The following is a 57,671-nucleotide window of genomic DNA, read 5'->3' as shown; positions in this document are numbered from 1 at the left end:
GTTGTCTGGAATCTCTTTATCAACGTTACCAACGTAGGAATATCCTGGAATTGGAGTGACTAGGGCAGACTTGTCCTTAATTGGTGACCCCGTAGTTCCTTGATATTCACCGGTATAGGTATCACCAGCAATATTAGTATTGGTAACACCATCGATGGCGTTAACTTTTAACTGCCCCAGCTGACTATCATTAGTGTTACTTGTGGTGGAACCCTGATTTGAAGTTGGAGTTCCGGTGGTTCCCGCTGGTTCAGAAGTCTGTGCAGGCTGATTAGTGGTATTTCCCTGAGTCGGTGAAGTAGGTCCTGAATTGGGCGTTGCCGTACCATTATTAGGCACTGTTGGTGTTTCAGGTGACGGCGTTTGAGGTGCTGTTGGAACCTGAGGTGATGGCGCTGGTTGATTAGTATCAGTTTGCGTTGCTGTGGAAGTGGCTGTTGAACTGGCAGATTGCAGCGTCACAGTATGGCCTGGTTGATTTCCAAAAGAACCAGTCACTACGCCAGAAACTGAACCGTTAGTGGGTGCGCTGTTGCCGGTATTCTGTGTTTGCTGTTGTGGCTGTTCGGCGTGAGCATCCACGTGCTGTAACTGAAAGCCAGCTAATACGGTGACTGAAAAAAGACAGGCTGCTAGCCATTTATTTTTCGCTGTCCTGCTGAATTTCATTTACGCCACTTCCTTTCTGTGTTGCATCTTGATTTGGAAATAAACTTGGTAATTTTTGGCGTTTAGCGTCTAGAATCAAATCCGCGAGGTTCGACCAGTCAACTGGTGTTGGTGGATCTTGCCAGATCACTTGGGTCTGACTGACTTTCTTCGAATGAAAATCGGAGATGTAAATGTCGGTATCGGCCGTGAGGTGGGCATCGATAATGATGTGCGCGTGGTTGAAGGCACTAAGCGATTGAATAACATAATTGGTATATAAATTGCCCTGAGAAAAGTCAACGCAAATGTGGACCTGATCGCGCATTAGTTCGGCCGGGACCGCATTGATCAATGCGAACATATAGCTGAAGTATAAGTTAACAGCCATTTTTTGAGTCAAATGCAGGTCCTCACGGCGCTGTAGCTTGGTAATACTATGTGATACAGCGACGTCAAATGCTGGGTAGAGTTCGGCAAAAAACTGAACTTGATCAGGGCTGATAAACGTCGTGGGCTCAATGTAAAACGTCGTGAACTGAAAATGAATACTGAGTAAACTATCTTCTAGCTGACGATCGTCAACTAGGTGGGTGGTCAGCAAAACGTTAGTGCTTTTCATCTCATCCATAAATTGAGCGGTCAATTCATCAACCGCTGGAATGTTAGCGGCGAGTTCACGCATTTTGTCAAAGCCGAGATAGCCTTGGGCAATTAAGAAACTATAGAGGTAATTGAATTCCTCTGTGGTGAGGTTCAACTGATCTGCTAGCAAAATTTGAAGCTGCTGCATCATCGCCTGACTGGATGCTGTTGGCTTGATCTGAAGCTGTTGATCAGTGTCAATCGGATTAGAATCAAGCATCCGCAGTAACCAGATACGCAGGAAAGTTGATAATTTGGTTTCCTGCGTGGGGTTCAATTCGTCGGGTAAACCGGTTTGAATCGTTTTAACCATATCGTCAACCAACGGGTTAAGCGGTTCGAACGGTTCGGACACCCCATTATATAACGTATAGTAAAGCTGAAATAAATGCAGCCGAATTGTAAACTCCTTACTGGCATACAAACTGCTGGCTTGAAAGAAGTTGTGTTTCGTTAAGGTGTCATTTAGCGAATCCAATGATCGATAGAAGACGGAGCTGCTCATATAATTAGCAGTTACGTATTCTTTTTTAGTGTACAAGTTATTATAGAAGAACTGGTATTCCAAAGCCGTAAAAAGCGGTGCACGGTTCAAATAAAGCAAGGTCACTTTTTGCAGTAAGTAAGAATTCAGCCCAAACGCTTGCCACATCCCTTTATTCGGTTCATCTAGATAACAGGGGGTCTCTTCGGCAATTGAAGCCAAATCGGTATTCATGGTTTCAAAGTATTTATTCAATTGATAAGTCGTCAACGATAATGACTGAGCTAACTCTTCTTTGTTGAGAGTTTGATCAGCTTGTTGAGTGAAACGGGATAAAATATCGAAACAGATGTGATCATTTTTCGATAGTAAAAACGTGTAATCCATGGCAGACATTCCAATCATTTTTCTCGATTACTATTCCACCCTAAATTATACCTTATTATAGTCCCTTTGCGATGATTAAACAGTTTTCCAACTTAATTCATTTCGCCACTTTTTTTAAAAAACTAAAAAAAAGTGGGAGGCGTGAAGTATTGTATTTACCGCGGTTTCAAGCCATAATATTCTTTGTATTAAAGGTGCTCTTGATTAAGTTTTTCCACGGCTGAAAGGTCTAGAAATAGTTGAGAAATTTTAATACAAGGGTTAAACATTACTTAGTTAATGTATTGTTATTGAACAAATGATTGGTTTTGGGAGCGATTTTCAACAGAGCAGATCAATATTGGAGAGAATGTTGATTTGGCTTTAACTGCTGAGCCAGCAATTTCTCTTAACGGTACACGTTCAGTAATGAAGTTGTATCTGTCGAAGTGCGGGGGCACTGCGATAGGCTGCAGCGATAGATAAAAGTGTTTGGTGACGACGAATCATTTAAGCACTAGCAACACCCACGATAATGAATCATCGCGAATATAAGGATCGTGATGATGATTACCGCACATTACAAGGCTTTACTTCGCGTTCCCTGACAACAGTAAAGTTTTTATAAGCAGCATGAGCCTTTACTAAAGCCAATTAGTGGGACTTGCAAAAAACAGTCATCTTAGCGTGACTGTTTTTTATTTATGGTCAATCAAAAAACTGTTCCCGAGATCATTATCTTAGGAACAGTTTTTTAATTAGTAATCCTTATTTTCTAATCAAACGGGCGCGGTAAACCGCCTGAATGGCGTTTAACTGGTCGATAATTTTGGTATCTTGTTTTTGAAGATGCTTCACATCAATAATGGTGTAGGCGACTTTATCCTTCGCCGCGTTGCTCATATTTTCAATGTTAATGTTGGCATTTGCCAGGATAGTGGCAATTTGACCGACCATGTTAGGAATGTTTTGGTGCATCACGGTGATGCGGTAAGGAGTGCCAAACGGTGCCTGCAAATTAGGCAGGTTAACGCTGTTTTGCACGTTACCGGTTTCTAGGTAGTTCATGATGGTTTCAGCACCCTGAACGGCACCGTTGGTTTCGGCTTCACCAGTAGAACCGCCAATGTGGGGGGTAATGATGACATCTTTACGATTAAGAATCTCATCGCTGCCAAAATCAGTATAGTAGCCCTTGGCATGGCCACTATCTAAAGCTTTCAGCATCTCAGTGTTATTCACGATACCACCACGAGCAAAATTGAAGACTGTGACGCCGTCTTTCATGGCAGCAAAAGCTTTAGCACCGATCATGCCGGTGGTTTCTTCATTTTTGGGCACGTGGATCGTAACGTAGTCGGCTTTCTTCAGCGCCGTGGCTAACGTTTTGGCACGATGAATGTCGGTTGAAATTCGCCATGCGGCATCCGATGACAAGTACGGGTCGTAGGCAATAACTTTCATGCCCAGCTGACTGGCAGCATTGGCAACTAACGAGCCGACGTGGCCAACCCCAATGACGGCCAACGTTTTGCCTAACAGTTCCTGGCCGTTGAATTTGGTCTTGTCATGTTCAGTCCGCTTGGAGATATCAGCACCGCTATTATGAGCAGCGTAATCAGCGGCAGCAAATAAGTTCCGTGAAGCGGCGATCAGCATGGCCACCATCAGTTCCTTGACCGCGTTGGCGTTACTGCCGGGAGTGGTGAAAACAGCGGTGCCGTTGGCTGTTGCCTTATCGATGGGCACGTTGTTGAACCCGGCCCCCGCGCGAACGATGACCTTTAAGTTTTGGGGCAGTTCCTGCTCGTGAAGGTTTACTGATCGGATCAGGTAAGCATCGGCATCATCGGTCTGATTGATCTGGTATTGATCGGTAAACCGGTCAAAGCCCGCCTGCACAATTGCGTTGTACGTTTTAACTTGATACATAGTGATACCTCCTATAAGTTCTTTTCGAAGTGATACAGTTCATTGACCAGCGCCTGAACGCCTTCAAATGGCATGGCGTTGTAGAGGCTGGCACGCAGACCGCCAACGCTGCGATGGCCCTTGAGATTCAATAAACCATGTGCTGTCAGGTCATCGATGGCTGCTTGATCAATTTTCGAATCGCCAGTCATAAACGGTACATTGGTCAGTGACCGATCAACGTGCTTGACTGGGTTGTTGAATAGTTTTGACTGATCCAAAAAGTCGTACAGCAAGCTGGATTTTTTCTTGTTTAAAGCCTCCATAGCTTCAATACCGCCGATCTTTTTTAACCACTTTAACGTTAAACCAGTGGCGTAGATGTTAAAGACGGGTGGGGTGTTTGGCATAGAGTTCTTTTTGGCGAACAGCTGATAGTTAAACACGCTTGGAATATGGTCCACTTTTTTGATCAGTGATTTTTTCACGATAACCAGCGTGACGCCGGCAGGACCCAAGTTCTTTTGAACCCCGGCGAAAATAAGGTCGAAGTCGCTAACGTTATAGTGCTGGGCCATGATGTTAGAAGACATATCACCAACTAGCGGTGTGCCGTTAGTCTGCGGCAAATCGTGGTACGCGGTGCCTTCAATGGTGTTATTGGTACAGATGTGCAAATAATCGTAGGTATCGGTTGGTAAAGTTGAGGTACGCGCTGGCAGCCGGTCATAATGGGTGGCCTTAGTTGACGCCAGCGTATCTACTTGATAGCCTAGATTTTTGGCTTCTGCGCCGGCTTTAGCGGCCCAGTGGCCACTGTCCAGTAAGGCAATTCGGTGATGCTTAGTGGCTAAATTCATGGGGACAGCAGCGAACTGACCGGTACCGCCACCCTGGAAGAACAGGACTTCATAATCATCGGGAATACTCATGAGATCACGAAGATCCTGTTGGGCGGTGTTGATGATGTCATCAAACAGGGCGGAACGGTGAGAGATTTCCATAATGCTCATTCCGGTTCCCCGTAGAGATGGGAGTTCGTCTTGAATTTGGGTGATGACTTGGTCTGGTAAGGTGGCTGGACCAGCGGCAAAATTATAAACTGTCATGAGATATTCCTCCAAATAATTTAGAAATTAAAAAATCCTCACAGTAGGCACTGTGAGGGTGATTGATTACAGGTATAGTGGCCTCACAGTTGAATTTTAAACTTCATCTGTGGGAGACCAATTAGGATACATTAAAGCGGTCTACACAGGTGTGACTGTAGACCAGGAGGATGATACTGTTTGCATGTTTTGTTGCTTGTTCATATCAGTGGCCTCCATTTCTTTAATTAGAATTTAACAGACGCGGTGATAATTGTCAACGTCAATTTGATAACTGATGGGCTATATTCTGGTGATGAAAACGGTTTATATCATATAAGGGAAAACTTTAAGGCCTGTCAAAATAATTTTAAATTGGAATTGTATGAGGAAAATTGATACTATAAAAGCAACGATTATTAACTATCAAACATCAAGAAATGAGGCAAACTGCATGACTGAATTTTATTTTATTCGCCACGGTCAGACTGAGGGGAATGCGCTGGGATTGAAGCAGGGAACGATGATCTCGGATATCACGCTGCTAAATGAGACCGGGAAAAAACAGGCGCAGCATTTACACGACCACTTCGACATTCAGTTCGCTGATCGATTGATCGTCAGTCCATTGCAACGGACGCAGGACACGGCAGCCATTTTGAACGCCACGGCAGCGTTACCTACTAAGACCGATTCACGGTTGCTGGAAATTTCCTATGGCAAATGGGACGGCTTAAAGAATCGGGAGCTGCAAGCGCAGTATGCGGATGTTTTTGATCCCGTTTTGAACGATGTTTTACCAAATTATACCAAGTATGCGACTGATGGAGAAACGTTTGAGCACGTGGTCCAGCGAGTTACCGACTTTATGACGGACTATGCCAGTCAAGCTAAGGACGGTAAGTACATCGTGGTGACGCATGGGTTTACGGTTAAGGCGGCGGCTTTAGCAGCCCTGCAGCCCCAAGATCCTATGACGTTGCCGGAACCAGACAATACCAGTGTCACTAAAATTAGTCTGATCGATGGTCGGTACTATATGTGGTTTTATAACCGGTTGTACTAAAACTAAAAATAACCGGCTGACTAGTCTCAATTGACTAATTAGCCGGTTATTTGTGTATTAGAGTGTTTTGACCATGTTATACCAAGTCTCGCCAGCGTGGGCGGAGTCCGAAACGCCTTCGTTGACGTAACCGTTACGTTCGTAAAACGGCACTAATTTTTTGAGACAGGTGAGGGTGATGGTCGTGCGGTTTTGTGCACGGGCGACCTTGGCTAATTCAGCGAGTAACTGACTGCCGATGTGTTGGTCACGGGCGTCTTTTGCTACTGCCAAACTTAAAACGGTCTGGTAACGATCAGCTGGATTATTGGCTGTTAGATGATCATACAGATTATCGCTGAGGTAACGTTCATCTGAGGCGGGACCAACCACGTAACCTAAGACCTGCTGATCTTGTGAAGCGACAATAAAAGTGTCACTAATACGGTCGATCCGTTCGGCCATACTGGGCTTAGTAGCGGCCTCGTCAGGGGTGAAGCCCTGGTTCTCAATGGTCATAATGGCATCAAGTTGATTGGGTTTAGCGGGTTGAAATGTAAGCATAAGTTGCCTCCGGGAATTTTAAAATCAAAACAGTGGTTTCATTATAGCCGGAGTGACAGCAAAAGAAAACACCTCGATCAGGTTGACCGAAACGTAGGGATAGTTAATAGTTGTTAGTTAGCGTAAAGCCAGACCCGCATCGTTAAGAGATACTCTTCCGCTAGTGGCAGATCATTTTTAGCTGGCAGGTCGTTTTCGATGATTTCAACCGTTTGCTGTGACCACGGATGAATCACTTTTTCATTGGCAATTAAAGCCAACTGACCCGGCGTAAAGAGTTCGGCTAATCCTAGCCGATTGACGACGCCATAACGGTACCGCATCGCTAACGTCCACAGATAATCGTAGATCGACTGCTGTGCCGTGCTATCTAACGGGGTAGTTTTTACTAGTGCTGCTAGCTGGTCTTTTAATTGCGTCTCTAATTTTTGATCTGTAATTGGGAAACTAGTGACCAGTTGATTGGGTTTTGAGAGTGTCTTTAAGAGGTCTAAGGCGGCGCGGAATAAATAATTCTCCTGGCCGTAAACGGCGACTTGCTGATCAACAGAGAGATCCACGACTAAGTTATAGTGTGCTAAAAAGTCTGAAACCCAGTTTAAATCGTGCCGAACGGTGTCGCTTTCAGCACCCAGTGTGGTTGCCAGTTCGGTTAACGGAACGTGTTTCGGTGCGTGAACAATTAATAAAAGTGTTAGATGAGTGCGTCTTTTTATGGTTTGCGGATCTTGATCTTTAATCATTGTCAATCCCTCCCTAGATGAGCATTGGTTACAATTCTAAACGTTTACAACTTAATCATCGCAGGTTAAAGAGTCAGTGTCAATTAGAAAGTAAGCGGTTTCAGTGAAACGCTGGCTACTTACTTTTAAATCTCCTGAACGCACAAAAACACCTTCAGCAAGTGTTTGCTGAAGGTGTTTTTGATAATAGTTTAAAGCTTAACCAGCTTGCTTGGCACTAGATACGTGTTTCACTAAGGCAGCAACGGTATCCGAAGCTGTAAACAGAGTCACTTGATGGCTTAGAGCCTTGGCTGTCAGTTGCTTGGCAACGTCACTTTCATCTTCAGTAGCGAGGACGAAAGCCAGGTCCTTCGGCCATTTTTGATCCAGTTGATAGACCTGGTGCGGATAACCGCCAGCGTCTAGGGCTGCCATGAGGTCGGTGTTCTCAGCATCATGTGGGGTAACCAGAATTGGGCCAGTAGTATCACTATCGAAATGATAGCTATCGAAGAACGCTTTGTGCAGCGCTTCGGCCAGTGTCTTACCATGACCGAGATCTTCACCGGTAGACTTCATTTCTGGACTGAGTGCCGTTGGGGCACCCGGTAATTTGGCGAAGGAGAAGACCGGTGCTTTAACGTAAACACTATCTGGTTCCGGATACAGTCCTGGCTGCAGATTAATGTCGGCCAGCGACTTGCCGATGATCAGCTGAGTGGCTAATTGGGCAAGGTGCATATGCGTGATCTTACTCATGAACGGCACGGTCCGTGAAGCCCGGGGGTTCACTTCGATGACGTAGATCTGGTCGGCAGTGATGAACTGGATGTTCATCATGCCGATGCAGTGAACTGATTTACCGATCTTAGTGGCGATTTGAATGATCTTAGCCTTCTGTGAATCAGTCAATGTCTGCGGCGGGTACATGGCGATTGAATCACCGGAGTGCACACCGGCACCTTCCAAGTGTTCCATGATGCCTGGAATAAAGACTTGCTTACCGTCACTTAGAATATCGACTTCACATTCGGTACCCTTGATGTACTTATCGATTAAAATCGGTTCGCCGTGGCTGTGCTTGAGGGCTGGAATCAGGTAGTCATCGAGTTCAGACTGATCATGCACGATGGCCATTCCCTTACCGCCTAAAACAAAGCTTGGCCGAACTAAGACAGGATAACTGAGCTTATTGGCGATTGCATGGGCGTCTGGAATATCAGTAGCGGTATCACCAGCTGGATGTGCAATGCCTTGATCGATCAGTAGGTTTTCAAAGTCGTGCCGGTTTTCAGTTTGTTCAATGCCAGTCATGTTGGTTCCCAGAATCTTAACGCCATGATCCGTTAACTGCTGGGTTAGATTAATAGCCGTTTGACCACCGAATTGAACGATCACGCCCAGTGGCTTTTCCAAATTAATGATGTTCATTACCGAATCAATGGTGAGCGGTTCGAAGTACAGTTTATCAGAAATTGAGAAATCGGTGGAAACCGTCTCGGGATTATTGTTGATGATGATTGCGTTGTAGCCGGCAGCCTGCAGGGCTTTAACCGAGTGAACAGTGGTGTAATCAAATTCAACCCCTTGGCCGATCCGAATGGGACCAGCACCAAGGACGATGACGCTGTTCCCCAGTGGCTTGCTTTCGTTTTCAGTGCCCACCGTACTATAGAAGTAGGGGGTGAAGCTTTCAAATTCGGCCGCGCAGGTATCCACCATTTTGTAGACGAGGTGCTGATCAGCCATACTGTGCAGCTTGGCTAACTCCTGGTCGGAAACGTTGGTGACCGTCTTGATCATCTTGTCATCAAAGCCTAGCTTTTGTGCTTTAAGAACCGTTTCAGCAGTTAACATGCCAGTCGTTAGTTCCTTTTGCATCGCGATGATATTGATCATTTTTGATAAGAAGAATTCATCAATCTTGGTAGCATCGTGGAGCTGCTCGATGGTTGCACCCTTGGTGATGGCAGCAAAGATCTCAAATAGGCGGGTATCCGTTGGTGTTTTGATCTTGTCTAATAGCTCATCCAAGGATTTACCCTTGGCATCATCTGGTAACAGAGTAGCCTGCATTTGGGTATCCAGTTCCAGTGATTGAACGGCTTTTAACAGAGATTCCTCAATGTTGCTGCCAATGGCCATGACTTCACCGGTGGCCTTCATTTGCGTGCCTAATTTCCGGTCAGCATGGTAAAACTTGTCAAAGGCAAAGCGGGGAATCTTAGCAACTACGTAGTCCAAAGCCGGTTCAAACATGGCGTAAGTGGTTTGAGTAATTGGGTTGATGATTTCGTCGAGGTTAAGACCCACGGCGATCTTAGCGGCAATTTTAGCAATTGGGTAACCGGTGGCTTTTGAGGCCAGTGCCGAAGAACGGCTGACCCGTGGATTAACTTCGATGACGTCGTAGTGCTCACTATAAGGGTCCTGAGCTAATTGAACGTTGCAGCCACCTTCGATTTTAAGGGCGTCAACGATTGTCAATGACGCATCACGCAGGCGCTGATACTCTTTGTCGGTCAGCGTTTGCGTTGGGGTGAATACTACTGAATCGCCAGTATGAACGCCCACTGGATCGAAGTTTTCCATGCCAGCTACAATGATCGAAGAACCATTGTGGTCGCGCATGACTTCAAATTCAATTTCTTTATACCCGGCAATCGACTTTTCAACTAGACACTCGGTTTCCGGTGACATCGTTAGACCCCGATTGAGCACCGTCCGCATTTCTGTATCGTTATGGGCGAAGCCACCGCCAGTACCGCCAAGGGTATAGGCTGGCCGGATGATGACCGGATAACCGATCTCATTGGCGAAGTCTAACCCGGTTTGGAGGTCATAAACCGTCTTCGAAGACGGGATCGGCTGCTTGAGTTCTTTCATCAGGTCCTTAAAGGCTTCCCGGTCTTCAGCTTGATTGATCGTGTGGAGGTTAGTCCCCAGTAACTCAATACCAAGATCGGCTAAAGTTCCCTTTTTAGCCAACTCAACGGCGAGGTTAAGTCCGGTTTGACCACCTAGGGTCGGTAAGATGGCATCTGGTCTTTCCTTTTTTAAAATAGCGGTGACGGAATCTAAGGTCAAAGGTTCCAAGTAAACCTTATCCGCAATTTCATCGTCAGTCATGATCGTGGCTGGATTGGAATTGATCAGAACGGTTTCGTAACCTTCTTCTTTTAAGCTTAAGCAGGCTTGGCTGCCGGCGTAATCGAATTCCGCAGCTTGGCCGATAACGATTGGACCTGAGCCGATAATCACAATTTTATTTAAATCTGTTCTTTTAGGCATGCTGTACTCCCCCGTTCGTCTTCATAAGGTCAATAAACTTGCTGAATAAGCGCGTCGCTTCGTGGGGCCCCGGTGCGGCCTCTGGATGATACTGGACTGAAAAGACCGGTTTTCCAGGATAGCGAAGCCCTTCGCAGGTTTTGTCATTGATCTCAATGGCGGTAACTTCAAGGGGTGTATCAGATACTGAATCAATGTCCACGGCGTAACCGTGGTTTTGCGAGGTGATCACCACTTCATTGGTCAATAGGTTCTTGACGGGGTGGTTGATACCCCGGTGGCCAAAGACCATTTTATAAGTCCGGGCACCGTTGGCCAGGGCTAACAGCTGATGGCCTAAACAAATCCCGAATAGCGGGTAGTGGTCTTGCAACTGTCTGATAACCGGCAGGAAGTCTGAATAGTCTTCCGGATCACCTGGGCCATTGGAGAGCAGGATGCCATCGGGATGTAAAGCGGCGATGGTATCAAAATTAGCTTCCGGCGTGACCACCGTGACGTTAGCACCGAAGTTTTCCAGTGATTTAACAATGTTGGCTTTTACCCCAAAATCAACCAGGACAACGTGGTCCGGATCTTCGTCCGTTGAGTGGGCGAAAGTGGCGGACTTAACGATCATATCCACTGACTTGGCCTGGTTAAAACTGCTCTTTGCCAGTGGTTGATTAGTGAGGCTGGCCTTCATTGTCCCGTGGGTTCGAATGATCTTCGTTAATTCACGGGTGTCGATACCGGCAATGCCTGGCACACCAGATTTCTTCAAAAATTCGTCTAGTGTCATGACACTTTGATAATGAAAAACCGTCGTCGCAATTTCTTGCATAACAACGGCTGATGCGGCAACCGATGGCGACTGATTCGCGTGCAGCGAAAGGCCATAGTTACCGATTAATGGGTAGGTAAAGGTGATGATCTGATTCGTGTACGAAGGATCAGTTAAGGTTTCTTGGTAACCGACCATACTGGTGGTGAAAACGAGTTCACCCTTAATTTCTTTCGTTAAGTCGCCAACGGCAGTACCAACAAATTGATCTCCGTTTTCTAGCGTTAAATATTTTTTCATGTCTGATAACCTCCTCAATTGCCGCCTCGCAGGACGGAGTTAATTGCTTTTTGTATAAGATAAGATTTTTTCGAGAAATTGTCAAGACACTTTATACATAAAAATGGCTATTTTTAGTTAAATATAAGTTATTTTATCTTTATATGAATACTTATAGAGACAAAATGTAACTTTATAGCCGGTGTTTATGCTAATCGTATCGGTGATGATCTTCGAGCTAAACCCTTATACAAAAAGATTTACAACAAACAATGGAAAAATCAGCAAACGGTCAGCTAAACCATATTATGCAGAAAAATGAATATACAAAAGTTTTTTCTGCATAATGACGATTGGCACAACCAAACTTACTAGATTTGAATTGATTTTAAACTATATTTCCGAATAAAGCTAGTCAAAATCAAATGATTTATTCGTTTTTATTAGAAAATAGTAGGCGTGCTATTATTTATATTGTGTACAATCTTGTAATTTACTAACTATACAAAAATAAGGGCGGTCCACCGTTGATCGGTGAATCACCCTTATTTTAAAAATGATTTGCTAATGATAAATTACTTAGCATCCGCAGTCTTCAAGTTGTCTTCAACAAACTTACGAATGTCAGCTTCAGACTCAGTCATGAATGGCTTCATTTGTTCTTCAGTCTTCATGGTGTCGTGATTGTTGTGCTCCATGAGGTAATCCCAAATGGCGTCGCGGACTGGCATTTCGTCTTTGCTCCAGTCAAAAGCGTCACTCATGTTGTAATCTAAGAATAAAGTTTTATCTACATCTTCTGCCATATTGAATTCCTCCTAACACATACATTGTAGTCCTTTATTTCTGTGTGTTAAGTTATTCGCTCACAATTATATTAAGTGATTTTTTATAATGTTTAAGGGACTGTTAAATCAATTCCCAAACAGGTTCAATATTTAACAAACTCTCCCATTAGTGCTAACATAAAGTAGTTAGGAAGTCCTAACCAATTAAGCTAAGACAAATAAAGGGAGCGCGATTTAAATGGCTAACAAGTTAAGCAAAGAACAACGTAAGGCATTGATCGAAAAGGCAGAGGAAGACCGTGCTAAGCACCCAAAGGCTAAGAGTGGCAAGTCTGGTTTCGCTACCATTGACGAAGCTGCTGAAAAGCTTGAAAACCAAAACTAATTAAAAACGGCTTTGGCTATTGCCAAATGTAAATGAAAAGAACGTGATGACAGTTAATTTTAACTGCTGATCACGTTCTTTTTTTGTTTGGTCTAATTAGGCGATTTTAACATCAACTATCCAGTTATCCTGAGTTGAATGTTTGGCAAGCTGATCACTTTGCTTTAAAAGCTCATTATTTCTGGCAATAATGGTGCCTTTAATGGGTGACTGTAATGTTTCCACCGCTTTGGCGCCTTCCATCTCAAGCAGATCATCATCTTGATCTAACTGATTGTCCGGTGATGAGAAGTCCATAAAGGTGATATCACCGAGGTCTTCATAGGCTTGATCAGCAATCCCAATGCGAACTACACCGGGCTTAGTTTTCTGATACCAGACCCCGTCTTTTTCCTGGGGTTCAAACTGGGTGGTTTTACCGCCAAATAAGCGTTTGATGCTGCTAATTAATTTTGTCCAAAATGCCATAATCGTCCACTCCCTTTTGTTTCTACCATACAATTAGTATACCGAGCTTGGTGACAGAAAGAAAGCGTTTTACATTGGGCTGGTATCAATGACCGAAAAAAAGTAAAATGGATGTAACAACTTACAGAAAAGGAGTGGACATATGTTTTTAATCGATACAAGTCGGGACGGTAAACCGGTCTATGATCCTATCGTAAACCAGTCACTGGATAATTATTTGATCAACGACCTTAAATTACCGGGACATGGGTTGATTATGTACATTAACGAGCCATCGGTCATTGTTGGTGTGAATCAAAACGTGTTTGCGGAGGTCAACGTCCCTTATTTAGCAGAGAATAACATTGCGTTAGTTCGGCGGACGTCCGGTGGCGGTTCCGTTTACCATGATATGGGGAACTTAATTTTTGAAAACATTGTGGTGGGTGACACCGATGATGACGCTGAGTGGGGCAATTATGCGGTTTTCGCCCAGCCAATTTTGGACGCCCTGCACGAATTAGGCGCCACGGATGCGCAGTTGCGCGGCAACTCAGACCTGGTGGTGAACGACCATAAGTTTACTGGTATGACGATGGTGAAGTCAGGGGATGCTTACGCGGCTGGCGGGACGCTGATGTTTGATATGAATCTGATGGCAGCCAGTCAGGCCCTCAAGCCAGTTGAAACGCATATCAACGGCAAATGGGTCAAGTCAAACCGTAGTGACATTGAAAATATTAAAACTCATTTAGCACCTAAATATCAGCAGCTGACTAGCGAGCAGTTCAAGACGCAGTTACTGCTCAAGCTGTTTCACGTTGAGCGGTTAGAAGATATTGAAACGTATCATTTGACCGACCATGACTGGCAGATCATCGATGAACGGCTGGCTGAACAGTACCAGACGGATGATTGGAACTTCGGTGCTAATCCGGGCTTTAACCGCTGTCGCTTCAAGCAATTTGATGGTGGCACTTTGATCTTGAATCTGATGGTAAAAGATCAGCGCATTACGAAAGTTGCGATCTATGGCGATCTATTAGATGATAAACTGGCGCGCAAATTAGAAGCACAGTTAACGGGTGTCACGTTAGATAAGATCGACCTGCGCAAGCGGCTTAACAAACGCTGGTTACGCAAAGTACTAAATGACGCGGATATTGATAAATTAATTGATGAATTGATCATTGAAAAACAGTAGGTGAATAATGGCAAAACCAAAGTACCCAGTTGAAGAATATATTGGTGTACCAGTCGAACAGGACGATAGCGGGCAATACGTGATTCGTGATGAGTCCGCATTTCAGCTTCATTCTTGGCGGACTGGCCGGCACACGAAGGGCAAATTGAAAAAGATCGGTCAGGTCTTCTTGACTGAAAATCACCTCACGGTAGCCGTGATTGCAACCAAACCGGTGGCGTATAAGAATCGCCATGCGATTACACCAATGCAGCGGTTTACCAGTGAGTTTGTCAGCGATGATCTGATTCAATTAGCACGTACCAAACTCAACTGAAAATAATCAAAAATAGCGCATATTAACAACCGTCAATTGGTTGAGAATATGCACTATTTTTGTATACATATACAGTTTACTTTTTAACGGCAATCGCCGAAACTTTTGGTAGTTGATCAACAAATTTGAGGTAAGCAGCTTCTTCCGTCGTTGGTTTGATGGTTGCCGTTTGTGTCGTCACGTTTGCACCGTGCAGTTGCGCTTCATCAACTTCAATGAGGTGGGTCTGCGTAGCGTTACCAATGAGATCGATCCAGTAGCGGTCGGCTGCTTGATGAACCTTGGTTTTGACCATGCCACCGGGGTTATAAACCGTGATGGTGTGATCAAATTGACCAAGGTGAGGGTGAACCATGGCAAAGGCCAGACTAGTTGCTGACATACCCGTCCCACAAGCGTTCGTGAAGCCGACCCCTCGTTCATAAGTTCGAACGAAGAGCTGATTTTTACCCAGGATCTGTGCAAAGCTGACGTTAACACCATCTGGGAAATAATCATTGTGACCGTTTAAGTGAGCACCCAATTTGCCAAGAAGGTCGCTATTCATGGTGTCTTCGTCCACAAAACTGATGAGGTGGGGATTAGGAACGGCAATTGCCGTAAAGTTCAACCCGGCAGCAAAGGCTGGGACTGGCTGGTCGATCAACGCCCCGTCACCTAAGTTAGTAAACGGGAAGTCAGCCGGTTTGAACCGGACTGGTGAGATCTCCACGCTAAATGCTGGAACATCCGGTGCCAGATCGTTTTGACGGCTTACTTGCAGATCAGCGGTGAGGGTCTCAACTTTGAACTGATTCGTGTGGTGTTTTTCAGCTAAATACCGGGACACCGTTCGCAGACCATTGCCGCACATTGAAGCTTCGCTGCCATCAGCGTTGATGACGCGCATTTGCCCTAAAACATTGGCGTGAGTCGACGAATTAACAACTAACAGGCCGTCAGCACCGTCTAAAATACCCGTTTGGGGATTGGTGACTTGCTGGGCTAAGGCTGATAATTCTCCGTCATTTAACGGTTGGTCCAAGGTCGTTTGATCCAGTAAGAAAAAGTGGTTTTCAGATCCGTGTACTTTACGTAATTGCACCATAGTTTTTTTACTCCTTATCGTTGGCAATAATTGTGATGTCATTCTATCAGTCTTTGACGAAAAAGTCTCGCTTTTAACTTAAATTCAAACTGGATCAGGGCTAAAGAAGGCGTCGTAAATACTCTTGACGGCTTCTTCAGCATCCGCACGGCGCGTCCCCAGCATAATTGAAATCCGCGACGCCCCTTGGTTGATCATGTGGACGCCAATATTGTGCTGAACCAGTGGCCGGATAATCTGTTCAATAACGCCAACTTTGTCACGCATGCCTTCACCAACGACCATGATAATGGCATAATCATCGATCCATTCCAGCGTGTCTGGTTTGAGCACCTCACGGATATCATGGCACATATTATGAACGGTATCTTCGTCAAATTGGGTGCGGTCGAAAATCACGGTCAGGTCATCGATCCCAGAAGGCATATGTTCGTAAGAAACGTTGTACTTCTTAAAGACCTGCAGCAATTTTAGCGTAAAACCCACTTCCTTGTTCAACAGGTAACGGTGAATGTAGAGGGCGGCAAATCTAGTGGAACTAGCAACGCCAGTAATGGTTTGCGTGGGCTGGAAATCTTTTTCAGGTACGATCAGGGTACCTGGTAAATTTGGCCGATTGGTATTTTTAACATTAATGGGAATCTGACCCTGAATGGCCGGAATAATGGCTTCATCGTGAAAGACTGAGAACCCAGCATATGAAAGTTCCCGCATCTCCCGGTAAGTCATTCGCGGAATGGCAACGGGGTGATCGACCAGCTTGGGGTTAGCAGCGTAAATGGCATTGACATCGGTAAAGTTTTCGTACAGATCAGCGTGTAAGCCCCTAGCGACAATCGCACCGGTGATATCAGAACCACCCCGTGAGAAAGTGGCAATCTGGCCTTTGGGTGTAAAACCGAAGAATCCAGGGAATACCAGGACTGAATTATCAACGGGAAGCTGAGCTAAATTTTCATAGGTCTCTGGCAGCACCGTCGCGTTGTTAGGCTCACCGCTAACAATGATCCCCGCAACTTTAGGGTCGACAAAGTGGGCGGTGATGCCCACATGGTTCATCACCGCAGCCATCAACCGGGCGTTGAGGCGCTCGCCATGAGCCTTAAAGGCGGCCATCAGATACTCATTGTCTGGGTATTTCGTGGTTGGTAATTTACGTAGCGCCTGCTTGATTGGGGCTAAGGCTTTTTCATCTAAATGAAAGTAGTTACCAATTGACTGATAGCGCGCAAAAATCCGCTTAAATATCTCACTGGTATCTGCATGTTTAATCGTTAATTCTGCATACTTAATGAGCAGATCGGTGACTTTAATATCACCATCATGACGTTTTCCTGGCGCCGAGGTGATAATCACCCGACGCTGCGAATCGGCCTTCATAATTGAGATCACTTTTTCAAATTGGGGTCCGTCAGCTAACGAACTGCCACCAAACTTAACGACTTTCACATCCAACACTCCTTGTCCGCCTGATTTTTATCAGAAACGGTTAATAATTACATTGAATTCTAACATTTTATTTTTCTTTGGCAACTTTTTCGGGGGTGGAAAAGTGGGAGATTTCGGGGTGATTATGTAGGAGAAAAGTTTTTTTGAGATTTTGGTGAGAGGGGTTAGGATATATAGCCTAACTGGGTTCAAGCAGGCAGAGAGCTGCATGTAAGGCGACGTGAACATAAATCCAAGCCCGGGATTTTTGCTCACGTCACCTTACACACCGCTCTCTAACCGCCTGCTTTCACACCTTGCTTTTTAAAAACCCCTTGACTATCTGTGAAAACAATTATAGAATTTGATTAAATCGAAGAGGTTGCAACCGACACCAGTCAGTTCGCTTAGTCACTGTAATGACGAAGAGGCGGACCTAACAGGGACGTTGCCGAAGCGCTGCACTGTTACAGCAGTCAGTTAGCTGGGACGCGATCCAATAAATCACGGACTGTCGCAGATATATAACGTCTGCGGAGCGCTATCGAAAATGAGTCCATAATGAATTTGTCATTAAACTTGGAGTCCTTTTGTTTAGCGTAAACAAAAGGGCTCCTTTTCGTACAACCATAACTAACCATCGGAGGACATAATATGAGCGAGCAATTGACGAACGAGCAGATTAATGAAGCAGGGCATTTAACCATTGGCGGGGTCGACGCCGACCAATTAGCAGCCAAGTACCAAACACCATTAGCGGTCTACGATGTCTCCAAAATTCGTGACCAGATTCGCCGGTTTAAATCCGTTTTTGAAGCCAATGGCGTTGATTACGCGGTCAGTTATGCCAGCAAAGCATTTGCGACGATTGCCATGTTTCAGGTGATCGACCAAGAGCAAGGCCACATTGACGTGGTTTCCGGTGGTGAACTTTACACCGCCAGTCAAGCTCATTTCCCAATGTCACGGGTCAGCTTTCACGGGAATAATAAATCCCGGGAAGAATTGGCAATGGCAGTTAAAAACAAGGTTGGCGTTATCGTTTTGGATAACTTCCATGAAATTGAATTATTGGATCAGGTCCTTAAAGAACAGGACGCAACTTCAGCAGTGATGCTGAGAATTACGCCAGGCATTTCAGCCCACACCCATGAGTACATTTCTACCGGTCAAGAAGATAGCAAGTTTGGTTTTGATCTTAAGTCAGGTCAAGCTGATGAAGCACTGCAAGAAGTATTGGCCAATGATCGGATGAATATGTTAGGGATTCACGCCCACATTGGTTCACAAATTTTTGAACTGAAGGGTTTCCAAATGGCTGCTAAGAAATTAGTTGAGATTGCCGCCAACTGGCACAATCAGTATCATTATCAGCCAGAAGTGATCAACGTCGGCGGTGGCTTTGGCATTCGCTACACCAAGGATGATCACCCGTTGGCACCGGAAGATTTCGTTGATGCCATCGTTAAGACCATCAAGCAAAGCGCCGCGGATCAGAATTTAGACATGCCAGCCGTTTGGATCGAACCTGGTCGTTCAATTGCCGGTCCTGCCGGTTACAATCTCTATACCGTTGGTTCGCGGAAGGACGTTCCTGGCTTGACCTCATATTTGACCGTTGACGGCGGCATGGGCGATAACATTCGCCCAGCGCTTTATCAAGCCGAGTACGAAGCCGTGTTAGTTGATCAGCCTAACGCACTGCCAACTGAAACGGTGCATGTTGCTGGTAAGTATTGTGAGTCCGGTGATATCTTGATTGATAAGCAGGCTTTACCAGCCAGCAAGCCAGGCGACGTACTTGCCGTTCTGGATACTGGGGCTTACGGGTATTCAATGGCTTCCAACTATAACCGCAATCCACGGCCGGCAGTGGTCTTTGTCGAAAATGGTGAGTCCACGCTGGTGGTTAAACGGGAAACGTACGCTGATCTGACGCGGTTGGATCAACCACTACCCAAAACATTTTAAATAAAAACTACCTATTATAAATAATCTAAGAGAGACGAGGAAATAACATGGCAAAGTTAGATGCACAGCAAATTATTGATTATATCGGCAATGCGCCCAAGAAGACGCCCGTTAAGGTTTATATCAAAGGTGATTTATCCAATTTAACGGTGCCAGATAGCATTAAAGCTTTCATTGAAACTAAGACTGGGGTGCTGTTTGGTGACTGGGCCGATGTTAAAGGGTTTCTCGACCAGCACCAAATCGAAATTACGGATACTGAAATTGAAAACCAAACCCGTAATTCAGCTGTCCCACTATTAGATATGAAAGACGTCAACGCTCGCATCGAACCCGGTGCTATCATTCGTGATCAAGTTTTGATCGGTGATAACGCGGTCATCATGATGGGTGCCACCATCAACATCGGTGCTGAAATTGGCGCTGATACCATGATCGACATGGGTGCAGTCCTTGGTGGCCGAGCTATCGTTGGAAAGCATTCCCACATTGGTGCCGGTACCGTGTTAGCAGGAGTGGTGGAACCCGCCTCTGCGCAACCGGTCCGCGTTGACGATAACGTGTTGATTGGTGCCAACGCTGTGGTGATTGAAGGCGTTCACGTGGGTGAAGGTGCCGTTGTGGCAGCTGGCGCCATCGTGACTAAGGACGTGGCGCCGCATACCATGGTTGCCGGCGTCCCTGCTAAATTCATTAAAAACGTTGATGAGAAAACCGAATCCAAGACCGGCCTTGAAGACGATCTAAGAAAGTTGTGATGAGATGGCAGTTTTAACGGAAGCGTCACTGATTAAGATTCGCCGGCATCTGCACCAGATCCCTGAACTAGCATTAAATGAAGTTCAGACGTCAGCCTATCTGGAAAAAGTGATTGCCGGTTTTGACCAGACGTATTTGGAAATTAAAAAGATTCCGGATCTGCCTACTGCCATCATGGTTAGAATTGCAGGCAGCGCACCAAAACGGACACTGGGTTATCGCACCGACATTGATGCCTTACCGGTTACGGAAGCCACTGGTTTACCGTTTGCGTCTAAGCATCCTGGTGTGATGCACGCCTGTGGTCATGATATTCACATGACGGTGGCCTTGGGCGTCCTGAGCTACTTCGCTGAACATCAGCCAACTGATAACATGATCTTCTTCTTCCAGCCAGCGGAAGAAAGTGAAAATGGCGGTAAATTAGCCTATGAACTAGGCGTGTTTAAAGGTCAATGGCGACCGGATGAATTTTACGGATTGCACGACAATCCCGATTTACCAGCCGGTGCAATCGGCTGTCGAATGGGTACCTTATTTGCTGGGACCACTGAAGTGAACATTGACCTGGAAGGGAAGGGCGGTCACGCTGCTTATCCCCAAGATGCCAATGATATGGTGGTCGCAGCAGCTGCGTTAATTGAACAAGTGCAAACGATTATTTCTCGAAGTATTGATCCCATTGAAGGCGGCGTGATCACCCTGGGCAAGATGGAGGCCGGCACGATCCGCAACGTGATTGCCGGCCACGCCCACATTGAAGGCACGATTCGCGGCTTGACACAGGTCATGATTAAACGCATTGACCAGCGCCTGAAAGACGTTGGTGAAGGCGTTGCCAGAAGCTTTAATGCCAAAGTCACCGTTGGCCTGAATCAGGGCGGCTATTTACCGGTTGAAAACAACCCGGAATTAACCAAACGCTTCATTGCCTATATGAAACACAATCCAGACGTAAACTTTGTGGAAACTGAACCGGCCATGACAGGAGAAGATTTTGGTTACCTGTTATCGAAGATCCCTGGCACCATGTTTTGGTTAGGCGTTGAAGATGACTCACAGCTGCACTCAGCCACGTTGAACCCAAAAGAAGCTTCCATTGAAGCCGGGGCCCAGGCAATCACTGGGTTTATGACAGCCAGAATGGCCGAATAATTAACGATAATCCGTACGAGACTAAAAGGAGACGTTATCATGACAACACTAGAAAACGTAGATTTAATGACGGCAATCATCACCCCATTTGATGAAAATGATCAGATCAACTACGATGCTTTAGAGAAGTTGACTAATCACTTGATTGATACTGGCAGCAAGGGCTTTGTTATCGGCGGCACCACTGGTGAAACACCAACCTTGACCCATGATGAAAAGATCGACCTGTACACCCGCTTTGGTCAAATTATTGGTGGCCGGGTACCAGTAATTGCTGGTACTGGCAGCAATAACACCCGCGAAACCGTAGCCCTTACTAAGGAGGTCAGCGAAATTTCCGGGGTCGATTATGAATTAGTCGTCGTCCCTTATTACAACAAGCCGAGTCAGCGGGGCATGATCGCCCATTTTACGGCGGTTGCAGACGCTGCTGAAAAGCCAATTATTATCTACAACATTCCTGGCCGGACCGGTGTTACCATGGCTAACGATACCGTCGTTACCCTGTCTCAGAATCCAAACATTATTGGGGTTAAGCAGTGTACTTCAATTGACGACATTGAATTTCTAGTTGAACACACCCCAGACGACTTTTACGTTTATAGCGGTGAAGATGCGCAAGCCTTGTCCGCTCGTGTCGTTGGCGGTGCCGGTGTGATTTCCGTTGCGTCTCACCTGTATGGTGATCAGATTCGCGCCATGTACGATGCTCTTTACGCTGGAGACTTAACCAAGGCTGGTGGCCTCAAGCGCCAATTGACACCAAAGATGGCAGCTTGTTTCATGTTCCCGTCACCATCACCCGTTAAGGCAGTGTTGAATGCTCAGGGTTACAATGTGGGCGGCTGCCGTCTGCCAATTCAATCACTCAATGCTGACGAAAGCCGTCAATTAGCGGTTGCATTAGGCATGGACGCGGATGCATTATTAAGTCAATCAGTGAAGTAGAACGGAGAATATTTTAAAATGACAAAAGTTTTAATTGCCGGTTTTACCGGTGCAATGGGTCAAAAAGCAGTTCGGTTAGTTCAGGAAAGTGACGGCTATGAACTCGTCGCTGGTCTGGCCGTAGGGATTACTTCTAAAGATCCCGAGGATTACGATCTGCCAGCCGGGGTTGCCATTTATGGCGATTTGAACGAGATTCAAACCGATGCTGACATCTGGATCGATTTTACGTTACCCAGCGCAGTGTATGCCAACACTAAATTTGCGATTGAACACGGGATCCATCCCGTTATTGGGACGACTGGTTTAACGGATGATCAGGTCAGTGAACTGCAAGACCTAGCTTCTGCTAAACATCTTGGCGGTTTGATCGCACCGAACTTCGGCATGTCTGCCGTACTGTTAATGAAGTTTGCCAAGGAAGCTGCTAAGTACTTCCCAGACGTAGAAATCATTGAAATGCACCATGACAACAAAGCGGATGCGCCTTCTGGAACGGCTTTGAGTACCGCAAAATTGATCGATGAAGTCCGGCCCGAACATGAACAGGGCAATCCTGACGAAACCGAGAGTTTGTCAGGTGTCCGCGGTGGCGACTACCATGGGATTCACATCCATGCGGTGCGCTTACCCGGTTACGTTGCCCATGAACAGGTACTTTTTGGCGGTCCCGGTGAAGCCTTGACGATCCGCCAAGATTCATTTGACCGGCAATCCTTCATGACGGGGGTCAAAGTGGCCATGGACCACGTGCTGGATTTAAAAGAATTAGTGGTTGGGCTCGAAAATCTGCTTTAATTGTTTTATAATTTTATTATCAAATATTAATTTAAATTAAAAATGGAGTGATATTTTGCCGCAATTAGCCAGTGATTTAACCCAGCAAGTCAATCAACGATTGAATCAAGTCGGTCCTTCCGGTATTCGGGAAGTTGACCAAAAGTTCTCATCCATTCCAGGCATCATCAAGTTAACGCTAGGTGAACCGGACATGAACGTGCCAGAACACGTGAAGGCAGCCGCTATCAAGAGTATTCAGGATAACGACTCCCACTATTCGCCGCAAAAGGGAACCATGTATTTGCGGGAGGGTATTCATCATTACTTGATGGCATCCCAAGGCCTGGATTACGATCCGAAAACTGAGATCATTGCCACGGTGGGTGCTACTGAAGCCATTTGCGCTTCACTGTTCACGATTTTAAATCCTGGTGATAAGGTGGTCATTCCGACACCGGCATTTGCCCTGTACTTTCCACTGGTGACGATTGCGGGCGCCACGACCGTTCAAGTTGACACTTCTAACAGCGACTTTGTGTTGACACCAGAGCGGCTGGAAAAAGTTTTGGACGAAGAGGGCGATTCAGTAAAGGCTGTTTTGCTGAACTATCCTTGCAACCCAACCGGAGTTGAGTATCCGAAATCAATGATCGAAGGGTTAGCTAAAGTGATTGCGGACCACCATTTGTTTGTGATTGCCGATGAGATCTACAGTGAACTGACCTATGGGGTTGAGCACTATTCCATTGCTAACGTGATTCCAGAACGGACCATTTTGGTTAACGGGCTATCTAAGTCGCACGCCATGACCGGTTATCGCATGGGTTATCTGGCTGGACCAGCTGAACTAATTGCTAATGCCACCAAGATGCACGCCTTTATGGTGACTTCAACGTCGAATCCAGCACAGGCTGCTGCGGCAGAAGCGTTGCATAATGGACTGCAAGACCCAGTTGCCATGCGTAAGATTTATCAAAAGCGGCGTGACTTTGTCCAAAAGTCGATGGATGAGATGGGCCTGTCAATGGCCACCCCATCTGGCGCGTTCTACGCCTTCGTCAAGATTCCGGCCAGTTACGGTCAAGATGACGTGAAGTTTGCCTATGATCTAGCCGAACAAGGCAAGGTCGGTGGCGTCCCCGGCAGTGCGTTTGGTGCCGGTGGTGAAGGCTACATCCGCTTTTCTTACGCGGCCTCTGATGATGATATTGCGGAAGCCATGAAACGGATGAAGGCGTTCGTCGCCAATAAGGCTTAGCACTTGACTAATTGTGCAAAATACAGTTTAATGCTAGTTATTAAATTCTGATTTGAAAACTATGTGTGATGAAAACGAGGTATTTTTGATGAGTGAGAAACTACGAGTAGGAATCATTGGTGCAACGGGTATGGTCGGTCAGCGGTTTATTAAGATTCTGGCTGATCACCCCTGGTTTGAAATCGAGTTATTAGCTGCCAGTGCCCATAGTGCCGGTAAAACGTACGCTGAGGCTGTTAAGGGTCGCTGGAAGATGGAAGGCGATATTCCGGACCAAGTTAAGGATATGGTGGTGCAAGATGCTGCTAAAGTCGATGAGATTGCTTCACAAGTTGACTTTGTCTTCAGTGCAATCAAGTTAGATAAAGCCGACACCCGTGCTTTGGAAGAAGCCTACGCTAAGGCTGAAACACCAGTTGTTTCCAACAACAGCGCTCACCGCTGGACACCGGATGTGCCAATGGTAATTCCCGAAGTTAATCCGCAGCATACGGATGTGATCAAATATCAAAAGGCCCGTTTGGGGACTACTCGTGGCTTTATCGCCGTTAAGCCGAACTGTTCGATTCAAAGTTACACGCCAGCTCTTTCTGCTTGGCGTCAATTTGAACCTACTCAAGTGATTGCCACCACTTACCAAGCTATTTCTGGTGCGGGTAAGACCTTTAAGGATTGGCCAGAAATGAAGGGCAACGTGATTCCTTACATTGCCGGTGAAGAAGCCAAGTCTGAAGGCGAACCACTAAAGATCTGGGGCCACGTCGATGATGACAAAAAGGCGATTGTCCCAGCTGATGACACGGTGATTTCTTCACAATGTATCCGGGTGCCAGTCTTGTACGGGCATACAGCGGCCGCTTTCGTTAACTTCCGTCAAAACCCATCGAAGCAGGATCTGATCGATGCTTTGGAAAGCTATTCTGGCGAACCGCAACGCTTGGGCCTGCCTAGCGCACCTAAGCACTTCATTCGCTACATGACCGAAGATGACCGGCCGCAAGTGCGCCTTGATGTGAACTATGAGCACGGCATGGGTGTTTCAATTGGTCGACTGCGCGAAGACAAGATCTTTGATTGGAAATTCGTGGGCCTGTCTCACAATACTGCCCGTGGTGCCGCTGGTGGTGCCGTTGAATGTGCTGAATTATTGAAGGCACAGGGCTATTTGACTGCTAAATAAATTACTAAGATGTTTACCGTTAGGCCCTGCTGTATACAGGGCCTGGCGGTTTTTTAATCCCCGTAAAAATTGGGCTTCTCTGATTAGCGTAATTAACACTAGGGTCCAAATTCTGTTAAACTGGAAGAAGATTATTTTGAAAGGAACTGAAATCCATGAAGCCGCAGACCATTTTAAAATCGCAGTTCGGCTATGATAGCTTCCGGACGGGGCAAGAAGAAGCCATCAATGACGTTTTGAACCACCAAAATGTGCTGGCAATCATGCCAACCGGTGGCGGAAAATCACTGTGTTATCAGATTCCAGCGTTGATGCTAGACGGTGTCACACTGGTGGTCTCACCCTTGATCTCACTGATGAAAGACCAAGTTGATGCACTGACAGAAAATGGCATCGCAGCCACCTTTATCAACAGCTCGCTGGATTATGACGAAATCAATGCGCGGTTCAACCAGGCTGCCAATGGTGAGGTAAAACTACTCTACGTGTCACCGGAACGGCTGGATTCGGGTTATTTAAACCGGCTGGCAGAATTACCGATTGATTTGGTGGCCATCGATGAAGCCCACTGTATCTCGCAGTGGGGGCATGATTTCCGGCCCAGCTACTTGAATCTAGCCCAAACGATTCAGCAGTTGCCTAGTCAACCAACCATTATTGCGCTGACGGCGACCGCAACGCCAATCGTGGCACAGGATATTATGCAGCGGTTAAGTTTACAGGATGAAGTTAAGACGGGTTTTTCACGTCCTAATTTAGCGTTTAAGGTGATCAAACATCAGGATAACGATAAGTACTTGGTGGATTATTTAAAACAAAATGCTGGTCAATCTGGCATTGTTTACGCTAGTACCCGTAAAGAAGTTGAGCACTTAACGAAGTTATTAAATAAAAAACACATTGACGCGACGATGTATCATGGTGGACTGCCCAAGGAGGTTCGCCGGGAAAATCAGGAAGACTTCCTCTACGACCGGGTGCCCGTCATGGTAGCGACCAATGCTTTTGGGATGGGAATCGATAAATCTAACGTCCGGTTTGTGATCCACGCACAGGTTCCTGGCAGTATTGAGTCGTATTATCAAGAAGCTGGTCGTGCCGGTCGTGATGGCCTTCCCAGTGAAGCTATTTTACTGTTCCGGCTGTCAGACGTGCAGATTCAGCATTTCTTGATCGACCAATCTGACCGTGACGATGCTGGTAAGCAGCGTGAATATGATAAACTGCAAGCCATGTCGCAATACGCGAACACTCAAGAATGTCTCCAGAGTTATATTCTGCAGTACTTTGGCGAAAAGGGCGAGAAGTGCGGCCGCTGTTCAAACTGTTTGGATGACCGCAAGGAACAAGACATTACCGTTGATACTCAAAAGGTGCTGTCCTGCGTGAAGCGGATGAACGAAAACTTCGGTAAAATTCTAGTGGCGCAGGTTCTAACGGGTTCAAGTGTGGCACGGGTCAAACAGCTGCATTTTAACGAGTTATCCACTTATGGGCTGATGAAGCAATCGTCACAAAAGTCGGTTGCTGAACTGATCGATTTTTTGACTGCAGCTGGCTACCTCTTATCAGTCGGCGGTCAATATCCAGTGCTTAAGATCAGTGATTTGGGAGTTGAAGTTTTAAAGGGCCAGCAAAAGGTCTATCGCAAAGTTGCCATCAAGGCAACTCATGTCTTACCCGAAAATGACGGGTTGTTTGAGCGGTTGCGTGGGTTACGTCGTGATTTTGCGAAGAAACAGGGCGTTCCGCCGTTCGTGATCTTTTCAGACAAGACGCTGCATGATATGTGTGCCGTGATGCCGCAAACCGATGAAGAGATGCTGACCGTCAGTGGGGTGGGTGAAAGTAAGCTCCAGAAGTATGGCGGGGCCTTTTTAACGGAAATCAAAACGGCTAGTGAAGCCGGTTCGGATAACGACAATGTAACTGTTGAATAGATCAAAAGACCGATTTCAGTAATCAAACTGAAATCGGTCTTTTAACTACATCTATTTAACCCAATAAGCACTCTTATAATCCTCAACGACACCGCTGATATTATGAACCACGCCGTTGAGCTTCGGATTGGTTAAGAAGCTATCAGCTTGCTGGTACAGGGGTGTTACACCCTGCTGTTCAGTGAGCCGTTTTTCAGCAGCCAGCATCTGTTCCCAGCGTAGTTGGTTATCTGTGCTCTGATTATTGCTGATGGTGGCAACTTGACGATCATACGCGGCGTTATGCCAGTGGCCGTAGTTATGACGGCTGTTACTGGTCATTATCTGTAAAAACGACAGCGGATCAGGATAGTCAGCGCCCCAGCCGGTCAGCAGCAGGTCAAACTGACCAGCACGCACGCGGTCGTTTAAGTGAGTTGGATCCGGCGAAACCACTCGCACGGTCAAGCCTTTCAACTGGTGTTCCAGCTGAGATTTAAGGTTGTTGCCGACTCGTACGCTGATGGCGTCGTTTGACGTAGCCAGGGTTAGCGTTGCTGATGACACGTGCGCTTGGCGCTTGGCTGCAGCCCATTCTTTAGCAGCTAACCGTGAATTACCTTTGACATAGCCGGATGCTTCCTGCTGGTTAGCAAAGTCAGAATGATTAAGATTGTTCTTACTCAGACCAGCAGTAACAAATCCCTTGGGTGGCAGAGAGGCGTTTTGCAAGGCATTATTAATCAGTTTGCGACGACTAATTGCGTGCGAAATTGCTAGCCGTGCGTTACGATTATTAATGAGCTTCCTATTAGTAAGGTTGTGTGTGGTAAAATTATATGCGATTATCCGCATCAAGGAAAACGGCCGGACAACGTAGTCCCGGTTATTTTTATTTTCCGGGATCTGGCGACCAATCAGCTGAATCTCGGCAACTTTACCAGTACGATAGGCTTTTAGATCTTGGGCTGGTGATTTGGCAGTCACAATGGTTAAGCGCTTTAAATAGACGTGGTCCTTGTCCCAGTAATATGGATTGGGCTCCAGTGTTCGCGTGGCGCTATTAGCGTGCCACTTAACGAGTTTAAAGGGACCGCTGTAGATCTGCTGATTAGCGCTAGCACCATAGTGAGCGCCGTACCGTTGCACCGTGACTTGATGCTGCGGTGCAAATAACGGGTAGGCTAAAAGGGTCTCAAAGTAAACCATGGGGTGGTCTAACGTTACTTGCAGTTCACGGCTGGAGAGGGCTTTGACGCCCAGGTCAGTTACTGGTAGTTCACCTTTTCTGATCTGATCCGCGTTTTTGATGCCGGCAAATAAATTAGCGTTGACGGAGCGGGTCTGCGGTTTAACGCTACGTTGCCATGAATAGACGAAATCGGCTGCCGTGATGGGCTGACCATTACTCCAGCGGGCATTCTTGCGCAGTTTAAAGGTATAGGTTTTCGTGTTCTTACTGATGCGGTAAGATTGGGCGAGACCGGGATTGACACGGCCGTTTTTACCTAAGCGAAACAGACCCTCCGTTGAACTGCGCAGTTTGTTAAAACTGTTGACCTTTGAGATGTCAACGGTGCTTAAGCGCGTCTGTTCAACCACGGTGACGTTTTGATTTTGCGACATGACGCCTTTGCTGTCGGAAACGTGTTTGGAATTCGACAGGTTTTGCTGACAGCCACCTAGAAAAAGGGCTGCTGCGAGCATCGCAATTAGTTTTAATTTTACTTTCATAACGGAATCCTCTCAATTTAATAACTCTATTTCGATAATAATAACTCAATTTTATAGCGTCAAGCACGATAAATACTTACGAGGTGAATAACATTGATAGAAGGGCAACAACTTTCAGCAGGACAATTTGCCCAGCTCTTAAAAATTGATCGGCACCTGTTAAACCGGTTTGATGAGCTGGGCTTATTCAAGCCAGCTAACCGGGATAAAAACGGGCACCGGTTATATAATTTAACACAGGTTAACCAGTGGCTATCGCTGCAGGCCACCGTTGGATTAGAGAATGATCTCAATCAAACTAAGGCCACGTTGCAGACCAGTGGCAATGATCACCTTGGTATGCTGAAATATCAGCAGCAATTAATTGATCAGCAGCTTAACCAACTCAGCACGGCACGGCAGCAGATTTCTCAAGAGATCAGCAACCAGGAAACTGCGCGCCAGGCGATTCCCGAAGCCGTAACGGTGGTTGACCGGTCGCCCATTAATCTATTGACCACTACTTTTCCGGAAGAAACGGAAGTGACTGGCGAACAGGTCCAGCAACAGATCAGCCACGTGCTGTCAGTCTTGGACACGCCACCCATTAACTTAGCCATTGGCCGGGTTCATCCACGACACGCAATCGAAGCAGGTCACACTGAGCTAGTTACGGCTTTGTATACACCGCTAACGGCGGACAGCAAGGTTAAAGCTGACATGACGCAGTTAGGCGGTCACGTTGTGATTGAATATCACCATTTGAATATCCCATTAATTGAAGGTTTCAACCACCTGCGTGAGTATGCTAAGCAGCACCATTTTGCTTTAGGCACTCATTTTTACGAAGAACCTGTAATTAGCAGCTGGCAGACGGCTGATCCCGCACAGCAGGTGGTTCGACTGTTAGCAGAAGTAAAGGAATGATGAAATGATTGAATGGTCGCAAACTCAAATTCGCGCTTTTCGTAAAACGCTGCTGGACTGGTATGACGCTCACGGCCGGGATCTGCCGTGGCGCCACGACCACGATCCGTATCACGTCTGGGTATCAGAAATTATGCTGCAACAGACCCAGGTGAACACGGTCATTCCTTACTACGAACGGTTTATGGCCCAGTTTCCAACGGTTAACGCGTTAGCTGATGCCCCTGAAGCACAGCTGATGAAGGCTTGGGAGGGTCTGGGTTACTATTCCCGTGCCCGTAATTTACAAAAAGCTGCCAAACAAATTGTATATGAACGTGCTGGTCAGTGGCCGCAAACGGCTGAGGGATTACGTGAGCTGGCCGGAATTGGCCCGTACACGGCCGGAGCCATTGCCAGTATTGCGTTTAATGAACCGGTTCCAGCGGTGGACGGTAACGCATTTCGGGTATTTGCCCGCTTGCTGGAAATTGATTTAGACATTGCTAAGCCGCAAACGCGTCCCGTCTTTGAGCAGATCATCGGGCGCATTATTTCACCGGATCGACCGGGCGATTTTAATCAAGCAGTGATGGATCTGGGCGCCAGTTATATGATGGCTAAGAATCCGGATTCCGCGCATTCGCCGGTCAAAAAATTTGATCAGGCTTATTTAGATGGTGTTGAAGAGCAGTATCCCGTAAAGTCCAAGAAGCCGCGACCCGTTAAAGTTGCCTACTACGGTCTGGTGATTCGCCACGGTGATCAGTTCTTAATGCAAAAACGGCCAAGTGATGGCTTACTGGCGAACTTTTGGACCTTTCCACTGATTGCCGAAGATGACGTGTTAGCGTTGAGTGAGACGCCAGAACTAGTGACGGATGAAGAACGACTGACGTTACTGGAACGGCTGGTCAAACAAGACTTTGGCCTGACCGTTCACGTGGTGCCAATTGGTGGTAAACCGGTGAAGCACACCTTCACTCACCGCCAGTGGGTGATCTCGTTGCTGAGCGCTGATTTACCAGCGAATACTGATCTGAGCTTTTTTCCAGGAAAATGGTTATCGATAGAAGCGTTACAAAAAATTGCGTTACCAAAAGTACAAGCGAAATTATTCACACGGATACGCTAAGGTAAATGATTAGCGCTATCCGGTTTTTTGTAAAATAAATTAGAAAGAAAGTGATGTTATTGTCTGGAAATGGACATACGTCAGCACAGCCCGTTGATCAAAATGGGCGACCGTACAACCGAATAGCATTAGTGTTCACGATGCTGGTGGGCACGTTTAGCACCTTTTTGACCTCGACGATGCTGACCACGGCTTTTCCAACCTTAATGAAGTCGTTTAGTATTTCGGCCAATACTGTTCAATGGCTGACCACCGGATTTATGCTGATGATGGGGATCACGATTCCGATTACCGGCTTTTTCCTCCAGCGATTTGATTCGGGGAAACTTTACTTAGCTGCGATTATCATTTTTTCAATTGGGACCATTCTGTGTTACTTTGCCCAGGATTTTTGGATGATTTTAATTGGCCGGTTGATTCAAGGAACTGGTGTCGGCATTACCGCGCCAGTTTACCAAACCATCATGACGTCCATTTTTCCGCCATCTCAACGGGGAGCTGCTATGGGAACGGCCGGTATGGTCATTGGCTTAGCACCCGCCATTGGGCCGACACTTTCGGGCTGGATCTTGATGCATTATTCTTGGCGGATGTTGTTTTTATCTATTCTGCCAATTTCATTAGTGGTCGTGATCATGGGACTCTTTACGTTACGTAAAGTATTACCCACTAAAAAAGCACCCATCGATTGGCTTTCAGTTTTGCTGTCGATGATCGGGTTTGGTTCCATGCTATTTGCATTTTCGTCAGTTGGTAATTATCAGTGGACGGATCCAATCGTTTACGTCACGCTGACGGTGGGCGTAATCGTAGTAGGTGTATTTATTTGGCGGTCAGTGAAGATCAGCAATCCGTTGCTGCAACTGAAAGTCTTTAGCCACCGAGAGTTCACACTTTCGGCAGCACTAGTCGCGGTGTCGTTTATGTCCATGAACGGGTTTACTTTGATTTTGCCATTATACTTACAAACTATTCGGGGTGAGACGCCGTTAGCATCTGGGCTGACCCTGTTACCGGGCGCCATCGTTATTGGGTTAATGAACCCGATTACCGGGCGGATATTTGACCGAATGGGTGGCCGCAACATGGCCATGGCCGGGATGTTTTTATTGATGGTCACAACGGGTTCCTTTATTCCAATCACGGCAACCACGCCGGTGATCGACATCGTGTGCCTCTATGCGGTGCGGATGCTGGGAATTTCAATGGTCATGATGCCAGTGACTACAACTGGGATGAACGCCTTACCACTGAACTTGATCAGTGATGGGACGGTTGTGAACAACACAGCACGGCAGGTCTTTGCCTCTATGGGGACTGCCGTTTTAGTCTCTGTCATGTCTAACGTCACGAAAAACCACGTTCCTGGTCACGAAGTAGCCAAAGCAACGCCGATTCTATTCCGTAAATTAGCCTTGCACGCAAATGTGGTGGGCTTTCGGTACGCCTTTGCTATTGCAACTTTATTTGCGCTGGTGGGGTTTGTAATGACCTTCTTCTTGAAACGACACAAGGAGGTGGCATAATAGATGATTGCAATCACGTTATTTATTGGTGCGTTACTCTTTGCCGGTAGTATGATCTTTATCTCTAGTGGCTTTAACAAGACGGTTTGGGTGACCATTGGGCTGATCCTAACTGTTGGCAGTATTGCACTGATGATTTTAAATTATAGTCAGTATTGGGGCATGAGAAAGGTGACGGTTCAGCATGTCTATCCGTTAACGTCTAGTATAACTGCTAAGAAGCCGGTTTTGCTGTATCATCCAATCGGGACGCAAAATGAGCGAGTGTACCTCTATAAAACCAATCCCCTTGAACACAGATTACAGCGAACAGATCCGACTCAGGGACCGGTTCAGGTAACTCGCAATGCTAGCCGCAATGAACTGAAAGTCACTAAGACCTACCGCGTTTATAAAAGTGAAGAACTGCGGTTGCTATTTAGTGCTGGCGTTCAAAACCACGAGTACGTCATGACCCAGTGGCACTTTAGTTTAAAGCCGGGATGGAAACTGATTTCGACCAGGTAATATTCCTGAGTTGGATTAGCTTTCACAGCCTAGCAACATCGTGTATAATAAGCACAATGTAAAATACAAATTGGGGGAGCGGAACATGGATAACGTTTTTGATATATTAAAGATGATCACGATCAACCATCATGGCGTTGATGGGGCACAGCTTGTTGTCACGGATCTGGAGGGCAAGCCAAATAGTCTATTAACTGATCTGTTACGTGATACGGTGGGTAATATGCGGTTATTTATTGATATGCAAAAAGTGGACTCTCCCGATGATGTTTTAGCCGAATTGGGAGACACCACACCGTTGCCGGATGACGTACTAGACGAGTATTCTAAGATTTTGAAGGAACATGTAGTGGGGCTGAATTTTGCGCCTCAAAAAGACACGATTGAACTATTGATTCGCTAAAATTGATAACTAATTACTAAGCTAAAAATAATTAAATGAGTATGGTTCAACGGCCGAATGGTGCTGATTAGCAGTACTAAAAGGGCTTGGTAGCAAGTATTGCCTATAGTTGGAGCGATAGGCCTCATTTAAAATAAAGTTTTGCTTCGTGGGAGTTTGTTGTTGCACTTCTCAAAATTACCTGTTATAGTATTGGTAATGTATTTATGCTTCGGGATTAAGGTACAACGTTCTTTTTAGAATGGCTCCTTATTCAAAAGTTTCAAATGCAAAATTTATTTGCGCATAGCGCATGGAGGTTTCATTCTAATGGAACAAGGTACTGTTAAATGGTTCAACGCTGACAAAGGTTACGGTTTTATCACTCTTGAAAACGGCTCAGATGTATTCGTACATTTCTCAGCTATCAATGCTGACGGTTTCAAGACCCTTGAAGAAGGTCAACATGTAACTTTAGACGTTGAAGACGGCGACCGTGGCCCACAAGCTGCTAACGTTACTGTTGCTTAATTTAATTAAGCTCAACGGAACCACTGATCATTGCGATCAGTGGTTTTTTTGTGTTTTCAATCTTTACGTAACCAATACACAAATGACAACTATTTATTACAGACGAGCGCTAAACTAACCTTGAATAGTAAAGGTGTAGCTGTCACCGCGGCTTATAAATCCTGGCGCTATTCACAGTAGTCCGGTCGCTACTGTACTCTCCCTATAAGACACTGCAAAAAACGGTTTTGAGACAGCCTACTCTCAAAACCGTTTTGTAGTTATGGCGCATAATCACTCATATGAGCTTTAGCGATACCGGGTAGTAATGGGTGTGATAAGATGAGCTTAATTGGAAGTATTGAGATGATGTGAATTGGGGGCGATTTTATCGAAACTTTAGTCGTTGTAGGGCATCCACAGATTCAAGATTCCAGTACCCAGCAATTCTTAAAGGAAGCGGCTGCTTTACCAGATGTTACTTGGCATCCGCTCAGCACGTTTGATTTGAACGTTGCTGAAGAACAGGCATTGATTAACCAGGCGAACCGAATTGTGCTGCAGTTTCCGCTGTACTGGTACAGCGCACCGGCTATCTTGAAGAATTGGCTGGATCAAGTGCTGACGCGGCGCTTTGCTTATCCTGACGCCATGGGAAGTCTAGTGGGTAAAGAACTGGGAATCGCAGTGAGTTTGGGCTCACCAGCACGTCAATTTACTGCTGGTGGCAGTGAGAACTTTAGTCTTTCCCAGATCCTGACACCGTTTCAAGCATTGGCGCATAAATTACAAATGACGTTTTTGCCAACGTTTGTGATCGATCAATTTAGCTATCAGACGGATGATGAAAAGACCAAATTACTAGTGAATTATCAGCGCTACCTGACTCAGGCACAGCTGGGGCACTTTGATGACCGGACCAATTGGTTAACAGCTCGTTTGGCCAAATTGATACCAACCGTTTCCACCGATAAGCAACAGCAACTGACTTTGATACTCGAACAATTAAAAAATGATCAGGCAACGTTAACGGATCTGCAGGCGAACCTGAAAATGGTTCAGGATATGGAGGATAACTAATGGCAGAACAAACCTGGGCGGCCCAGCAGCTATTTGCGTTAGCTGCTAAAACGCCGCAAGTTAAAGAACGCGCGCTGTATTTGGCGTTGGCAGAACTGAGCGAAGAACAGCAACGACGAATCCAACTGGCCCAAGATGAACTGGATGGGCGAACGTGGAATCCCTCACGGTGGTAGTACTAGAAACTACCCCAATTGATAAAATTAGCGTTACAATTAAAGTTAATTAAGCTTATAGAAACGGGATGATGACTTGTTATTGGGGTACGGGTTTTTATTCGCGGCAATTATCTTTGAGATTATTAGCAGTTCATTATTGAAGGAGTCCGATGGGTTTCATCGGCTACTGCCAACACTGCTATTAGTTATTGGGTATTCCATTACCCTGTTTTTGTTCTCCAAATCACTGCGGTGGTTAGATTTGGGTGTCGCTTATGCGTTATGGGGCGCTATTGGGACCCTTTTTACAACCATTATTGGGATTATTTTCTTCCAAGAGCAGGTCAACCGCTCGAAAATCGTCGGTGTCGCCTGTATCATTCTCGGAACGGTGATGTTAAATATACTGTGAGGTGATAGCGGATGTTTAAATACTATGTAGCGCTTGGAATTGCGATTGTCACAGAAATTATTGGGACCATGTCGTTAAAGCTGTCCAAGGGATTTACACAATTTTCATGGACTTTTTTGAGCATTGCTGTTTTCTTGATCATGCTCTACAGCCTGTCGTACGCCATGCAAGTGGTGCCGCTGAGTGTTGCCTATGGACTATGGTCAGGAGCTGGAACAGTTTTAACCGCAGCACTTGACGTAATCATGTTTCACGAATCGTTTTCCATTGGCGAGGTTTTGGGCCTGGGACTGATCGTGGTCGGCATCGTGGCCTTGAACTGGTCTGGTGAAGCTGAAGAAGAAATTGACTATGAATCGCTGCAGGTAGAAGAAAAGATGAAGGTTTAGGGCTGAGCGCGAGCGAGGCTCTTTTTTTATTACTAAAAAGAGCTGACTGACTTGAATCAATCAGCTCTCCAGTGTTGGAAAGTTACGCCTGAGATGAAGCCTGTGCATCCTCATTAAACTGGTTCACATCAGTGGTGTAACCCACAACTGAAATTAAGTCATTTTGCCGGAGCTTATCGTCAGCGTTTGGCGAGAGATTGACCTTGCCGTCCGTTTTAATGGCGATGATATTAATATGATACTTATTACGCACGGCTAATTCGTTGAGCGATTTGCCCACGAAAGCCGGGTTATCGACCTTAACTTCCGCCATGGTGACTTGGTCATTTAACATTAAATAATTCACGATGTTGGGTTGCAGCTGATGGAAGACGATTCGCCGGGCCATATCACGTTCTGGCCGGACGATTTGGTCGGCGCCGATCTTCTCTAAGACCCGTGCGTGGTTTTCGTTTTCAGCTTTGCAGATGACGTCTTTGGCACCCAGTTCTTTGACCAGCAGGGTGGCCATGATACTAGCCTGAATATTTTGACCGATGGAAATAAACACATGGTCGAAACTGCCCAGCTCCAGTTCTTTCATGGTATCTTCGTCCTGAGCATCGGCAATCACCGCCCGGGTCACGATGTTAGTGAACTCGTTAACCTTTTCTTCACTAATATCAATGGCCAGCACTTCCTGACCCGCTTCAACAAGGGACTGGCAGATAGCACTGCCAAATTGTCCCAGACCGATCACGGCGTAATTTTCACGTTTATGTTTAACCAATTAGAACACTCTCCTCTGGATAACGATATTTCGGTTGCTTACGGTTGGCGTTTAAAATCGAGAACATCACGGTGTAAATACCGACCCGGCCAATGAACATTAAAAACATGATGATCAACTTGCCCAGGACGTTTAAATGCGGCGTTAATCCTAATGAGATACCGGTGGTCCCAAAGGCTGCCAGGACTTCAAAGGTGACCGACTGCAGACCATCATTTTTAGGTAGCGGCTGGGTGGCGCAAAGAATCAGTGTGGCCGCTGCTAGGATGGTCAGTGCGACAAAGATCAGGGTCAGTGCCCGGAAAATATTATCTTGCGTGAAGCGGCGATGGCCAAAGGTGGCGTCTTGCTTACCGCGCAGAGTCGCAATACTTTGAATGGTGAGCAGACCAATAGTTGTCGTTTTCACACCACCGGCAGTTGACCCGGGGGTGCCACCAATGAACATTAAGATCATGGTAAAGGCAATACTGGCAAGGGACAGATGCTGGTAGGGCAACGTAGTTAATCCGGCAGTCCGCGGCGTGATGGCCATGAAAAGGGTGTTCATGAGCCGATGACCGTACGAAACGTGCTGACTCAGGACTTGCAGGTTATTTTCGCTGAGCAGGTACACGACGATTGAGATTAAGGTGATGACGGTCCCGGTTCCCAGTGCTAGTTTGGTATGCAGCGATAACCGCCGCCGTTTGGGATAGAGCAAGAGGTCCTGCCAGACCAGAAAACCGAATGAGCCGGCAATGATGAGAATCGCCATGATACTCAAAACATAAGGATCATTCGTGAAGTTTTCTAAACTGTTGCCGAATAAGTCGAAACCGGCATTACAGAAGGCTGAAACGGCGTGAAAAAGGCTGAACCAGATGCCCTTAGCCCAGCCGTAGCGTGGGTAAAAATCGATCAGTAGCAGCCCAGCACCTACTAATTGAATAATTAATGAGAGTAATAAGATTAATTTGATTACACTGAGCTGTGAGAGATTATCGAGGTTGAGCGATTCCTGTGCTAATAGCCGTGTTGAGAGCTTCATTTGGCGACGCATGAATAAGAACAGCATGACGGTGAAGGTCATGAAGCCCAAACCGCCAATTTCCATCAGAAATAAAATCACTGTTTGACCAAAAAGGGTCCAGTGAAACGCAGTGCTGACCAGCGTGAGGCCGGTAACGCAGGTGGCACTGGTAGCGGTAAAGAAGGCGTCCATTACCGAGGTCGTGTGCGTACCCCGTGTGGCAATTGGCAGACTAAGTAGCAATGTGCCAATTAAAATGATGATCAAAAAGCCCAGGGTGAGTATTTTGGGCAGTGACAGATGTTGTTTTTGAGGGATTGACATAGCTGACCCTCCTTCCAGTTTCTGTTAGTTTCACTATAGCGAAAATCATGCCGGTTTAAAAGTTATATGGTCAGAAAGCTAGATTAGCAGAATCATCCTTAAAATAGTTTGTGTTAAAACGAACAACACGGTCTATGTAAGGTAGCTCTCGTGTTATAATTTGATAGTAATGATTAATTAAAACTGCTGGAGGTAGGAGAAGATGTTAATACAGCAAGTGTCGATTGAGAATAGTGAGACCCTGAAAGACGTTCGCATTGAAGACGGCAAGTTTGTTGAAATTGCCAACCACATTACGCCCAAAGAGAGCGAAGGCTTGATTGATGGCTGTGGTAAGCTGTTATTGCCACCATTTGTTGACCCCCACGTCCATTTGGATGCCACCTTAACAGCAGGGGACCCGGAATGGAATCAATCTGGGACGTTGTTTGATGGGATTCGAATCTGGTCGGAACGCAAGAAGAAGCTGACCGTTGAAGACGTTAAAAAGCGCGCTATTCAGACCTTAAAGAAGCAGGCAAGTCATGGGACTCAGTTCGTGCGTTCACACGTGGATGTGACTGATCCTGACTTGACGGCGTTAAAAGCGCTGCTGGAAGTTCGTGACGAAGTAAAAGACTTTATTGAACTGCAGATTGTAGCCTTTCCGCAAGAAGGGATTTTGTCCTTCCCACACGGTAAAGAATTAATGACCAAAGCGGCTGAAATGGGTGTCGACGTCATTGGTGGAATCCCGCATTTTGAATTCAATCGTGAATACGGCGTGGAATCACTGCATTTTGTCAGTGATTTGGCTGAAAAATACGATAAATTGATCGATGTTCACTGTGATGAAATTGATGACCCAGCAGCGCGGGGTCTTGAAACCTTAGCAACCTTAGCCTATGAAACCGGGATGCGCGACAAAGTGACTGCGAGCCACACCACTGCCATGGGTTCATACAATGACGCCTATGCGTACAAGTTGTTCCGGTTGTTGAAGATGTCCGGTATCAACATGATCGCCAATCCATTAGTCAACACCTTCTTGGGTGGCCGGTTCGATACTTATCCTAAGCGTCGGGGGATGACCCGGGTTAAGGAATTGACCGAGGATGGCATCAACGTTGCCTTTGGTGAAGATGATATCAAGGATCCTTGGTATCCAATGGGCGACGGCAACATGTTAGATCCACTGCACCTTGGTCTTCACGTAGCGCAGACTATGGGCTATGACCAGATTATGAATTCGTATAAGTACGTGACGCAAAACGGTGCCCGTGCGATGCACGTTTTGGACCACTACGGCATTGAAGTTGGTAAACAGGCAAACTGCATTATTTTGAACCGCGATAACTTCTACGATGCTCTTAATGAACGGGCGGAAGTTTTGTACGCGATTCATCATGGTGTCGTCACCGTTAAGACGCAGCCTCAAGAAGTTAAAACTTACTTTGGTTAAAGCAAATCATTAAATGTGATCACAAAAAATCCCTTAGCGCAGCAATGTTTGATTAGCTGTACTAAGGGATTTTAATAACTATTTTAGGAATCCTGACTGTCACACGCAAAATAGAAATAAAATAAAAAGTTCTGAGTAATTTCAGAACTCATCAGACTAAGCGTGTTTCTTTGGTTTGTGGGCACGGGATTCGGAAGCCTTCTTTTTGGTGACTGCTTCCTTGTGTAGGGCCCGAAGCTGTTCTTTATAACCTTCAATTTCCTCAGCGTGGTTTTCATGCCATTCCTTAAAGGAAAACTGGCTATCAGTATCGCCGGGTTTGAGCCCAGTTTGCAACCAGAATAACGCTTGGGTTAAACTTGAAAAGTTATGCATCCAAAGGGTTTGACCATTTTCAGAATCAAAGGCAACGTAGGATTTGAAATGTTTCTTTAAAAAAGTATGTTTCCGAATTTTAAATGCTTCCCGTTTACGAGTCAGCCGATAATCTGGTAGGATATATTGGCCAGTAAGTGTCAGTTCAGGAAAAAATTCGTTGGCTTGACTATGTTGTTCTTTCAACAAAGCGTGAGCTTGTTTAATGTTGATGAGCTGCGCGTGAATTTCAGACATCAGAGTTATTCCTCCTCTTGAACAACTGGTTAATAATGGCAAAGTTCATAAATGAACGTCGATTTTCTATAAAGTGCTTACACTAATAACTTTAGCATAATTTTCACAGAATTAGTATAATTGACAATCGTAAAGTGGGAATTGTAATAGGAATTTATTAAACTTTAATAATCTTTAAATGGATAGCAGATGACGTTTTTGGGTAAATATTACGCAGTACGAAAGGGTCAGCATCCCGGTATTTATACCAGCTGGCCAGAAGCGCAAAAAGAAGTTTCGGGCTTTTCTGGTGCTGAATATAAGGGATTTAAGACGGAATTAGAAGCTCAGCAATTCATGAGTGGTGCCACGGCGAAAAAGCCTGTTACTCATGATGACCTGATTATTGGCTATACGGATGGCGGTACACGTAATCACGGTAACGTTAAGGGTGGCCACGTGAAGACTACCGATCCGGCTGCCTGGGCGTACCGGCTAGAGTTATCTGATATGGTTCTCAGCGATTCCGCTGGCGAGTGGGGGGCTACCAATAACCGAATGGAGATCATGGCCCTGATCAAAGCGTTAGCAGCCTTGATCGAACAAGGTCAGCAGACAGCTGATATCACGCTGGTGCTGGATTCCAAGTATGTACTGGATGCGATTAACAAGGGCTGGCTAAAGGGCTGGCAGCGACGTGGGTGGCGACGCTCTGGCGGTGAACTGATGAACGCTGAACTTTGGCGGCAAGTCAGCTCACTATTGCCAAGATTTCCGAAACTGTCGCTCGTTTGGACGAAGGGGCACGCAGATAATCAGGGTAATATTTTTGTTGATCATTTGTTGAATCAAACGATGGATGAGATGGTTAAGGCTGGTCGGCCAACTGTAGGGCATCAAGTTAAGTCCAAACCGGTTAGATCGACTAAGCCTAAAGCCAAGCTCGCAACATCAACTAAGAAGCCCGTTGCTAAACCAGCACCGCAACAGCAAAAAAAGGTCAATCAGTCAGTTTCAGACATTCAAAAAGCACTGGAACAACTGGATTTATTCAAAAATCCATAGCCCAGTGCTTATCGTGTCAGGTTTAGTTTTGTTTTTCTTTATGAGTTACTTTTCTAAAGCGGCGTTCAACTTCCTTACTCCAGAAGCCACCAGACATTTGCGTGGGCTCGTTGACCATGACAAATGCTTCTGGTGCCAATTGATGGATCAGATCCATTAACCGGCGATCAGCTTTTCTGGGGGCTAAGATGTTGAGAATCAACCGTGAGCCATCACGGCCGTAGCCCCAAGTTTCCGTGACCCCGTAACCATTGTTACGCAGGTCCTCTGGTAATTTTTTATTTTGCTGATACTTGGGATCGTCATTATCGATTTTAACGGTGACTTGGAAATTAACGTAGCCTAACGCCACGTGATCTTCAATCAAGATACCTAGGTAAATCCCAATCCCAAAACCAACGGTATAAGCAATGACGTTGACCGGTGAATTGATGTTCTTCAACGCAATTGCCAGTGCGATCACGTAAACAAATTCTTCAACAACGGCTAGCAGTGGTGCCCATAGTTTTTGTCTGCGGACAACTAACATTGTTCGAAAGGTGTTTAAGGTAATGTAACAGGCATTTAAAACAAAAATAGTTAGCGCAAGTTTCAAATAGATCGCCTCTTTTATAAAATTTAAAATGATGCTACTACTACAGTTTAGTGCAAATTGCAGATGATGAAAGCAATTTAACTCAAAATTGTAATCTGTGATATGCTTTTAGCAAAGGAGTGTTGTTTGTATGGCTACAGAAAGAGAAAAGATGACTGCCGGCGAACCGTACGATGAGCTCGATGGCGAACTCACTGCTCGACGAGACTATATGCGCCAGCAACTAGAAGAAATTAATCATATTACTGACAATAAGAACCGTAATGACCGGTTCAAAGCGTTAATTGCCGATACTGGCGATAACTTTTTCGTTGAGACCAGCTTCAAATTTGACTACGGCTTCAACATTCATTTAGGCGATCACTTTTACGCCAACTATGATGTGACCATGCTGGATACCTGTCCTATCACCATTGGACCGTATGCTTGGATCGGCCCTAACTGCGGTTTCTATACCCCAATTCATCCATTAGACCCGGTTTTACGACGGGATGCCGATGTTGAATTAGGTGCGCCTATCACCATTGGCCACAGTGTATGGATGGGCGGCGGTGTCATCATCCTGCCTGGTGTCACGTTAGGTGATAACGTGGTGGTTGGTGCTGGCTCCGTGGTAACTAAATCATTCGGGGATAACGTGGTGATTGCTGGCAACCCAGCGCGGGTCATTAAACCCGTTCCAAAACACGCAGACAAGTAAATATGAGCGATTGATAACTATTTTCTGCAAATAACGATCTTTCAGAGGCGGTTTAAACACCGTTATTTTGAAAAATCGTTTTTATTTTTCATTTATTTTGCTAAAAATCCCGAGAATTCGGCGAATATAGCTTGTGGATAACTCCGCTAAAGCCTATGTATAAGCCAATAGCATGGGTATTTTTCTTATCATTTTGACTGATTTTACTTATTAATTCAAACGTGTATAATAATGATGTAAATTCAATCGGGTTACATTGGAATTGGCAATTTGTTGCAGGCAGAGCTGTTGCAGGTGGTCGTAGACGATCTCAGCAGCTCTTTTTGTGCTTTCTAATTTGTCAACCCGAATGAAAATACGTTGGGTGCTTTCAGAGTTGAAAGGTTACAATTTCATTGTGGTTTCAATACGATGCTTGACGATATCGCTGTTATAGCGGTATTTTGATCAGGATCTATCGGTAGGAATAATAACGAGAACGGTTATTTTTCTGAAAGTAGGGTTGATTGATACATGGACAAGACGTATTCCCAAGGTAGACTGCAGCGTGAACGGCAAGTATTAAAATCGTCGCAGCGTGTTCAACCCTCTAGCTTGTTCCACACTCTGCATCCAATATGTACAATTATTAGAGGAGGAATATTATTTTAAGAAGCAAGTTAATCAACAAGTGGGTCTTTGTACCAACTGTGGGATTATTCTTACTGGCAACTTTAGTGTTAATGATAGGTGGAAAAGGGTTACAAGCACCCTTATCTAGTTTATTGAGTTGGATGAACCTAAAGTTAGGGTGGATGTACCTTGGTATTTATATCATCAACTTTGTCTTCTTAATCGGATTGGCATTTAGCCGATATGGGAAAATTAAAATTGGAAAACCCGATGACAAACCGGTGTACAGTGGGTTCAAGTGGGGCGCGATGGTGTTTGCAACGGCAATCGATGCCAGCATCATGATGTTATCCATTACTGATCCGCTGACGGTAATTCAGAATCCGCCATTTCACATTAAAGCTTATTCACATGCTGCTTACATCTCTGCTACCATGATGGGTCAGTTTAACTGGGGCCCAATGGCTTGGATGATGTTTGCACCAGCCGCTGTTTTGATCGGTTACCTGTTATACCGTAAAGGTCAGCCCGTTCAAAAGTTAAGCGACGGGATCAGTATGTTAGACGGCGACAAGCACCAATCAATTAAGAAATTCTTTGCGGGCTTGGTCAACGTCTTAGTGGTTATTGGGATTATTGGCGGTGTTGGTTCTTCTATTGGGATGGAAGTCCCAATCACCGCTAAGGCCTTTTCAAGCGCAACCGGCCTGAAGTACGGTTTACCCTTGGAAATAGCATTGTTTGTTGTCTTATTCTGTTTGTTCGCCGTCACGGTCTTTAAAGGCCTGAACGGTGGGATCGATCGTTTAAGTCAGGTGCATATTTGGTTAGCCATCGGTTTTCTGGTTTTAATTTTATTCTTTGGTCCTGCCCGTTACATTATTGGTAACGAAGCACAAAGCCTAGGTATGTTAGTTCAAAAGTTCATCCCAATGGCAACTAATACGCATCCTAGTGCCACTCAGCAGGATACGATCTTCTACTGGGGCTGGTGGTTATCATACATGCCCGTTATGGGATTATTCATTGCGAAGATCTCACGTGGTAGAACAATTCGTCAGATGCTCATGGGAATGTTAATGTACGGCTTTACCGGCTGTGCCCTGTTCTACGCTGTCATGGGTGGCTACGCACTTTGGTTACAACAAAATGGGGTCATCAACTTGGTCCACATGTTGAATACTCAAGGTCAAGCTGCCGTTATTGCGACTGTGATTGGGACTTTGCCAATGAAGCAGATCATGACATTGCTTTACTGTTTGTCATGTTTCATCTTCTTAGCAACGACCATTTCTGGTTCAGCTTACATTCTGTCATCGGTTACCAGCATTCCATTGAAGCACCGCGAACCAACACGCTTCAATCGGATGTCTTGGGTGGTTGTCTTCATGATCTTTGCCATCTCACTGGTCTTAGTGGGTGGTTTCAAAGTTATTCAGACGATTTCAGTCATGGCTGGGTTCCCGTTGATATTTGTGTGTGCAATGATTTTACTGTCGATTCGTCGACTAGTTGTGCACGACCACGAATTGGTCTTCACACCAGCATCGGAAGCTATCGATGTGGATATGGCGCATCAACCAGTTACTGTGGAACGTAAATCAGCGATTCATGGTAAGTTGATCTTATCACCAACGCAATTAGCTAATTAATTAAAAATAAAGAGAAGTTCTGATAAAATTGTGATAGGCAATTTTATCAGAACTTTTTTAGTTATAGCATTTTAAGATTACTGCGTATAAGCGTTTGACAACAAAAACTAGTACTTTACAGAATTCCAATTGTGCGAGAAACTCACTGATTGCTTTAAAGTTGAGTGAGAAAGGGGAGCAGCTGTCATGTTGATATGGGCTATTCGTGGGATGACCTTTGTGACCAACCTGTTATTGCTAACGGGATTCGCATTACTTTATGATTGGCTGCAGCGAACCCAATTTCAAATTCAATTTTTGAAGCGTTTTCGGTCTGTTTGTCAGATTCTACTTACCATCGGCTTTCTGGGATTCTTTCAGCTAGCGTCCACGTTTCGGATTATGGAAGCCCATAATCGAAAGGGCTTTGGTTGGAGTTATCTTGGATTTCAAATTGGGGTACTGATCATTGCCTTATTCTTTAAAAGAAGTCGCGGAATATTTCCAGTGACAGCGTTCCTTGTGCTGAATTGGTACTGGCTGTTGCCCAACTTGGTATGGTGGGGCTATGCTTTCGTTTTAACGCTGGTGTTAATGCGGGTTGCGGAAAAATTTGGCCGGCAGATCATCGATCGACCACTGCGGTACTATCCGTTTTGTTTGCTGTTTGCCGCGCCGTTTATGTGGGCTAACTGGGTTTCATTACGCGGTATTGAAGTTGGCTGGCCATGGGAAATTTTTGCTAACCTGGCCATTTTTTATCTGATTTGGTTTATTTACCATGAACTAAAACTACGCAATCAGCGGCACGCACTGCTGCTCTACGAAGCCAGGCAGGATAATCTCACGCAGCTCTATAATTTTCGGGTGTTTAACGAAGATCTGAATCAGGCCTTTCGCGATTACCATGAAAACGGAACACAGTATTTGCTGTACACGTTTGATATTGATCATTTTAAATGGATTAATGATCGTTATGGGCACTTAGAAGGCAATCACGCGCTTCGAGAAGTGGCCGCTGAATTAAAACGGCTAGTGCCGAAAATTAGTCGTCATGCCGAGGTTTACCGGGTTGGCGGTGAAGAATTTTCCATCTTGGTTTTCGATGTTACGACACAGCAATATTCGGCTAATGCGGTCGCTAATCATGTTCGTAAAGCAATTGGCGAACTAAAATTTACGACTCAGCAAGGCGAACAATTTCAGATCACCATTTCGATGGGCCAAGATCAAATTGACGCTGAGGATCAAAATTATTTAGACTTGTACAAGCGTGCTGATCAGCGACTATACCGTTCGAAAGAAACCGGGCGCAACAAAGTGACAACCTCTGACCTAGGTTAATAAGGGTGTTTTCAAGCAAAGCATGGTAAAATTTAACGCGTTAACAACTCTTTAGACAGAAGGGAATTTTTAATATGCAGAAAGTAATTATACCTCAGGTTGCTGACCAGCAAACCGACCATTATTTAACTAAGAAGGGCTATGAAGTTCTAACTGTACCTGATCCAACGGAAGCAGCCATTTTGGCAACGGCACCCGATGTTGCGGGGATTATGATGTTTGTGGCACCATTTTCAAATGCCTTATATGATAAGTTGCCGAATCTAAAAGTTTTAGCCCGTTATGGTGTTGGCTATGACAGCATCGATGCCGATTATGCGGCGACCAAGGGGGTTTGGGTCACTAATACCCCAGGCGCCAATTCGGTCAGTGTAGCTGAAAATGCGGTTACTGATATCATGTTGCTGGCCAAGCAGTCGTTTAAAGTGGCGACTTTGATGCGTTCAGGCCAGCAGCAGGCTGCTAGACAGATTTTTGGTCATGAACTAGCAGGGAAAACGGTTGGTATTGTTGGTTTCGGTCACATTGGTCAGGCTGTGGCCAAGATGCTAAGTAGTTTTGGCGTCAAAACGTTGCTTTATAATCGCACTAAACGGCCCACGAAGTATGGTGAATACGTTGATTTAGAGACGTTATTAAGACAATCAGACTTCGTGACACTGCACATTGCTGCCACTAAACAGACTGAGCACTTAATTGGTGAAAAAGAATTAAAATTGATGAAACCGAGTGCCTCATTGATCAATTTGGCGCGGGGGTCTGTAGTTGACGAACAGGCACTAATCAGCGCACTAAGCAGCCATCAAATTGCCAGTGCAGCCCTAGACGTTTTCGATGAGGAACCGCTGCCAGATGATAGTCCGCTATACAAACTTGATAACGTCTTTTTGACACCGCACACGGGTTCCAATACAGTTGAAGCGGCGCAAAATATGGCTATGGGTGCTGCCAGAATGATCGATGAAGCACTATCAGGTCAAAAGCCAGAATGGGCCGTTAATCAGCCACAGTTCTAAGCTCAGATTATCCCCTTGTATTAGGTGGTTAAGTGGGTGGCAGTTAGGGGAACTAAAACAGTCAGATTAACAAGCTAAATGTTTTAGAATCGCTTCCATACATGCTACACTACAGGCACAAAATACAAAAGGGGGATCCAGATAATGGCTATTAATGGATCGTTGTATCATACAGAGGCAGTAAATGAAAAAGGCTTAAGCGGTGTCAGCTTTATTCGTGGTAATGAAGGTCTAGCACTGGGCGTCAGCAGCTCACTATTAAAGGGTTCAGGTACGAATCCGGAACAATTAGTGGGGTTAGCGGTCAGTACCTGCTTTAACGCCACCATTGAAATCATTGAAAAGCAGCACAACTTACCGCATACCAGTGTGGTTCACACGGGTGTGGATCAATTAAAGGATGACACGGGTTATAAATTTATCGTCCGGATTCAGGTATTAATGACGGGTGTTGACCATGATCAGGCACAGGCGTTAGTTGACGAAGCTAAGAATTATTGCCCAGTTGCCAAGATGATCAAGCAAAACGCTAACGTCTCGTTTGAAGTTGTGGATGAATTTTCGTTCTAATTGAACTAAAAAGCTCGTTGCATGATTGAAATGCAACGAGCTTTTTGAGTTTATAGACGCTGATGCTTTAATTTTTTAAAGACGTAACGATCACTAAACGCAATGAATGCGCCTTGGAACAGTAAGGCAACCACCGTCCCGATATTCACCGCCCATATGTGATGCTGAAGAAGCACGCAGATGATGATGATCGTGATGGGGGTAATGAAGGCAGCCAAAGAAGCTAAAACTGCATTGCCATGTAAGTATTTAAATCGAATGATCTGCATCAAATCATCATTGGGGTGAAGAATTAAGTTGATCCGCTGATAAATTGAAATGCCGCAGCCGATCATCATCACACCAATGACATCTAAAATTACCGATGGCACTAAGGAAAGCTGCTGAATGTGAAAAATCGTTAAAGCCTGAGCGATGCCGCTGACTAAGTAGCTGAATGGCACCATGAAGATGAAGTTACCCAGCATCCGGTGCCAGTCGAATTCACGTAATAACGCGGCGTTTACGAGAACAACGGCGACACCTTCAAGTAACAGAATGTTGCCGAGGTTCATGTGGAAGAGATGGGCCATGTTCACAGCAGATGCGGTCCACAGCGCGCTGCCGAGGTTAAGGGAAACTGTCAGTGCGTTTCCTAATGAATTGATTATAATAGAGATAATAAGTAAAATACAATCGCCTAAAATAGTTGGTTTTCCGTTGTCTTGATACACGTGTATCCCTCCATAACGGTTTTAATTATACGGGATTGTAGGTAAAATAAAAGGGCAATCGTCCCATAATCGAGGTTATTTAAATGGCTAAATTTAATCAATATGCCGGCGTTCTTTTTGATCTGCACGGTGTTATCGCTGATTCTTCTCAGTATCACCTGCAGGCCTGGCAGCAATTAGCGGATGAACTGGGCATTTCTTGGACGCAATCACTAACTGAGCAGGTACTGGGAATGAACCGGCAGGACGCCGTGACAACTATTTTACAAGCTGGCCAGCAACTGAACCGGTATACGGCAGCTGAACGGGTGGCGTTAGCAGATCATAAAAATCAAATGTACCTTAAGTTGATCTCGCAGTTGTCACCGGCGGATGTTTTGCCTGGAATCATTAATTTCCTAAATGAATTAAAGGCGCAGCATTACGGTATTGTACTGGCATCCGCTTCGGTGAATGCGCCGCTGGAAATTAAAAAAATGCAGTTGACGGACTACTTTCCCCTGATCGTTGACCCAGCGACACTGACCCATAACAAACCGGATCCAGAGATTTATGTTCGAGCAGCCGGTTTATTGAATCTATCGCCAACCAACTGTATCGGTATTGAGGATTCGAAAACGGGGCTCACTGCCGTTAATGGTGCCGGTGCTTTATCAGTGGGGGTAGGGGCAGCAACTGAGATTGCCACGGCGGATGTTAAGTTTGCGGATACTGCGGAGCTGACATTAGCAGGCATTCAGCAGCAAATTGAACAGCAAGACTAAAAAAGATCGCTGATGAGAGTGATCTTTTTTGATCTATAGTTGGTTTTCAATATATTCCTTCAATACCACAGCTTGGTTATGGGTTTCATCCTTAGCGCCATAGAGCATGATAACATTGCCCTTAGCTAATTGGGACTTGATCAAGTTCAAAAATTGGCTGCGGTCAGGGTTGGCATCTAACTCGGCTTGATAGCGGGTTTTAAACTCGTCATACTTAGCCGGATCATGACCAAACCACTGACGCAGTTCCTTGGATGGGGCAATTGTTTTAAACCACTCATCAAGGGCTGCTTTTTCTTTGGAGATTCCCCGTGGCCATAAGCGGTCCACTAGGAGGCGGTAACCATCCATATCAGCGGGCTTTGTGTAAATCCGTTCAATTTTGAGTGCCATTTTTAATCACCTCTTCTATAATGACAATATAGCAAAATGACGTTAGGAGCAAAAATTATGACAACTATGGCAGCTTTTTTTAGTGGCCGTGCGACGGTCGACATCACCCGTGATCTATTGGGTAAATTATTGCGTTATGAGTCACCCAAAGGTTTGGTCAGTGGCTACATCGTGGAAGCAGAAGCCTATTTAGGTGCAGCTGATTCCGCGGCCCATGCCTATCAAGGTCGGCGGACTAAGGCGAATGACGCCTTGTACGGGGCTCCGGGAAACGTTTATATTTATACGTCCCGCGGGTACTACGCGTTTGACATTGCAACGCAAAATCAGGGCGAACCGCAAGGAATCTTGATCCGGGGTGTTGAACCCAAAGCTGGCTTAGACATCATGCAGGCTAATCGTCCGAAAGCTGGTTCAGAACTGACTAACGGTCCCGGTAAATTAATGCAAGCGTTTGGCGTTAATGACCTGCGCTGGAATAACGTGATGATCACTGACAGTCCGTTTAAAATTGATTTACAGGATCAGCGTGTGCCAGCCCAAATTCAGTCATCTGCGCGAATTGGTGTCAGTAAACGCGGCGGTCAAACTAATGCGCCTTACCGCTATTACGTGGCAGGTAATCCATACGTTTCTGGTATGCGTAAACGGGAAATGAATCTGGCAACCCATGGCTGGTTAGCTAAATAAGATTGAGCTGTAATTAATTTTCAGTGTATGCTTTACGAGCCAAGTGTACAGCTGCTGCGCCCATGTCAAAGGTTTGATAGTTAATGTGAGTGAAGCCAGCGTTATCATACATTTGAGCTAATTGCTTAGCGTTCACAAATTCCGCTGCTGTACGTTGCAGGTAAGCATAGTCGCGATAGTCGTGAACGGCGATTTTGGCCATCATTGGGATCAGCTTGAAGTAAACTTTCCAGCCCATTTTGACGATTGGTTGGGTCGGCTGTGACGTTTCCAGTGAGGCTACTTGACCTCCTGGACAAACGACCCGGTGCATTTCACGTAGCACTTGGTTGGCGTCAGGTACGTTGCGTAAGCCAAAGCCGATGGTGACCACATCAAAATGATCATCACTGTAAGGCAATGCCATGGCATCGCCCTGAACTAAAGTCACACGGTCGTTTAAACCGGCTGCGGCGACTTTCTTTTTAGCGACTGCAAGCATCTCCGCACTGAAATCTAACCCGATGATTTGACCGGATGGGCCAACTGCTTTGGCTAACGCAATGGTCCAATCCCCAGTTCCGCAGCACAGATCAAGCACAAAGCTGCCGGGCTTGATCGCCAGCTTATTCATGGCAACTTTGCGCCAGTGCTTGTGGGTGCCTAATGAAATTAGATTATTCATTTGATCATAATTACCGGCGATTCGTTTAAAAAGACCTTGGACCTGTGATTCTGGTGTCTGATTAGTTAGTGACATAATAGTTCCTCCTGTGTGAATTTCATATCCTAAGCATACCAAAAAACGTCTCGCAAGTCTGGCTTCGACTGCGAGACGTTTATTATTTAATATTAAAGATACTTAGCATCCAAGTCTGGGTCTTGAGACGTTAACAGCTTGGGACCATCATTGGTGATGACTAAGGTATGTTCGTATTGAGCTGAAGGGGTACCATCAGCTGAAACGTAGTATTCCCAAGTATCGCCAGGAACCGTCTTGGAAGCAATCTCCCAAGTACCAAGGTTGACCATTGGTTCGATGGTAATGGTCATACCTGCACGTAAACGCAGGCCCTTGCCTGGTTCACCGTAGTGAGGGACGTTTGGTTCTTCGTGCATGGTCGGTCCAATACCATGGCCAATCAGTTCACGAACATCGCCCATGTGGTTTTCATCTTCAACGTAGTGTTGAATGGCGTAACCAATATCACCGATCCGGTTACCCACAACGGCTTGGTCGATACCAAGGTATAAAGCCTTCTTGGTAACGTCCATTAAATGCTGCTTTTCCTTGCTGATAGTACCGACAGCGTAGGTCCAGCAAGAATCACTCATGAAGCCATCCAAGTTAACCACCATGTCAACGGCAACAATGTCACCGTTCTTAAGTAGGAGGTTCTTACGGGGAATGGCGTGAGCAACTTCATCGTTAACGCTGACGCAGGTGGCGTATTTGTAGCCTTCAAAGCCTTTTTCTTCGGCCTTGGCGTGGTGTTCTTCAATGTAGGCATTAGCAAATTTTTCGATATCCCAGCTAGAAATACCGGGCTTGATAATGTTACGTAGACCCAAGTGAACACCAGCCAAAACGGCACCGGATTTACGCATCATATCAATTTCACGTTTTGATTTTAAAGTAATCAAGAATTTCTGCTCCTTTATGCTTTATATTATTTCAACAATGTTAATGGTACACCAAAATGCGAAGGTGTGAAAGCAAAGGTGTGAAAGCGGGCGTTTTGGGAGTGGAGTGTAAGGTAGGACAACAATGTAAAACCCGGGTCTGGTTTTATATTGTTGTCCTACCTTACATGCAACTCCCAGCCCGCTTGAACCCGATTAGGCTATGTAAACGAAAAAGCGTGGTTCGGGCTTGATTTTAGATTGCCATCCACCCTTACACATAACTCCCAGCCCGCTTGAACCTGATTAGGCAATGGAGGCGAAAAGCAGGATTCCGGTCTGGGCTTAGATTGTTATCTCACCTTACATATAACGGCCAGTCCGCTTAACCCCGCTTAGGAGATGTAAAATTGATCATGTGACAAATTGAAGCCCCCAATCCTTAAACATTCCTTAAATAGATTGTCCCCACCCAAATAACTTGCTACAATGTTCTGCAACGATAAGACTAAAACAATATTTCTAACAGCTTGCTCAATAGATAGGGGGAGTTCAATGACATCACCAATATTTGCCTTCTTTGATCCAACGTACATCTTGGTCATTGCTGGACTTTTACTGTCAATGGCCGCTTCTGGCTACGTTAAGTCGACTTATGCTAAATATGATCGGTACCGCGCGCAAAGCGGCGTCACCGGAACCAGCGCGGCGGAATATATTTTACAGCAGTCCGGTATTAATGACGTGACTGTTCACCCAATTGCTGGAGACCTGACTGATAATTATAATGGTGGTAATAAGACACTGAATTTGTCGGAATCGACCGCCAATTCGTCATCGGTTGCCGCCGTTGGGGTAGCAGCTCATGAATGCGGTCACGCGGTGCAAGACGCCACTAATTATTGGCCGATGAGATTACGGACGGCCATTGTACCGATCGCTAATCTCGGGTCGACGGTTTCCTTTCCGCTGATTTTAGTTGGGGTATTAATGGGGATGAATCAGACGTTGATTCATCTTGGTATCCTGTTGTTTTCACTGGCACTGTTGTTTCAGCTAGTGACGTTGCCGGTGGAGTTTAACGCCTCTCATCGAGCACTGCGTATTTTAAGTGACGGTGGCCTGTTATCCGCGGATGAAGTGCCGATGGTTAGACGGGTGTTAACAGCGGCTGCACTGACTTATGTAGCGGCTGCTTTAGCGACATTTTTACAACTGTTGCGACTAATCATTCTCTTCGGAGGAAATCGTGACGACAATTAAGCAAGATTGACTTATAATAATAGGGAAGACGAAAAGGCTGGTGGAAAAGATGGACTTAATTTCATATTTAAAGGATCAAATAGAATTCTTAACTGAGCAATTTAATCAGGCTGAATCAGATAAAGATGTGACGATGAAGTACATTACGGAGTCGCGGTTGGATGAAGCCAAAAAAATCAAAAAAGCGATTGATGACGGTACAATTAGTAGTCTGAGCTAAGTTTTAACACGGTCAAGTTGGCCGTGTTTTTTATTTGCCATACAGTTAGGTGAACATGACTTAAAAGTAAACGAAATCAGATTTTTAATCTATGCTACCGCCTAATCTCCGTTTTGCACAATTGATTTTAATTTTATTTACGATTATGATTGTGATAGTAAGGGGGAATTTGAAGATGAGTCAAACAACTACTCTATCTGGCCGCTCACGTCTATGGTTCGTAACGACGCTTTTGCTGGGGACGTTTACAATGTCCATCAGTCAATCAGCAGTGTCAACTGCCTACCCAACGCTGATGCGGTATTTTTCAATTTCGGCTTCAACGGTTCAATGGCTAACAACGGGGTTCATGTTAATTATGTGTATTATGATGCCGGTGAGTCCTTGGCTGTTAAGCAATGTTGGGTTTAAGTCCTTATTTTTATCCGTACTCATTATGTTTGACGTGGGGACACTGTTAATTATTTTGGCGCCAAACTTTCCGTTAGTCCTGTTAGGGCGGGCGCTGGAAGCAATCGGTGTCGGCATTTTGTTTCCATCGTATCAAACGGTATTGCTGACCATTACACCGCGTGAAAGTCGCGGTGGTGCAATGGGTCTAGCAGGACTAGTCATGGGGTCAGCCTTAGCAGTGGGTCCCATTATTTCGGGGATCGTGCTGCGCTTTACGAGCTGGCAAGGTTTATTCGTTGTCTTCATGATCGTCATTTCTTGCGTGATCGTGGTTTCGTTATGGGCGATTGTTGACGTCATGCCAAAAGAACCTTCACACCTTGACTGGCTGTCAGTGATCAGTCTAGTTGGCTTTATTGGCGTTTTGTACGTGGTCAATCTGGTTGGTCAATCAGGCGTTAACTGGGGAATTGCGACAACAATCTTAGTCATTAGTATTCTTTTGCTATTATTCTTCGCTTATCGCCAATTACATTTGCCAGAACCGTTACTCGATCTACGGGTCTTTGCGGTCGGTCAATTCAACGCTTCTGTTTGGTTAACCGGATTGTCATACATCGCTTTGATCGTGGTGACGATTGTTTTCCCACTGTACTATCAAATTATTTTGGGTGTTAGTCCCTTTATTTCTGGGATGGCGTTAGTTCCCGGTGCCGTTTTCCTGAGTATTTTAAATCCATTAACGGGTAAATTAGCTGATAAAATTGGTTTTAAGAAGGTTCTGCTGATCGGAATGACGATGATTCTGATTGGCTGGGGCATCTTAGCTTTGATTCCTGCTAAATTCTCACTGTGGGCCATGATGCCGATTGCCATGTTAATCGAAGGCGGCAATGCTTTTGTGATGATGCCTGCGACGACTTTGGGAGCGGATGCGCTGCCTAAGGAGAAGATTTCTCACGGAACGGCGGTCATTACCACGATGCGTCAGTTGCTCGGTTCAACGGGGGTTGCTGTAGCGACCATCCTGCTATCATTGGGTGGTGTGGCCACGGCGACCTTAGGTAATTTTCACATTGTGTTCATCACTTTCTTTATCCTTGAAATTATTGGGCTGATTTTAGCACTAAGTTTAAAGGAAAAGAAAGCAAGGCTTGATCACGATTAAACTTTAACCGATACGGGGTAAACTCAATTCTAAATATTTCAAAAAATTCTCTCATTTTTAAAATATTAAAAAGCAATGGAAGCCTATTCGTACGGTATTTTGACTCTTTTATTAAATTCTCATTTTTCTGTTTCCGTTCGGGTCTTTTTACGCTACAATAGACCCATGGCAAATTAGTTGCATTGGATTGGAAGGAGAATTACCTACATGACTGAATCAGAAAAAGTTGAAACATCTGCGTTATATATGAATCCAGATCGAGAAGTTGCGGTAATTAATTACACGAGCAAGTATGTTACTGATATCTTTACTTTAATTAACAGTAAGGAAGCAGAAGAAGTTGTTCGCCTGTTCCTAGAGGATCGGCGACATACATCCGAAAGTAACCGCAGTGACTTTGAAGATGCTGATCCTAAAACGTATATCAATACATTGAAGGCGGTGCTGCTTGATCGGCCTGATGCTTTTGATACGTATAAGCGTGAAGAAATTCTATTCAGTATTGAGGACTTATATTCATATTATCGATCATACTTGAGAATTGGTGTCGTTAACCAGCATGGTAGTGCAGCAACTGCTAAGAACTTCATGCAAATGGATAATAAGTTCAACGATGTTGTGATCGAAGCTTACCGGACTGTTGAAGAAAAATTACAGGGATCTCCTAATAAAACTTATCGTCAGGTGAGTGCTGGGACTTCTGCATGTATCCTGACACAGTCTGTTGACTGGCCGATTCCAGAAGGTTATGAAGCCTTGAAGCCAATTCGTTTTCTGAACACGATATCGCTGCGGCCACCAATGATGATGAAGACGCCTTCCAACAAGCGTGAAGGGACCTTCACCGCGGTACCTGATAATCCAATTGCTAAGTTTCATGGGGCGCGTGATGAATGGTATTGCTTCCCAGCCAAAATTGGTGAAAGTTTAGCTTATATTTATTTCCAGCGTGATTACTTTGTTAGTGGGATTTCATTGGCTAACTTATTTGAAGTTGCCAGTGAAAAAGACGTTGCTGGTCACAAGCCAGATGAAATTTTACTGTTTGGCCTGCCAAAAACTGAAGGCGATGTCTGCCACTACCACCACGATGAAGAAAACGATATCTGGGTTGGTGAAGTACCATACAACGACAAGACGACTTACTTCGGCTATATGAAGAAGATGTGCTTGACGTTGCATAATCTGCACATGATCTACGAAAATCGGCTGCCAATTCACGGTTCAATGGTGCGTATCAAGTTCTCTAACGGTAAGAATAAGAACGTGGTCTTCTTCGGTGATTCAGGTGCCGGAAAGTCAGAATCATTGGAAGCGTTGCAGGAAATTGCCGATGATAAGATTCTGAGCCAGGAAACGATCTTTGATGATATGGGGAGCTTTACCCTAACTGGTGATGGTGATCTGTACGCGCAAGGAACTGAAATTGGGGCCTTTGTCCGACTGGATGATTTAAGTTCGGCCGTGGCCTTCAATAACATGGACCGTGGGGTGTACTTAAACCCAGACCGGAAGAATGCCCGGGTTATCATTCCAGCTGATACGTATAACCGGGTTGTCGGTCATCATGGCGTTGATATGTGGATCTACGCTAATAATTACGATAAAGATATCGGTATCCACCAATTCGACAACGAAGAGGATGCCAAGGCAACCTTCATTGAAGGTAAGCGGTTTGCTTTAGGGACGACTGATGAAGTTGGTATGAGTACCACTTTCTTCGCTAACCCATTCGGACCAGTGCAAGAAGAGAAGCGAACCCGTCCAATTATCGATAAGGTATTCAAGCACTTCTTCGATAAGGGGACTTATGTGGGTGAAATCTATACCCACCTTGGTACTGATAAGAGTAAAGACAGTTTGAATGAAAGTGCAAAACAGCTGTTGGATGTGCTGTGGAATTCATAGAGCGTGAACCACGGCGTTTAGTGGTCTTTGTCTTACACACAGCCATCTGCCGTGGTGAACGCGTTTCGGCAATGTAAACTTAACGAGTCCTTGAACTTGGGGATTTGAGTGGGGCTTTCTCATGCACAGTCATCTGACATGGCTCACGCGTTTCAGCAATGTAACAAAAAGGTTAACATTGTGTAAATCCACGTCGTATCTCTTGCCAGTTTTTAGATTTGCAGATATACTATTTTAAAATCAAAGTTAAGAAAGCAAAGAGGGATGATACCATGCAATTAATTTTTACAAAACTACTCTGGTCAATGTTAATGGTCACCGGGCTAATTGGCTCCATTATTGGCTTCGTGCTACCGATCATCCCTGGAATTCCATTTTTGATATTGATGATTTATAGCCTTAAAAAGATCTCACCAGCCTTTCATCGCTGGCTGAGCAAAACGCGACTTGCAGAATGGTTAAGAAAGCATCAGCCAACCCTAGCGAAATGGTTGGTTGGCTAAATGGTTAAAAAGAGGGCTTGCACGGTATTTTGAATACTACGCAAGTCCTTTTTGATTACTTAAATTAGTATTGAATATTCGTAAGCACACTATAACCGGACGTATTGAAACACAAAACGGACTTCCTCATATTTGAGTTAGTCCGTTTTTGTATTTCATTCAGTTACTAATTGCTGATCAGGTTCATAATTCCACGGTAAACAAGCCTCCAATTGCGCTTCTTTTGGGAAAG

The 57,671-nt window shown here is 45.4% G+C and carries 57 protein-coding genes and 1 riboswitch (1 of these 58 running past the window's edge); of the genes, 36 read left to right on the top strand and 21 right to left on the bottom strand.

Going from position 1 to position 57,671, the window contains the following annotated elements:
- The 4 genes from FFM73_RS03865 to serC all read right to left on the bottom strand — a co-directional run.
- Positions 1–669: the start of a hypothetical protein gene (locus FFM73_RS03865; protein ID WP_137630472.1), read on the bottom strand. It extends 1,422 nt beyond the left edge of the window; 669 of the gene's 2,091 nt are visible here — the first part of the coding sequence; it begins with the start codon at positions 667–669; its stop codon lies off the left edge, out of view.
- Positions 641–2,164 (bottom strand): BglG family transcription antiterminator, encoded by a 1,524-nt coding sequence (locus tag FFM73_RS03860; protein WP_137630471.1) that lies wholly within the window; start codon positions 2,162–2,164, stop codon positions 641–643. The genes FFM73_RS03865 and FFM73_RS03860 overlap by 29 nt, the downstream gene beginning before the upstream one ends.
- A gap of 747 nt (positions 2,165–2,911) precedes the next feature.
- Positions 2,912–4,075: a phosphoglycerate dehydrogenase gene (locus tag FFM73_RS03855; protein ID WP_137630470.1), complete on the bottom strand. Its 1,164-nt coding sequence runs from the start codon at positions 4,073–4,075 to the stop codon at positions 2,912–2,914.
- Positions 4,076–4,086: 11 nt separating this feature from the next.
- Positions 4,087–5,163: a 3-phosphoserine/phosphohydroxythreonine transaminase gene (gene serC, locus FFM73_RS03850; protein ID WP_137630469.1), complete on the bottom strand. Its 1,077-nt coding sequence runs from the start codon at positions 5,161–5,163 to the stop codon at positions 4,087–4,089.
- Between the two features lie 433 nt (positions 5,164–5,596).
- Here serC and FFM73_RS03845 point away from each other — a divergent pair, with 433 nt between their 5' ends.
- On the top strand, positions 5,597–6,208 hold the full coding sequence (locus tag FFM73_RS03845; RefSeq protein ID WP_137630468.1) for a histidine phosphatase family protein: 612 nt from the start codon (positions 5,597–5,599) through the stop codon (positions 6,206–6,208).
- Positions 6,209–6,265: 57 nt separating this feature from the next.
- On the opposite strand, the gene FFM73_RS03840 is transcribed toward FFM73_RS03845, so the two are convergent.
- The 5 genes from FFM73_RS03840 to FFM73_RS03820 form a co-directional block, all read right to left on the bottom strand.
- Positions 6,266–6,751, bottom strand: a complete 486-nt coding sequence (locus FFM73_RS03840; protein WP_137630467.1) for a GNAT family N-acetyltransferase — start codon at positions 6,749–6,751, stop codon at positions 6,266–6,268.
- A gap of 113 nt (positions 6,752–6,864) precedes the next feature.
- Entirely contained in the window at positions 6,865–7,494 is a 630-nt protein-coding gene (locus tag FFM73_RS03835; protein WP_137630466.1) for a BglG family transcription antiterminator, read from the bottom strand.
- A 198-nt stretch (positions 7,495–7,692) separates the two neighbouring features.
- The gene (carB, locus tag FFM73_RS03830; RefSeq protein ID WP_137630465.1) at positions 7,693–10,767 is read right to left on the bottom strand and encodes a carbamoyl-phosphate synthase large subunit; all 3,075 of its coding nucleotides are present in this window, start codon (positions 10,765–10,767) and stop codon (positions 7,693–7,695) included.
- On the bottom strand, positions 10,760–11,830 hold the full coding sequence (locus FFM73_RS03825) for a carbamoyl phosphate synthase small subunit (protein ID WP_137630464.1): 1,071 nt from the start codon (positions 11,828–11,830) through the stop codon (positions 10,760–10,762). Before FFM73_RS03825 ends, carB begins: the two co-directional genes overlap by 8 nt.
- 554 nt (positions 11,831–12,384) lie before the next feature.
- Entirely contained in the window at positions 12,385–12,615 is a 231-nt protein-coding gene (locus tag FFM73_RS03820) for a P8 family protein (RefSeq protein WP_137630463.1), read from the bottom strand.
- Positions 12,616–12,835: 220 nt separating this feature from the next.
- Between FFM73_RS03820 and FFM73_RS12740 the strand changes: the two genes are divergently transcribed.
- Positions 12,836–12,982, top strand: a complete 147-nt coding sequence (locus tag FFM73_RS12740; RefSeq protein WP_089088279.1) for a hypothetical protein — start codon at positions 12,836–12,838, stop codon at positions 12,980–12,982.
- Between the two features lie 96 nt (positions 12,983–13,078).
- Here FFM73_RS12740 and FFM73_RS03815 read toward each other — a convergent pair whose 3' ends face one another.
- On the bottom strand, positions 13,079–13,450 hold the full coding sequence (locus FFM73_RS03815; protein ID WP_137630462.1) for a biotin/lipoyl attachment domain-containing protein: 372 nt from the start codon (positions 13,448–13,450) through the stop codon (positions 13,079–13,081).
- 142 nt (positions 13,451–13,592) lie between these two features.
- Here FFM73_RS03815 and lplA point away from each other — a divergent pair, with 142 nt between their 5' ends.
- A complete protein-coding gene (gene lplA / locus FFM73_RS03810) occupies positions 13,593–14,633 on the top strand; it encodes a lipoate--protein ligase (RefSeq protein ID WP_137630461.1) in 1,041 nt (346 codons plus the stop codon).
- A 7-nt stretch (positions 14,634–14,640) separates the two neighbouring features.
- Positions 14,641–14,949 (top strand): DUF7671 family protein, encoded by a 309-nt coding sequence (locus FFM73_RS03805; protein ID WP_137630460.1) that lies wholly within the window; start codon positions 14,641–14,643, stop codon positions 14,947–14,949.
- A gap of 76 nt (positions 14,950–15,025) precedes the next feature.
- Here FFM73_RS03805 and dapF read toward each other — a convergent pair whose 3' ends face one another.
- Both dapF and FFM73_RS03795 read right to left on the bottom strand, forming a co-directional pair.
- Positions 15,026–16,036, bottom strand: coding sequence for a diaminopimelate epimerase (gene dapF / locus FFM73_RS03800; RefSeq protein ID WP_137630459.1), 1,011 nt, complete (start codon positions 16,034–16,036; stop codon positions 15,026–15,028).
- A gap of 84 nt (positions 16,037–16,120) precedes the next feature.
- Positions 16,121–17,485 carry an aspartate kinase gene (locus tag FFM73_RS03795; RefSeq protein WP_137630458.1) on the bottom strand — a complete coding sequence of 455 codons (1,365 nt, stop codon included), beginning with the start codon at positions 17,483–17,485 and terminating at the stop codon, positions 16,121–16,123.
- A gap of 348 nt (positions 17,486–17,833) precedes the next feature.
- Positions 17,834–18,016: riboswitch (Lysine riboswitch) on the top strand.
- A 102-nt stretch (positions 18,017–18,118) separates the two neighbouring features.
- On the opposite strand from FFM73_RS03795, the gene lysA reads away from it, so the two are divergent.
- The 8 genes from lysA to recQ all read left to right on the top strand — a co-directional run bounded on the left by lysA (position 18,119) and on the right by recQ (position 27,455).
- The gene (gene lysA / locus FFM73_RS03790) at positions 18,119–19,435 is read left to right on the top strand and encodes a diaminopimelate decarboxylase (protein ID WP_137630457.1); all 1,317 of its coding nucleotides are present in this window, start codon (positions 18,119–18,121) and stop codon (positions 19,433–19,435) included.
- Between the two features lie 47 nt (positions 19,436–19,482).
- Positions 19,483–20,193, top strand: a complete 711-nt coding sequence (dapD, locus tag FFM73_RS03785; protein ID WP_137630456.1) for a 2,3,4,5-tetrahydropyridine-2,6-dicarboxylate N-acetyltransferase — start codon at positions 19,483–19,485, stop codon at positions 20,191–20,193.
- Positions 20,194–20,197: 4 nt separating this feature from the next.
- Positions 20,198–21,349 (top strand): N-acetyldiaminopimelate deacetylase, encoded by a 1,152-nt coding sequence (locus FFM73_RS03780; RefSeq protein WP_137630455.1) that lies wholly within the window; start codon positions 20,198–20,200, stop codon positions 21,347–21,349.
- Positions 21,350–21,388: 39 nt separating this feature from the next.
- Positions 21,389–22,297: a 4-hydroxy-tetrahydrodipicolinate synthase gene (gene dapA, locus FFM73_RS03775; RefSeq protein ID WP_137630454.1), complete on the top strand. Its 909-nt coding sequence runs from the start codon at positions 21,389–21,391 to the stop codon at positions 22,295–22,297.
- An 18-nt stretch (positions 22,298–22,315) separates the two neighbouring features.
- On the top strand, positions 22,316–23,095 hold the full coding sequence (dapB, locus tag FFM73_RS03770) for a 4-hydroxy-tetrahydrodipicolinate reductase (RefSeq protein WP_137630453.1): 780 nt from the start codon (positions 22,316–22,318) through the stop codon (positions 23,093–23,095).
- 55 nt (positions 23,096–23,150) lie between these two features.
- Positions 23,151–24,335 carry an aminotransferase class I/II-fold pyridoxal phosphate-dependent enzyme gene (locus FFM73_RS03765; protein ID WP_137630452.1) on the top strand — a complete coding sequence of 395 codons (1,185 nt, stop codon included), beginning with the start codon at positions 23,151–23,153 and terminating at the stop codon, positions 24,333–24,335.
- Between the two features lie 88 nt (positions 24,336–24,423).
- Positions 24,424–25,515 carry an aspartate-semialdehyde dehydrogenase gene (gene asd / locus FFM73_RS03760; protein ID WP_137630451.1) on the top strand — a complete coding sequence of 364 codons (1,092 nt, stop codon included), beginning with the start codon at positions 24,424–24,426 and terminating at the stop codon, positions 25,513–25,515.
- A gap of 155 nt (positions 25,516–25,670) precedes the next feature.
- Complete coding sequence (gene recQ / locus FFM73_RS03755; RefSeq protein ID WP_137630450.1) at positions 25,671–27,455, top strand: DNA helicase RecQ; 1,785 nt, start codon at positions 25,671–25,673, stop codon at positions 27,453–27,455.
- Positions 27,456–27,506: 51 nt separating this feature from the next.
- On the opposite strand, the gene FFM73_RS03750 is transcribed toward recQ, so the two are convergent.
- Entirely contained in the window at positions 27,507–29,168 is a 1,662-nt protein-coding gene (locus FFM73_RS03750) for a peptide ABC transporter substrate-binding protein (protein WP_137630449.1), read from the bottom strand.
- Positions 29,169–29,261: 93 nt separating this feature from the next.
- Here FFM73_RS03750 and FFM73_RS03745 point away from each other — a divergent pair, with 93 nt between their 5' ends.
- The 10 genes from FFM73_RS03745 (at position 29,262) to FFM73_RS03705 (ending at position 36,152) form a co-directional block, all read left to right on the top strand.
- Complete coding sequence (locus FFM73_RS03745; RefSeq protein WP_137630448.1) at positions 29,262–30,074, top strand: MerR family transcriptional regulator; 813 nt, start codon at positions 29,262–29,264, stop codon at positions 30,072–30,074.
- Positions 30,075–30,078: 4 nt separating this feature from the next.
- Positions 30,079–31,188 (top strand): A/G-specific adenine glycosylase, encoded by a 1,110-nt coding sequence (gene mutY / locus FFM73_RS03740; RefSeq protein WP_137630447.1) that lies wholly within the window; start codon positions 30,079–30,081, stop codon positions 31,186–31,188.
- Positions 31,189–31,247: 59 nt separating this feature from the next.
- On the top strand, positions 31,248–32,714 hold the full coding sequence (locus FFM73_RS03735; RefSeq protein WP_235874445.1) for an MDR family MFS transporter: 1,467 nt from the start codon (positions 31,248–31,250) through the stop codon (positions 32,712–32,714).
- Between the two features lie 3 nt (positions 32,715–32,717).
- The gene (locus FFM73_RS03730) at positions 32,718–33,221 is read left to right on the top strand and encodes a DUF4811 domain-containing protein (protein WP_137630445.1); all 504 of its coding nucleotides are present in this window, start codon (positions 32,718–32,720) and stop codon (positions 33,219–33,221) included.
- 85 nt (positions 33,222–33,306) lie between these two features.
- On the top strand, positions 33,307–33,624 hold the full coding sequence (locus FFM73_RS03725) for a hypothetical protein (protein ID WP_137630444.1): 318 nt from the start codon (positions 33,307–33,309) through the stop codon (positions 33,622–33,624).
- A gap of 309 nt (positions 33,625–33,933) precedes the next feature.
- The gene (locus tag FFM73_RS03720) at positions 33,934–34,134 is read left to right on the top strand and encodes a cold-shock protein (protein WP_054653587.1); all 201 of its coding nucleotides are present in this window, start codon (positions 33,934–33,936) and stop codon (positions 34,132–34,134) included.
- Positions 34,135–34,488: 354 nt separating this feature from the next.
- Positions 34,489–35,193, top strand: coding sequence for an NAD(P)H-dependent oxidoreductase (locus FFM73_RS03715; RefSeq protein ID WP_137630443.1), 705 nt, complete (start codon positions 34,489–34,491; stop codon positions 35,191–35,193).
- Positions 35,193–35,369, top strand: a complete 177-nt coding sequence (locus tag FFM73_RS12735) for a hypothetical protein (RefSeq protein ID WP_171001192.1) — start codon at positions 35,193–35,195, stop codon at positions 35,367–35,369. Before FFM73_RS03715 ends, FFM73_RS12735 begins: the two co-directional genes overlap by 1 nt.
- Before the next feature lie 82 nt (positions 35,370–35,451).
- Entirely contained in the window at positions 35,452–35,763 is a 312-nt protein-coding gene (locus FFM73_RS03710) for a DMT family transporter (protein WP_171001191.1), read from the top strand.
- 11 nt (positions 35,764–35,774) lie between these two features.
- Positions 35,775–36,152: a DMT family transporter gene (locus tag FFM73_RS03705; protein ID WP_137630441.1), complete on the top strand. Its 378-nt coding sequence runs from the start codon at positions 35,775–35,777 to the stop codon at positions 36,150–36,152.
- An 82-nt stretch (positions 36,153–36,234) separates the two neighbouring features.
- On the opposite strand, the gene FFM73_RS03700 is transcribed toward FFM73_RS03705, so the two are convergent.
- Together FFM73_RS03700 and FFM73_RS03695 are read right to left on the bottom strand one after the other, a co-directional pair.
- Positions 36,235–36,921 (bottom strand): potassium channel family protein, encoded by a 687-nt coding sequence (locus tag FFM73_RS03700; protein ID WP_137630440.1) that lies wholly within the window; start codon positions 36,919–36,921, stop codon positions 36,235–36,237.
- Positions 36,914–38,257 carry a TrkH family potassium uptake protein gene (locus FFM73_RS03695; protein ID WP_137630439.1) on the bottom strand — a complete coding sequence of 448 codons (1,344 nt, stop codon included), beginning with the start codon at positions 38,255–38,257 and terminating at the stop codon, positions 36,914–36,916. Before FFM73_RS03695 ends, FFM73_RS03700 begins: the two co-directional genes overlap by 8 nt.
- A 202-nt stretch (positions 38,258–38,459) precedes the next feature.
- Between FFM73_RS03695 and codA the strand changes: the two genes are divergently transcribed.
- On the top strand, positions 38,460–39,698 hold the full coding sequence (gene codA / locus FFM73_RS03690; protein ID WP_137630438.1) for a cytosine deaminase: 1,239 nt from the start codon (positions 38,460–38,462) through the stop codon (positions 39,696–39,698).
- Positions 39,699–39,854: 156 nt separating this feature from the next.
- On the opposite strand, the gene FFM73_RS03685 is transcribed toward codA, so the two are convergent.
- The gene (locus FFM73_RS03685; protein ID WP_137630437.1) at positions 39,855–40,310 is read right to left on the bottom strand and encodes a hypothetical protein; all 456 of its coding nucleotides are present in this window, start codon (positions 40,308–40,310) and stop codon (positions 39,855–39,857) included.
- A gap of 189 nt (positions 40,311–40,499) precedes the next feature.
- On the opposite strand from FFM73_RS03685, the gene FFM73_RS03680 reads away from it, so the two are divergent.
- Positions 40,500–41,354: a ribonuclease H family protein gene (locus FFM73_RS03680; protein WP_137630436.1), complete on the top strand. Its 855-nt coding sequence runs from the start codon at positions 40,500–40,502 to the stop codon at positions 41,352–41,354.
- Between the two features lie 22 nt (positions 41,355–41,376).
- On the opposite strand, the gene FFM73_RS03675 is transcribed toward FFM73_RS03680, so the two are convergent.
- A complete protein-coding gene (locus tag FFM73_RS03675) occupies positions 41,377–41,949 on the bottom strand; it encodes a DUF2179 domain-containing protein (RefSeq protein WP_137630435.1) in 573 nt (190 codons plus the stop codon).
- Positions 41,950–42,079: 130 nt separating this feature from the next.
- Here FFM73_RS03675 and FFM73_RS03670 point away from each other — a divergent pair, with 130 nt between their 5' ends.
- The 5 genes from FFM73_RS03670 to FFM73_RS03650 all read left to right on the top strand — a co-directional run bounded on the left by FFM73_RS03670 (position 42,080) and on the right by FFM73_RS03650 (position 47,822).
- Complete coding sequence (locus FFM73_RS03670) at positions 42,080–42,649, top strand: sugar O-acetyltransferase (protein ID WP_137630434.1); 570 nt, start codon at positions 42,080–42,082, stop codon at positions 42,647–42,649.
- Positions 42,650–43,290: 641 nt separating this feature from the next.
- The gene (locus FFM73_RS03665; RefSeq protein WP_306418820.1) at positions 43,291–44,913 is read left to right on the top strand and encodes a BCCT family transporter; all 1,623 of its coding nucleotides are present in this window, start codon (positions 43,291–43,293) and stop codon (positions 44,911–44,913) included.
- 186 nt (positions 44,914–45,099) lie between these two features.
- The gene (locus FFM73_RS03660; RefSeq protein ID WP_137630432.1) at positions 45,100–46,236 is read left to right on the top strand and encodes a GGDEF domain-containing protein; all 1,137 of its coding nucleotides are present in this window, start codon (positions 45,100–45,102) and stop codon (positions 46,234–46,236) included.
- 74 nt (positions 46,237–46,310) lie between these two features.
- Complete coding sequence (locus FFM73_RS03655; protein ID WP_137630431.1) at positions 46,311–47,252, top strand: phosphoglycerate dehydrogenase; 942 nt, start codon at positions 46,311–46,313, stop codon at positions 47,250–47,252.
- 144 nt (positions 47,253–47,396) lie between these two features.
- Positions 47,397–47,822 carry an OsmC family protein gene (locus FFM73_RS03650; RefSeq protein WP_137630430.1) on the top strand — a complete coding sequence of 142 codons (426 nt, stop codon included), beginning with the start codon at positions 47,397–47,399 and terminating at the stop codon, positions 47,820–47,822.
- A gap of 50 nt (positions 47,823–47,872) precedes the next feature.
- Here FFM73_RS03650 and FFM73_RS03645 read toward each other — a convergent pair whose 3' ends face one another.
- Positions 47,873–48,535: a DUF6198 family protein gene (locus FFM73_RS03645; RefSeq protein ID WP_171001190.1), complete on the bottom strand. Its 663-nt coding sequence runs from the start codon at positions 48,533–48,535 to the stop codon at positions 47,873–47,875.
- Between the two features lie 83 nt (positions 48,536–48,618).
- Between FFM73_RS03645 and pgmB the strand changes: the two genes are divergently transcribed.
- Entirely contained in the window at positions 48,619–49,299 is a 681-nt protein-coding gene (pgmB, locus tag FFM73_RS03640) for a beta-phosphoglucomutase (protein WP_137630429.1), read from the top strand.
- A gap of 33 nt (positions 49,300–49,332) precedes the next feature.
- Here the strand turns inward: pgmB and FFM73_RS03635 are convergent, their stop codons facing one another.
- Entirely contained in the window at positions 49,333–49,692 is a 360-nt protein-coding gene (locus FFM73_RS03635; protein ID WP_137630428.1) for a DUF488 domain-containing protein, read from the bottom strand.
- Between the two features lie 57 nt (positions 49,693–49,749).
- On the opposite strand from FFM73_RS03635, the gene FFM73_RS03630 reads away from it, so the two are divergent.
- Positions 49,750–50,382: a DNA-3-methyladenine glycosylase gene (locus FFM73_RS03630; RefSeq protein ID WP_137630427.1), complete on the top strand. Its 633-nt coding sequence runs from the start codon at positions 49,750–49,752 to the stop codon at positions 50,380–50,382.
- Between the two features lie 13 nt (positions 50,383–50,395).
- On the opposite strand, the gene FFM73_RS03625 is transcribed toward FFM73_RS03630, so the two are convergent.
- Together FFM73_RS03625 and map are read right to left on the bottom strand one after the other, a co-directional pair.
- Positions 50,396–51,121, bottom strand: a complete 726-nt coding sequence (locus FFM73_RS03625; RefSeq protein WP_137630426.1) for a demethylmenaquinone methyltransferase — start codon at positions 51,119–51,121, stop codon at positions 50,396–50,398.
- A 92-nt stretch (positions 51,122–51,213) separates the two neighbouring features.
- Positions 51,214–52,005: a type I methionyl aminopeptidase gene (gene map, locus FFM73_RS03620; protein ID WP_137630425.1), complete on the bottom strand. Its 792-nt coding sequence runs from the start codon at positions 52,003–52,005 to the stop codon at positions 51,214–51,216.
- A 534-nt stretch (positions 52,006–52,539) separates the two neighbouring features.
- Between map and FFM73_RS03615 the strand changes: the two genes are divergently transcribed.
- The 5 genes from FFM73_RS03615 to FFM73_RS03600 all read left to right on the top strand — a co-directional run bounded on the left by FFM73_RS03615 (position 52,540) and on the right by FFM73_RS03600 (position 57,439).
- Positions 52,540–53,247 carry a zinc metallopeptidase gene (locus FFM73_RS03615; RefSeq protein WP_137630424.1) on the top strand — a complete coding sequence of 236 codons (708 nt, stop codon included), beginning with the start codon at positions 52,540–52,542 and terminating at the stop codon, positions 53,245–53,247.
- 49 nt (positions 53,248–53,296) lie between these two features.
- Complete coding sequence (locus FFM73_RS12730) at positions 53,297–53,467, top strand: hypothetical protein (RefSeq protein WP_171001189.1); 171 nt, start codon at positions 53,297–53,299, stop codon at positions 53,465–53,467.
- Between the two features lie 175 nt (positions 53,468–53,642).
- A complete protein-coding gene (locus tag FFM73_RS03610; protein WP_137630423.1) occupies positions 53,643–55,028 on the top strand; it encodes an MFS transporter in 1,386 nt (461 codons plus the stop codon).
- Positions 55,029–55,235: 207 nt separating this feature from the next.
- Entirely contained in the window at positions 55,236–56,936 is a 1,701-nt protein-coding gene (locus FFM73_RS03605; protein WP_137630422.1) for a phosphoenolpyruvate carboxykinase, read from the top strand.
- Between the two features lie 272 nt (positions 56,937–57,208).
- The gene (locus FFM73_RS03600; RefSeq protein ID WP_137630421.1) at positions 57,209–57,439 is read left to right on the top strand and encodes a YbaN family protein; all 231 of its coding nucleotides are present in this window, start codon (positions 57,209–57,211) and stop codon (positions 57,437–57,439) included.
- The last annotated feature ends 232 nt before the right edge of the window (positions 57,440–57,671 follow it).

The sequence above is a fragment of the Secundilactobacillus hailunensis genome (assembly GCF_005405185.1).
Lineage (GTDB): Bacteria > Bacillota > Bacilli > Lactobacillales > Lactobacillaceae > Secundilactobacillus > Secundilactobacillus hailunensis.
This window is presented reverse-complemented; position numbering and strand designations above follow the sequence as displayed.

What these genes read in the sequence shown, in the direction of transcription:
- FFM73_RS03720 (WP_054653587.1), top strand. Translation starts at nt 33,934, where the DNA reads ATGGAACAAGGTACTGTTAAATGGTTCAACGCTGACAAAGGTTACGGT.
- FFM73_RS03815 (WP_137630462.1), bottom strand. Translation starts at nt 13,450, where the DNA reads ATGGCATTTTGGACAAAATTAATTAGCAGCATCAAACGCTTATTTGGC.
- FFM73_RS12735 (WP_171001192.1), top strand. Translation starts at nt 35,193, where the DNA reads ATGGCAGAACAAACCTGGGCGGCCCAGCAGCTATTTGCGTTAGCTGCT.
- FFM73_RS03600 (WP_137630421.1), top strand. Translation starts at nt 57,209, where the DNA reads ATGCAATTAATTTTTACAAAACTACTCTGGTCAATGTTAATGGTCACC.
- FFM73_RS03630 (WP_137630427.1), top strand. Translation starts at nt 49,750, where the DNA reads ATGACAACTATGGCAGCTTTTTTTAGTGGCCGTGCGACGGTCGACATC.
- dapD (WP_137630456.1), top strand. Translation starts at nt 19,483, where the DNA reads ATGGCAAAGTTAGATGCACAGCAAATTATTGATTATATCGGCAATGCG.
- dapA (WP_137630454.1), top strand. Translation starts at nt 21,389, where the DNA reads ATGACAACACTAGAAAACGTAGATTTAATGACGGCAATCATCACCCCA.
- FFM73_RS03825 (WP_137630464.1), bottom strand. Translation starts at nt 11,830, where the DNA reads ATGAAAAAATATTTAACGCTAGAAAACGGAGATCAATTTGTTGGTACT.
- recQ (WP_137630450.1), top strand. Translation starts at nt 25,671, where the DNA reads ATGAAGCCGCAGACCATTTTAAAATCGCAGTTCGGCTATGATAGCTTC.
- FFM73_RS03610 (WP_137630423.1), top strand. Translation starts at nt 53,643, where the DNA reads ATGAGTCAAACAACTACTCTATCTGGCCGCTCACGTCTATGGTTCGTA.
- FFM73_RS03660 (WP_137630432.1), top strand. Translation starts at nt 45,100, where the DNA reads ATGTTGATATGGGCTATTCGTGGGATGACCTTTGTGACCAACCTGTTA.
- FFM73_RS03695 (WP_137630439.1), bottom strand. Translation starts at nt 38,257, where the DNA reads ATGTCAATCCCTCAAAAACAACATCTGTCACTGCCCAAAATACTCACC.
- FFM73_RS03650 (WP_137630430.1), top strand. Translation starts at nt 47,397, where the DNA reads ATGGCTATTAATGGATCGTTGTATCATACAGAGGCAGTAAATGAAAAA.
- FFM73_RS03670 (WP_137630434.1), top strand. Translation starts at nt 42,080, where the DNA reads ATGGCTACAGAAAGAGAAAAGATGACTGCCGGCGAACCGTACGATGAG.
- lplA (WP_137630461.1), top strand. Translation starts at nt 13,593, where the DNA reads ATGTTTTTAATCGATACAAGTCGGGACGGTAAACCGGTCTATGATCCT.
- lysA (WP_137630457.1), top strand. Translation starts at nt 18,119, where the DNA reads ATGAGCGAGCAATTGACGAACGAGCAGATTAATGAAGCAGGGCATTTA.
- FFM73_RS03820 (WP_137630463.1), bottom strand. Translation starts at nt 12,615, where the DNA reads ATGGCAGAAGATGTAGATAAAACTTTATTCTTAGATTACAACATGAGT.
- FFM73_RS03840 (WP_137630467.1), bottom strand. Translation starts at nt 6,751, where the DNA reads ATGCTTACATTTCAACCCGCTAAACCCAATCAACTTGATGCCATTATG.
- FFM73_RS03605 (WP_137630422.1), top strand. Translation starts at nt 55,236, where the DNA reads ATGACTGAATCAGAAAAAGTTGAAACATCTGCGTTATATATGAATCCA.
- serC (WP_137630469.1), bottom strand. Translation starts at nt 5,163, where the DNA reads ATGACAGTTTATAATTTTGCCGCTGGTCCAGCCACCTTACCAGACCAA.
- FFM73_RS03780 (WP_137630455.1), top strand. Translation starts at nt 20,198, where the DNA reads ATGGCAGTTTTAACGGAAGCGTCACTGATTAAGATTCGCCGGCATCTG.
- FFM73_RS03845 (WP_137630468.1), top strand. Translation starts at nt 5,597, where the DNA reads ATGACTGAATTTTATTTTATTCGCCACGGTCAGACTGAGGGGAATGCG.
- FFM73_RS03835 (WP_137630466.1), bottom strand. Translation starts at nt 7,494, where the DNA reads ATGATTAAAGATCAAGATCCGCAAACCATAAAAAGACGCACTCATCTA.
- FFM73_RS12740 (WP_089088279.1), top strand. Translation starts at nt 12,836, where the DNA reads ATGGCTAACAAGTTAAGCAAAGAACAACGTAAGGCATTGATCGAAAAG.
- FFM73_RS03625 (WP_137630426.1), bottom strand. Translation starts at nt 51,121, where the DNA reads ATGTCACTAACTAATCAGACACCAGAATCACAGGTCCAAGGTCTTTTT.
- FFM73_RS03680 (WP_137630436.1), top strand. Translation starts at nt 40,500, where the DNA reads ATGACGTTTTTGGGTAAATATTACGCAGTACGAAAGGGTCAGCATCCC.
- FFM73_RS03635 (WP_137630428.1), bottom strand. Translation starts at nt 49,692, where the DNA reads ATGGCACTCAAAATTGAACGGATTTACACAAAGCCCGCTGATATGGAT.
- FFM73_RS03750 (WP_137630449.1), bottom strand. Translation starts at nt 29,168, where the DNA reads ATGAAAGTAAAATTAAAACTAATTGCGATGCTCGCAGCAGCCCTTTTT.
- FFM73_RS03705 (WP_137630441.1), top strand. Translation starts at nt 35,775, where the DNA reads ATGTTTAAATACTATGTAGCGCTTGGAATTGCGATTGTCACAGAAATT.
- FFM73_RS03855 (WP_137630470.1), bottom strand. Translation starts at nt 4,075, where the DNA reads ATGTATCAAGTTAAAACGTACAACGCAATTGTGCAGGCGGGCTTTGAC.
- FFM73_RS03615 (WP_137630424.1), top strand. Translation starts at nt 52,540, where the DNA reads ATGACATCACCAATATTTGCCTTCTTTGATCCAACGTACATCTTGGTC.
- FFM73_RS03655 (WP_137630431.1), top strand. Translation starts at nt 46,311, where the DNA reads ATGCAGAAAGTAATTATACCTCAGGTTGCTGACCAGCAAACCGACCAT.
- FFM73_RS03685 (WP_137630437.1), bottom strand. Translation starts at nt 40,310, where the DNA reads ATGTCTGAAATTCACGCGCAGCTCATCAACATTAAACAAGCTCACGCT.
- dapB (WP_137630453.1), top strand. Translation starts at nt 22,316, where the DNA reads ATGACAAAAGTTTTAATTGCCGGTTTTACCGGTGCAATGGGTCAAAAA.
- FFM73_RS12730 (WP_171001189.1), top strand. Translation starts at nt 53,297, where the DNA reads ATGGACTTAATTTCATATTTAAAGGATCAAATAGAATTCTTAACTGAG.
- FFM73_RS03805 (WP_137630460.1), top strand. Translation starts at nt 14,641, where the DNA reads ATGGCAAAACCAAAGTACCCAGTTGAAGAATATATTGGTGTACCAGTC.
- FFM73_RS03730 (WP_137630445.1), top strand. Translation starts at nt 32,718, where the DNA reads ATGATTGCAATCACGTTATTTATTGGTGCGTTACTCTTTGCCGGTAGT.
- FFM73_RS03860 (WP_137630471.1), bottom strand. Translation starts at nt 2,164, where the DNA reads ATGGATTACACGTTTTTACTATCGAAAAATGATCACATCTGTTTCGAT.
- asd (WP_137630451.1), top strand. Translation starts at nt 24,424, where the DNA reads ATGAGTGAGAAACTACGAGTAGGAATCATTGGTGCAACGGGTATGGTC.
- dapF (WP_137630459.1), bottom strand. Translation starts at nt 16,036, where the DNA reads ATGGTGCAATTACGTAAAGTACACGGATCTGAAAACCACTTTTTCTTA.
- pgmB (WP_137630429.1), top strand. Translation starts at nt 48,619, where the DNA reads ATGGCTAAATTTAATCAATATGCCGGCGTTCTTTTTGATCTGCACGGT.
- codA (WP_137630438.1), top strand. Translation starts at nt 38,460, where the DNA reads ATGTTAATACAGCAAGTGTCGATTGAGAATAGTGAGACCCTGAAAGAC.
- mutY (WP_137630447.1), top strand. Translation starts at nt 30,079, where the DNA reads ATGATTGAATGGTCGCAAACTCAAATTCGCGCTTTTCGTAAAACGCTG.
- FFM73_RS03725 (WP_137630444.1), top strand. Translation starts at nt 33,307, where the DNA reads ATGGATAACGTTTTTGATATATTAAAGATGATCACGATCAACCATCAT.
- carB (WP_137630465.1), bottom strand. Translation starts at nt 10,767, where the DNA reads ATGCCTAAAAGAACAGATTTAAATAAAATTGTGATTATCGGCTCAGGT.